General features: G+C 38.8%; 40 protein-coding genes (1 of these 40 cut by a window edge). 25 read left to right on the forward strand and 15 right to left on the reverse strand.

The features are described from left to right. Positions 1–31: 31 nt before the first annotated feature. The 14 genes from AAC073_RS02845 (at position 32) to AAC073_RS02910 (ending at position 23,170) form a co-directional block, all read left to right on the forward strand. The gene (locus AAC073_RS02845) at positions 32–1,729 is read left to right on the forward strand and encodes a sulfatase (protein ID WP_339922324.1); all 1,698 of its coding nucleotides are present in this window, start codon (positions 32–34) and stop codon (positions 1,727–1,729) included. Positions 1,730–2,161: 432 nt separating this feature from the next. Further along, positions 2,162–2,542 carry a PH domain-containing protein gene (locus tag AAC073_RS02850; RefSeq protein WP_339922325.1) on the forward strand — a complete coding sequence of 127 codons (381 nt, stop codon included), beginning with the start codon at positions 2,162–2,164 and terminating at the stop codon, positions 2,540–2,542. Positions 2,543–2,663: 121 nt separating this feature from the next. Beyond that, positions 2,664–4,115, forward strand: a complete 1,452-nt coding sequence (locus AAC073_RS02855; protein WP_339922326.1) for a sulfatase — start codon at positions 2,664–2,666, stop codon at positions 4,113–4,115. 502 nt (positions 4,116–4,617) lie between these two features. Beyond that, positions 4,618–6,720: an alpha/beta hydrolase-fold protein gene (locus AAC073_RS02860; protein ID WP_339922327.1), complete on the forward strand. Its 2,103-nt coding sequence runs from the start codon at positions 4,618–4,620 to the stop codon at positions 6,718–6,720. A 1,020-nt stretch (positions 6,721–7,740) separates the two neighbouring features. Beyond that, complete coding sequence (locus tag AAC073_RS02865; protein ID WP_339922328.1) at positions 7,741–11,073, forward strand: hypothetical protein; 3,333 nt, start codon at positions 7,741–7,743, stop codon at positions 11,071–11,073. Between the two features lie 21 nt (positions 11,074–11,094). Continuing rightward, positions 11,095–11,553, forward strand: a complete 459-nt coding sequence (locus tag AAC073_RS02870; RefSeq protein WP_339922329.1) for a hypothetical protein — start codon at positions 11,095–11,097, stop codon at positions 11,551–11,553. After that, positions 11,550–16,298, forward strand: coding sequence for a DUF6443 domain-containing protein (locus tag AAC073_RS02875; RefSeq protein ID WP_339922330.1), 4,749 nt, complete (start codon positions 11,550–11,552; stop codon positions 16,296–16,298). Before AAC073_RS02870 ends, AAC073_RS02875 begins: the two co-directional genes overlap by 4 nt. Before the next feature lie 56 nt (positions 16,299–16,354). Further along, positions 16,355–16,753 carry a hypothetical protein gene (locus AAC073_RS02880; RefSeq protein WP_339922331.1) on the forward strand — a complete coding sequence of 133 codons (399 nt, stop codon included), beginning with the start codon at positions 16,355–16,357 and terminating at the stop codon, positions 16,751–16,753. A gap of 254 nt (positions 16,754–17,007) precedes the next feature. Beyond that, a complete protein-coding gene (locus AAC073_RS02885; protein WP_339922332.1) occupies positions 17,008–18,051 on the forward strand; it encodes an RHS repeat-associated core domain-containing protein in 1,044 nt (347 codons plus the stop codon). A gap of 252 nt (positions 18,052–18,303) precedes the next feature. After that, positions 18,304–19,293: an RHS repeat-associated core domain-containing protein gene (locus AAC073_RS02890; protein ID WP_339922333.1), complete on the forward strand. Its 990-nt coding sequence runs from the start codon at positions 18,304–18,306 to the stop codon at positions 19,291–19,293. Beyond that, entirely contained in the window at positions 19,247–20,029 is a 783-nt protein-coding gene (locus AAC073_RS02895; RefSeq protein ID WP_339922334.1) for a hypothetical protein, read from the forward strand. Before AAC073_RS02890 ends, AAC073_RS02895 begins: the two co-directional genes overlap by 47 nt. 456 nt (positions 20,030–20,485) lie before the next feature. Continuing rightward, entirely contained in the window at positions 20,486–20,656 is a 171-nt protein-coding gene (locus AAC073_RS02900; protein ID WP_339922335.1) for a hypothetical protein, read from the forward strand. An 830-nt stretch (positions 20,657–21,486) separates the two neighbouring features. Beyond that, positions 21,487–22,437, forward strand: coding sequence for an RHS repeat-associated core domain-containing protein (locus AAC073_RS02905; protein ID WP_339922336.1), 951 nt, complete (start codon positions 21,487–21,489; stop codon positions 22,435–22,437). Positions 22,438–22,537: 100 nt separating this feature from the next. Continuing rightward, entirely contained in the window at positions 22,538–23,170 is a 633-nt protein-coding gene (locus AAC073_RS02910; protein WP_339922337.1) for a hypothetical protein, read from the forward strand. 96 nt (positions 23,171–23,266) lie between these two features. On the opposite strand, the gene AAC073_RS02915 is transcribed toward AAC073_RS02910, so the two are convergent. After that, entirely contained in the window at positions 23,267–23,737 is a 471-nt protein-coding gene (locus tag AAC073_RS02915) for a hypothetical protein (protein WP_339922338.1), read from the reverse strand. A gap of 281 nt (positions 23,738–24,018) precedes the next feature. Between AAC073_RS02915 and AAC073_RS02920 the strand changes: the two genes are divergently transcribed. Next, a complete protein-coding gene (locus AAC073_RS02920) occupies positions 24,019–25,002 on the forward strand; it encodes an RHS repeat-associated core domain-containing protein (RefSeq protein WP_339922339.1) in 984 nt (327 codons plus the stop codon). Positions 25,003–25,544: 542 nt separating this feature from the next. On the opposite strand, the gene AAC073_RS02925 is transcribed toward AAC073_RS02920, so the two are convergent. Continuing rightward, the gene (locus AAC073_RS02925; RefSeq protein WP_339922340.1) at positions 25,545–25,685 is read right to left on the reverse strand and encodes an AbiH family protein; all 141 of its coding nucleotides are present in this window, start codon (positions 25,683–25,685) and stop codon (positions 25,545–25,547) included. Between the two features lie 132 nt (positions 25,686–25,817). On the opposite strand from AAC073_RS02925, the gene AAC073_RS02930 reads away from it, so the two are divergent. From AAC073_RS02930 to AAC073_RS02940, 3 genes are all read left to right on the forward strand, one after another. After that, positions 25,818–25,976 carry a hypothetical protein gene (locus AAC073_RS02930; protein ID WP_339922341.1) on the forward strand — a complete coding sequence of 53 codons (159 nt, stop codon included), beginning with the start codon at positions 25,818–25,820 and terminating at the stop codon, positions 25,974–25,976. A gap of 247 nt (positions 25,977–26,223) precedes the next feature. After that, positions 26,224–26,997, forward strand: a complete 774-nt coding sequence (locus tag AAC073_RS02935; RefSeq protein ID WP_339922342.1) for an energy transducer TonB — start codon at positions 26,224–26,226, stop codon at positions 26,995–26,997. Between the two features lie 749 nt (positions 26,998–27,746). Then, complete coding sequence (locus AAC073_RS02940) at positions 27,747–33,077, forward strand: CotH kinase family protein (protein ID WP_339922343.1); 5,331 nt, start codon at positions 27,747–27,749, stop codon at positions 33,075–33,077. A 79-nt stretch (positions 33,078–33,156) separates the two neighbouring features. Here the strand turns inward: AAC073_RS02940 and AAC073_RS02945 are convergent, their stop codons facing one another. From AAC073_RS02945 to AAC073_RS02955, 3 genes are all read right to left on the reverse strand, one after another. Then, positions 33,157–33,411 carry a hypothetical protein gene (locus tag AAC073_RS02945; RefSeq protein WP_339922565.1) on the reverse strand — a complete coding sequence of 85 codons (255 nt, stop codon included), beginning with the start codon at positions 33,409–33,411 and terminating at the stop codon, positions 33,157–33,159. Between the two features lie 98 nt (positions 33,412–33,509). Next, on the reverse strand, positions 33,510–34,856 hold the full coding sequence (locus AAC073_RS02950; protein WP_339922344.1) for a sodium:glutamate symporter: 1,347 nt from the start codon (positions 34,854–34,856) through the stop codon (positions 33,510–33,512). Between the two features lie 644 nt (positions 34,857–35,500). Next, positions 35,501–36,235, reverse strand: a complete 735-nt coding sequence (locus AAC073_RS02955; RefSeq protein WP_339922345.1) for an NUDIX hydrolase — start codon at positions 36,233–36,235, stop codon at positions 35,501–35,503. Positions 36,236–36,362: 127 nt separating this feature from the next. Between AAC073_RS02955 and AAC073_RS02960 the strand changes: the two genes are divergently transcribed. After that, the gene (locus tag AAC073_RS02960; protein ID WP_339922346.1) at positions 36,363–37,889 is read left to right on the forward strand and encodes a hypothetical protein; all 1,527 of its coding nucleotides are present in this window, start codon (positions 36,363–36,365) and stop codon (positions 37,887–37,889) included. A gap of 151 nt (positions 37,890–38,040) precedes the next feature. On the opposite strand, the gene AAC073_RS02965 is transcribed toward AAC073_RS02960, so the two are convergent. After that, entirely contained in the window at positions 38,041–38,913 is an 873-nt protein-coding gene (locus tag AAC073_RS02965) for an alpha/beta hydrolase (protein ID WP_339922347.1), read from the reverse strand. Positions 38,914–39,210: 297 nt separating this feature from the next. Next, on the reverse strand, positions 39,211–39,627 hold the full coding sequence (locus AAC073_RS02970; protein ID WP_339922348.1) for a hypothetical protein: 417 nt from the start codon (positions 39,625–39,627) through the stop codon (positions 39,211–39,213). A gap of 289 nt (positions 39,628–39,916) precedes the next feature. Between AAC073_RS02970 and AAC073_RS02975 the strand changes: the two genes are divergently transcribed. Further along, positions 39,917–41,314, forward strand: a complete 1,398-nt coding sequence (locus AAC073_RS02975) for an arylsulfatase (RefSeq protein ID WP_339922349.1) — start codon at positions 39,917–39,919, stop codon at positions 41,312–41,314. Positions 41,315–41,459: 145 nt separating this feature from the next. Here AAC073_RS02975 and AAC073_RS02980 read toward each other — a convergent pair whose 3' ends face one another. Further along, positions 41,460–41,744, reverse strand: coding sequence for a hypothetical protein (locus AAC073_RS02980; protein WP_339922570.1), 285 nt, complete (start codon positions 41,742–41,744; stop codon positions 41,460–41,462). After that, positions 41,686–43,134 (reverse strand): sodium:solute symporter, encoded by a 1,449-nt coding sequence (locus tag AAC073_RS02985; protein ID WP_339922350.1) that lies wholly within the window; start codon positions 43,132–43,134, stop codon positions 41,686–41,688. Before AAC073_RS02985 ends, AAC073_RS02980 begins: the two co-directional genes overlap by 59 nt. Before the next feature lie 115 nt (positions 43,135–43,249). Between AAC073_RS02985 and AAC073_RS02990 the strand changes: the two genes are divergently transcribed. Then, positions 43,250–46,285 (forward strand): glycoside hydrolase family 3 N-terminal domain-containing protein, encoded by a 3,036-nt coding sequence (locus AAC073_RS02990; RefSeq protein ID WP_339922351.1) that lies wholly within the window; start codon positions 43,250–43,252, stop codon positions 46,283–46,285. 151 nt (positions 46,286–46,436) lie between these two features. On the opposite strand, the gene AAC073_RS02995 is transcribed toward AAC073_RS02990, so the two are convergent. Then, the gene (locus AAC073_RS02995; RefSeq protein ID WP_339922352.1) at positions 46,437–46,844 is read right to left on the reverse strand and encodes a response regulator; all 408 of its coding nucleotides are present in this window, start codon (positions 46,842–46,844) and stop codon (positions 46,437–46,439) included. A 456-nt stretch (positions 46,845–47,300) separates the two neighbouring features. On the opposite strand from AAC073_RS02995, the gene AAC073_RS03000 reads away from it, so the two are divergent. Then, on the forward strand, positions 47,301–47,723 hold the full coding sequence (locus AAC073_RS03000; RefSeq protein WP_339922353.1) for a Dabb family protein: 423 nt from the start codon (positions 47,301–47,303) through the stop codon (positions 47,721–47,723). Between the two features lie 64 nt (positions 47,724–47,787). Here AAC073_RS03000 and AAC073_RS03005 read toward each other — a convergent pair whose 3' ends face one another. The 5 genes from AAC073_RS03005 to AAC073_RS03025 all read right to left on the reverse strand — a co-directional run bounded on the left by AAC073_RS03005 (position 47,788) and on the right by AAC073_RS03025 (position 54,629). Next, positions 47,788–48,081, reverse strand: coding sequence for a thiamine-binding protein (locus AAC073_RS03005; RefSeq protein WP_020890500.1), 294 nt, complete (start codon positions 48,079–48,081; stop codon positions 47,788–47,790). A gap of 4 nt (positions 48,082–48,085) precedes the next feature. Continuing rightward, positions 48,086–48,646 carry an aminoacyl-tRNA hydrolase gene (gene pth, locus AAC073_RS03010; protein ID WP_339922354.1) on the reverse strand — a complete coding sequence of 187 codons (561 nt, stop codon included), beginning with the start codon at positions 48,644–48,646 and terminating at the stop codon, positions 48,086–48,088. A gap of 296 nt (positions 48,647–48,942) precedes the next feature. Continuing rightward, the gene (locus tag AAC073_RS03015) at positions 48,943–49,530 is read right to left on the reverse strand and encodes a 50S ribosomal protein L25/general stress protein Ctc (protein WP_339922355.1); all 588 of its coding nucleotides are present in this window, start codon (positions 49,528–49,530) and stop codon (positions 48,943–48,945) included. Between the two features lie 29 nt (positions 49,531–49,559). After that, a complete protein-coding gene (locus tag AAC073_RS03020) occupies positions 49,560–50,486 on the reverse strand; it encodes a ribose-phosphate pyrophosphokinase (RefSeq protein ID WP_339922356.1) in 927 nt (308 codons plus the stop codon). A 138-nt stretch (positions 50,487–50,624) separates the two neighbouring features. Further along, the gene (locus AAC073_RS03025; RefSeq protein WP_339922357.1) at positions 50,625–54,629 is read right to left on the reverse strand and encodes a response regulator; all 4,005 of its coding nucleotides are present in this window, start codon (positions 54,627–54,629) and stop codon (positions 50,625–50,627) included. A 481-nt stretch (positions 54,630–55,110) separates the two neighbouring features. Here AAC073_RS03025 and AAC073_RS03030 point away from each other — a divergent pair, with 481 nt between their 5' ends. From AAC073_RS03030 to AAC073_RS03040, 3 genes are all read left to right on the forward strand, one after another. Next, positions 55,111–55,926, forward strand: coding sequence for an endonuclease/exonuclease/phosphatase family protein (locus AAC073_RS03030; protein WP_339922358.1), 816 nt, complete (start codon positions 55,111–55,113; stop codon positions 55,924–55,926). Between the two features lie 199 nt (positions 55,927–56,125). Continuing rightward, positions 56,126–57,088: a glycosyl hydrolase family 18 protein gene (locus tag AAC073_RS03035; RefSeq protein WP_339922359.1), complete on the forward strand. Its 963-nt coding sequence runs from the start codon at positions 56,126–56,128 to the stop codon at positions 57,086–57,088. Between the two features lie 35 nt (positions 57,089–57,123). Further along, positions 57,124–57,671: the 5' portion of a nitrilase family protein gene (locus AAC073_RS03040; RefSeq protein ID WP_339922360.1), read on the forward strand. The gene runs 406 nt beyond the window's last position; the window shows 548 of its 954 coding nt (coding positions 1–548); its start codon is at positions 57,124–57,126; the stop codon falls past the right edge of the window.

Consider the following 57,671-nt stretch of genomic DNA (forward strand, 5'->3'; position numbering starts at 1 on the left):
TTCCTACTTATAACAATAAATCATATACTTAATGGAAAAATATTCTTCTATAATAGCAGGTTTGCTTCTGTTTCTTGGCCTTACAGGCTGTAGTCAACCACCTGAAGAGCAAGAGACCTCTGATCGTCCGAACATAGTATTTATCATGTCAGATGATCATGCCTATCAGGCCATTTCTGCTTATGACAATACACTGCTCGAAACCCCAAATATTGATAGAATTGCAAAGATGGGTATGCTTTTCACCAATGCCTCGGTGACAAACTCCATTTGTGCCCCTTCCAGAGCCACGATTTTGACAGGAAAGCACAGCCATATCAATGGAAAGGTAGACAACCATTTTCCTTTTGACACCACCAATGTGACTTTCCCGCAGATTTTTCAGGAAGAAGGCTACCAAACAGCCATGTTTGGCAAGTTGCATTTTGGCAATAGCCCCAAAGGTTTTGATCAGTTCAAAATCCTACCCGGACAAGGGAAATACTACAATCCGGATTTTATTACCAAGGATGAAGGGAAAATTCAAGTGGAGGGTTATGTCACAGATATTATCACTGATATGACACTCAACTGGTTAGAAAATGAGCGAACAAAGGAAGATCCTTTCTTGCTTTTCTACCTGCACAAAGCACCACACCGAGAATGGCTACCTGCCGGAAGACATGTAGCAGAGTTTACTGAAAGAACTTTCCCGGAGCCTGCTACGCTCTTTGATGATTATTCCGGAAGAGGTCGTGCGGCGCATGAAGCTGAAATGAATTTACTTACGGACATGCACTGGGGAGGCGACTCTAAAATCCCACCGTCAGTGATGGATGAATTGGGCATTGCTCCCAATTCCAGCTGGGACAAGGCGGCCTTTGATGGCGAAGTTGGACGTATGAATCCTGAGCAGCGAGCGGTATGGGATGCCTCTTACAATCCTATGATCGAGGATTTTAAGAAAGCCTATCCCAATATGACGGATAAGGATAAAATGAAATGGAGGTATCAGCGCTATATGCAGGATTATTTGGGTACCATTAAGGCTGTGGATGAAAATGTAGGTCGTGTGTTGGACTATTTGGAGGCCAATGGCCTGATGGAAAACACCATTATTGTGTATACGTCAGATCAAGGTTTTTATCTTGGTGAGCATGGCTGGTTTGACAAACGCTTTGTATATGACGAATCCTTTAAAACACCATTGTTGGTAGCTTGGCCTGGTAGGGTAGCTGCAGGCACCAAAACGGATGAAATGGTTCAAAACCTGGATTTTGCGCAGACTTTCCTGGCAGCTGCAGGAATAGAAGCTCCCCAAGATATGCAGGGGGAAAGCCTATTGCCACTTTTGACAGGAGAAGGAGAGTGGACCCGTGATGCGGTATATTATCATTATTACGAATACCCCTCTGTGCACATGGTAAAACGTCATTATGCCATTGTCACTAAAGAGTACAAACTGGTGCATTACTATTTTGATGCGGATGAGTGGGAACTTATTGATAGAATCAATGACCCTATGGAGCTGAAAAATGTCTATGACGATCCTGCTTATGCCGACGTTCAAGCGGAATTGCATGAAAAACTGGACGGCTTAAGAGAAAAATATGGCGATAACTCCGAAATCTCCCAAAAATACCTGAACGAGTACCTGGATTTTCTTCAGGAAAGGGAATCCTACGCAGGAGGTAAAAACACCGAATTGTTAGATAAAATATTTGAGGAGCGAGAGCTTTCAGATAAATAAGTATTAGGAACCAATTGCTTTTAAATTTCAAGGCTTTTATTCCCCTGTCATCTTTAATAGGCGGCAGGGGATATTTTTTATAAAATGTACCTCCAGAGTCAAATAAAAGCGCAATTGATTTAATTGGAATGATCTGAGTAAATACAAAATCAGGTACCCATCCGACAATTTTAGAAAGATCAGGATCCCCCTTCAAAAAAGAGGGACAAAGGGGAATTCTTTCCTAAATATTATAAAAAATCAAGTCGAAGTAGAAATTAAATATGGAGTAAATTTTTTGGTAGAATCCGGAGAGGTAATTGCCTTAGCAATACCGCTACTTTATCCTAAACCGTTCAAAGATAATCCTTTCGATAAAATCTTTTTTTCCACAATATTTAGTAGATTTAATCCTTTACTTAGGGACAGACTAAATACACTAAACAAAATTTTATGGGATTATTCAATTCATTATTAGGCAATGCCGGAACAGTTAATAAAGAAATGCTTCTAAAAGACTTTGGTAAAATTCTAATACCAGATGAACAAATCGAAACGGGCTTTAAGCTGATTAGAGACACCTTTATTTTTACCAGCAAGCGATTGATTTTGGTAGACAAACAAGGGATTACGGGAAGGAAATCCGAATACCTTTCTCTGCCTTATAAAAGTATTTCAAGGTTTAGTATAGAAACAGCAGGGACCTTTGATTTGGATGCAGAATTGAAAATTTGGATTTCCAGTGACCACCAACCTGCCGTAAGCAAAAAGTTTAACAAGTCGGTGAATGTTTATGAAGTGCAGAAGCTGTTGGCAAGCTTTGTAATGGGCTAATACTTTTATAATTCTCATAATCAGAAGTATATACAAGAAATAAAGCCAAAAATAGCCGGGCTTTCTGCAACCTTTAATAGAACATTTACCTAAAAATAAACCACCCAATATAACCCAAACCATGCACCACTTACTTAAAGCGCTTTTTTTTCTTGGCATTGTTTTACTCACTCACAATGTTTTGGGCCAGGACCGACCCAATATTGTGTTGATCATGGCGGATGATCTTGGAGGCAGGGATTTACCGGCTTATGGCAATCGATTCAATGAAACCCCCAATATTGACAAACTGGCCAGTCAGGGAATATTGTATAAAAATGCCTATGCTGCTCCCGTTTGTTCCCCTACCAGAGCTAGCATTCAAGCGGGTCAATACCCGGCAAGAGTAGGAATCTTCGATTTTATACCAGGCCATTGGCGCCCCAATGAGGAAGTGACCGTTCCCCATCATCAGGTACAGCACCTGCCCAATAAAATTACCACTATTGGAAATGCCATGCAAGCTGCGGGTTATAAAACCGGTTATTTTGGGAAATGGCATTTGGGAAACAACCCTGAGCACCTGCCCAACAGTAGGGGATATGACCAGGCCTATATGTATGCAGGTGGAGGGTTTTACCATCCCAAGTTTGTCCCGGCGTACAAAGGGAAGCAGGAAAACCGGCTAAGCGAAACCCTTAGTAAAATGGGCATTGATTTTATTGAGGAGAACAAAACCGAACCCTTTTTTCTTTTTGTTTCCCATTACGATGTGCATGTACAATTGGATGCAGACAGAGACCTTATCAACAAATACTTGAATAAACCCAAAGACCCTGACTATCCCAGTAATGCCGTGTATGCAGCCATGATTACCCATATTGACGAAAGTGTGGGTGCTATAATGGCCGCAGTGGAGGACAAGGGCTTAATGGACAATACCGTTTTTATCTTCTATTCCGACAATGGGGGAGTAGACAATCGGTTTGACAACATTCCTTTATTGGGAGGAGAAAGCCAGGATGTCTATTCTGAGGAGCATCCGCTACGCTATATCGCCACCTCCAATGCGCCCTATAGGGCAGGAAAAGGAACCCTTTTTGAAGGAGGTATTCGGGTGCCGTTAATCGTACGCTGGCCCAATAAGGTGGAAGCAGCCAGTACTTCAGAGGCCATCGTTTCAAGTGTAGATTTTTACCCTACCTTTCTTGACCTTGGAAAAGGGGATAGGCCAAAAAATCAAGTGCTAGATGGGGTATCCATGCTTTCTTCCTTAACGGAAAATACCTTTGACAAGGAAAGAGAAGTATTTACCCATTATCCTGTTTACCACCACGAGGTTCCCATGTCTGCCTTGAGGAAAGGCGACTGGAAATTAATTGAGAACCTGGTTACCGGGGAATTTGACCTGTACAACTTGAAGTACGATGTCATAGAAATGACTGACCTGAAATTCAGTTATCCAGATAAATTGGCCGAAATGATGCAGGCCTTAAAAAAATGGCAAGTAGCCACCAATGCTCAAAACCCCGTACCCAATCCCGATTTTGATCCGGAAAAAAGATACGAATGGGGCACCAATCCATTCAGGTAAGAATAAGTGGTTTAGGTCTTTAATGGATAATTTTAGTTTAATACATTGGCAACAATTAAGCGAGTAGGAGAACCACTAAGTGCCTGCTTTTGCCAGCCCTGGAAGGGCGAAATACATTAGCCAGGGGTGTTAGCCCCTGGCAAATCAATAGGGATGACCTGATTTTGGCGGTATTGTTGCCTTTTTTTCGCCACAATGCTGACAAAATCACAACGATACTGCTATATTAGGTTGTGGGATAAACGTCTATCGATTTTGGTTTGGAATATTGTAATGATTTAATACCGAGAAAATAATGTTCACAATTTTATCAAGATTGTGAAGTCCATTCTAAAGAACCCGAAGAAGCCTGAAGGGCTTCAATAATAATAACCGTGTGGTGTCAACCCACGGAAAACGGAATAAAACACCAATCGATTTTGGCGGTATTGTTGCCTTTTTTTGCAACAATGCTGACAAAATCATACCTAGCATCAAGGTTTAACCATAAAAAGTCACCACTATGTCCTTCACCCAACCACTCAGCCACCTACTATCCTGCAAAGGATTCACAATACTCCTTGTCCTGCTAAGCCTCCTGTCCTGCGAATCCCCTGAAATCGAAACCTATCAGGACGTTTCCTTTTACAGTGATGCTTTCGCTACTGAGCGAAACTACAGGATCTACCTGCCAGAAGATTATGCCGACCAACAGGGGAAAAAATACCCGGTGGTGTATTATTTTCATGGCTATGGGGGCAGGTACAAATGGGATGCTTATGACCTGGAAGACGATGTGCACTATCCGGATAATGGCAGGATAGCCCCTCCCTTTGTGATGGAATGGGAGAAATATGCCCAAGAAAAAAACCTGATCATCGTCACCTGGGATGGTTATGAACCCAATCTTTCCCCAGGTAAAAAAGAGCGGGAAGGCATACCTTATGGCAATGCCCTGCCTTATGATTATGTACGTGCCCATGAAGCCGAGCGAGAACATTGGGGCTGGGATTTTAGCGCCCATTTCAGGGAGCTGGTAAAGCACGTAGACCAAAATTTCCGAAGCATTCCCGACCGCAGCAAAAGAGCCATCACTGGGCTAAGCATGGGCGGCCTGACTTCCTATTATGTAGCCGGACAAAACAAAGGCCTGGTGGCTTCTGTCAGTGCTTTTGATCCTGCCAATAACCATCCTTTATACGGTCCCAAAGGCAAACAGGTGGTTTTCCCCATCCTGGAAATGCACCGCTCACTCAGAGGTTTGGCAGTACGCCTGACCAAGACCGATGGGGACTGGCTCAAGTACAACAACTGGCACATGACCCAGCTTTTTGGAAGTGCTGGCCTGAGCCATTTTGAAACCCATACCGCTGACTACCCCAATCACTGGACAGCAGATACCGAGCAGCAATTGGATTTTCACCGCAATGAATTTGCCAAGGCGCCTGTCCTGCCTACTAAATGGAACCATGTCAATCCCGGTTTTAACAGTTTCCAAGTGTTCGGGAATGCCTTTGAGATCCAACGGAAAACCCCAGCCCTCACCCTGATAGAAAGGGCAACAGCAAATAAAATGAAGGTTTTGTCCCGAACTTTTATTCCCGATGGTCCTATTATCCAGGAAGAAAGCATCGCTGTCAGTACGGCAGGTGGGTATGCACCTGAAGAGAATTACCTTATTCGGCGATTTAACCTTTCCACGCATGCTTTTGAGGCAGACAGCCTTGTACGGGCAGACAAAGAAGGAAAGCTTGACATTGAATTGTCCGGTGGTGGCCATTGGCTGGGGATCAACAAAGAAGCTGCGCCTAAAGCCCAATTAGGGATGCTATTCCCTAACAACCAAGAGCATTTTTATTTTGAGGAAGGAAAATCAGATAGCCTGGCCTTTTCTCTGGTCAATATAGGCAATGCCCCTGCAACAGCCATCGAGATCATGCCTTTAAGCACCCATCCCCATCTAAAAATTACCCCCGAAAAAATCACAATCCCTGCACTGGAAGCCAAAGAAGCCATCGATAGCAAGCATGCTTTTGAGTTTACCTTTGGGCGCTATTCCGATTCCAGTTTTTTAGCCGGAGTGGATTTTGTGATCAGGCCAGCTCAGCAAGAAGCAGATACGGTTCATTTAATGGCCTTTGTCGCCCCCAAGGCCGTCTACAGCCCCAGGGAAGACCTTATCATTCTGGATGGTAGAACTGTGCCCGAGGTACCGATCTACCAACAAGGAATGGATAGCATTGTATTTAAGGATTTGTCAGGAGGGCAAGGCAATGGCAATGGCATCTGGGAAGCAGGAGAGGAAGCAATGCTCTACCTGCGCCTCCCACAGGGCCTGGCCCCAAGGGACACCAATACCTTTCACCCCACCTACCTGCTCAATCATCCGGCACAGCCCTATATAAGCGTCAACAACATGCACTACCTGGAGCGCCACAATCAGGCCAGCGCCACCACTGAGACCACCCCACTGATTCTCTCAAAAGGCACACCCCAAAACCAAGCACTGGACCTCTGGCTAAAGGCCGAAAGCCTCTACAATGACAAAAACGACAGCACCTCCAATGCCACCATCTATGCCAATCAATTTCATTTTAGAAGGGTGAAGGTGGGGGCGGAGTTTTAATCCTAATAATGAAAAAAACTTACTTTTAGATATTGAAAGCTCTTTTTGTAAAATGGAAATGGGTCTTAGTAAGATAGGGCAGGCTGTACAACGCTTTATGATAATTTTACCCAGGCCTTATTTGTTAATAGCTAATTTTTGTTACTTAATTAACGTCTTCAAATGGGTTTAATCGCCAAATATAACGCTTTTTGAATTAACTACCAGCCTGAGTTATATTTCCATTTTTATTGCACCCTTAGCTATTGTCATCACTGATTAACCTGACTTTTTTTTGATTTGATATGTATATAACATTGTTTTTTTAATAATTATTTCAAACGTATACCAAGTATATATTTTATGTTTTTTTGTCATGCTTAGATGTTGATATTGGATATAAAATTTTTATTTATTGAATATTAGGTTTGTTTTTTAAATTACAGTTTATTATTTTTAATAGGTGATGTTTTTTAACAATCGAATAATCGAGTATAAATTTGATATTTTTTATTGCAATTGAACTATTGTTTTTCGGTAGGATTAAGGTGGTTTATTTTAATGAAGAAAAGAAACAGGATTAATTTGAATAGCATTTTGATCGAGATTTTATATAGGTTTTGAACCAAATAAATTGCTAAAAGTTCTCTTATTATTTAAGTAAACCTTGGATATGATAGCTAAGTCTTTCTACTTGTTTTTATTCGTCTTCATTTATTACAGCATTGAAATTTTGGGTCAGGACAATTTGTCTATTCAGGATGATTACTATAATGCCACCATAATGAGTCGCTAATCTTATTGTTTTACCCAATATTGTAACTATACGCCTGAACTGACGAGAGGAGATGATGTTTATGATATTTTCTGTTTAATACCTAGTGAGTGTGTCTGTGATTTGAGTAGGTGTGTGAATATGGTTTAGTAGGAGAGATGTAAATTCAAAAAGAACTGAAAGTTCAGAGAAATTAATGCAGGTACAATAGTTTAAAATGAAGATAGGTTATATTATTTGGATGATTATAAAAATAAATAGCTAAAATGAAAGAGTTTAACTTGCTTATAATATTCAGCTTATATATACCCCTATCTTTGGCTCAAAGTGATCCCTTTAATTTTGATATTGCTCCAACCTCTCCAAATGCCTATGCATTCTCAAAGTATGTTGATTTACCTGAGTCTTCCTATACTGGGCTTGTCCCTATTACTATTCCAATCGGCTCAATAAATGAAAAAGGAGCCATTGTAGATATTACATTATCCTATCATGCCAGCGGTATAAAAGTGGATGAAATAGCTTCTTGGGTAGGATTAGGCTGGAGTCTCAATGCTGGAGGAGTGATTACAAGAGAGGAAAGGGATATGGCGGAAAGACCGGGTGAAGATGGGGATATTTTACCCACACGTTTAGATATTGGGTTTCCAGATTTAAATCCTGATACAGGAAGGTTCGATGATTTGAATATTTTGTTCAAAGCGATAAATAAATCGCATTTATATGATATTGAACCTGATATATTTTATTACAATTTTGGTAATAGAACTGGGAAATTTGTTTTCGACGAAAAGGGAGATGTTCAGTTTTATAAGTATGAAGACATTAAAATTGAATTTGTAAAAAGCAACCCAAGTAGTGCAACAAGTGCAATTAATTCAAAATTTATAATTACTGATGAGAATGGAATAATTTATGAATTTGGTGAAATTGACATAGCTTATTCGGTCGAATTTAGTGAAATGATCCCTACTTCATGGTACTTGACAAAAATTGTATCACCTCAGGGTGGGGAAATCACATTTAACTACTCTAAAAGGGTTGCAAAGCATTATTATAACCAAAAAATATCTCTTCTTATTGATGAAGGTAAAAATATAGATCATTATGGATGGCCTGCTCCAGAACTACATTGGGGAATTAGCAATGAGATTTTTCTTGAAAGTATTAGCTCATCAAGTTCAGGTAGTATAAAATTTAGTGTAGGTACATCTCCCCGACTCGATTATAGGAGTAATATGCCGAGTTTTGCGCTGGATGAAATCTCATTTTATGATCTTCATGATGAACCAGTTAAGCATGTTCAATTTAATACCAGCTATTTTGTTGCCCCGGAATTCAACTCTGATTTTGCAGCGTTTGGTGCTCCAGATATAGTTGCATTTGAACACTTAAGGTATCGTTTAAAGTTGGATGCGGTTACTTTTTTATCGGGTGATAAATCCTATTCTCAACCTCCCTACAAATTGGACTATTATACAGATGTCAATCCAACTTTGTATAATCTTCCTTACCGACTTTCGGTAAATCAAGATCATTGGGGTTATTTTAATGACGCTGGAAACAGTACATTAATACCTGAGATTACTTGGACCGTTTACGCTGGTCAATGGTTTGAAATGTTTCTTCAAATGGATGGTTATTCAACAAATAATTTTGTTGGTGGGGCTAATAGAGAAGGCGACTCCATTGCGGTAAAAGCTTGCGCCTTGCATAAAATTTCTTATCCAACTGGGGGGTATAGGGTATACAATCTTGAATCCAATGATTTTGATGACCCAGAAGAAGGGTATAGGATTGGTGGTGGTTTGAGAATCGGGTCAATAGTCAACCATGATAGTAATGATTTAATTACAAATAAAAAAACATTCATCTATAAAGATTTTAATTCATCTATGAATCCACCATATATTAAGGGTAACTCTTCCTCTGGACAATTAATAAATGATCCACGAGATTTTTATGTGTTGCTAGGTAGAGGGCGTGGAGTTAGACAAACTACAACAATGCCACCGGGAGATATGATTTCAGTTTTCGGGGACTGGAGCAAAGTTGGCTTTACACATCCTAATAAAAATGTGACAAAAATTTCAACAGTACCTCAAGCTATTTTAGGTTCAACACAAGGTCAAGCAGTTGGATATGGATCAATCATTGAATTCGAGAGTGGCAATGGATATACGTTAAAATCCTATTCAACCTCATATACTTATCCAAATATGTGGAATCCTCAGGATTATACAGATATGGATGCACCTGTAGATGTTTTTGAAACTCAATATAGTACCTTAACTCAACCGGCCCCTTCAGTAGGTGGACTTAGCAAATATACTCTAAGAAACAATATTTGTAGTCAATTTCCTTTCCTTCCAATGTATGATACAGATTGGAAAAGGGGACATTTAAAAAGTGTTCATTATTTTAATGAATCAATGCAACTTCAAAACATGAAAATGTATGAATATTTTTATCCTAACCGGGCCAATGTTTTTGGATATAAAATATTTGACGTTAGTTCAGGTAATCCATACAATGGGTTTATACATGGGAAATACTATTTGCCTGCAAACTGGGTAGCACAAAAAAAAGAAACGATCACCCATTTTAATAGGAACGGAACCAACCCTTTGGTTACTGTAAGGGAATTCGAATACACTAGTATTCACCATAAATTTCGGACACTTGAAAAATTAACAGATAGTAAAAGGGATGAAACTCAAAAAAGATATTATTATCCTGAGGATTATAACAATAGTGTCGCTAATATCATTAAACTAAAGAACAACCATATTATCGGAAAAGCAATCAAAACAGAAATTATTAAGAATGATAATTTAATTGATGGTACAGTATTAAGGTATAATGATCAAGGGGACCCAAGCGAAATTTACAAATATGAAAGTGAATCTTTAATTCCTCCGTCAACTCATAATCATAATTTATTTATACCAACTGGTTACCAAAAAAAAGCTTCTTATGACTACGATCCTTTAACACATGTTTTAAATGATGTTTTTATTCATGGAATCAAAAACACAGCCTATATCTGGAACCAGGATCAAAGAAATCCTATCGCTAAGGTAGAAAATGCTTTGTCATCAGATATTTCACATACTTCATTTGAAACAGAAGAAAAAGGGGGCTGGGCCTATTACGGCAATCCTGTTTCCTCCATTAATGCAAAAACAGGTAGTAATTATTATGATTTGGGAACAGGAAGTATTTCCAAATCCGGAATTGGTGCAAACACTACAAATAAATTTCTCCTTACATTCTGGGTGAGAAGGTCTAGCGGTAAAGGAAATTGGATTTTTCTGGGGCAGACAGAAATTTTGGATACTGCATGGAAACTTGTTGTGCGAGAAGTAACAACTAATGCGGTGGAAATAACGGGTAGTGGTATTTATCTCGACGAGCTTCGCCTATATCCCTCAAATGCCCAAATGACAACTTATACCTATGATTCGATGGGTGATATGAAAACCATTACAGATTCAAGAAATTACACGGTTTATTATGACTACGATGCTTTCCGACGCTTGAGGACTATCAAAGATGATAATGGACAAATCAAGGAGCATTATGAATATAATTTCTAAAACCTGCAAAAATCATTAAACATGAAAAATGCGTTTTTTTTTGGACTTGTTATTTTTCTTATAGGTATAGTACCTGCGGTTGGTCAAGGTATGCTTGAATCTAAATCTATTGAATTGATAGGTTATTGGCAGACTGATTCAGTCTCGCAGCTAGGGGTAAAGGAACGCATCCTTTTTAATGAAAATTCACAAGATTACAAAAGATTATCGGGTGAAATGGGCAATGCAATTAAATCAAGAGAATATCTTTTTCAAGATAACGGGATTTTTACTGCCAAATGGGTAATGGGTAAAAAACAAATCATTGTATCAGGTAAGTGGGGTGCTGTAGAAAAAAATAAAATCATTATCGAGGTAGGTGGAGTAAAAACCAAGTATTCCGTCGAAGCTAGCGGAAAAGAAGGCATTTTATTGGTGCCATTAAGGGAAAGAAATGGAGAAATTCATGAGTTATATTTTATCAAAAAGAAAGTAAAATGAAACCTTTCATCCTTTTACTGGTATTCTTCATTTATGTCCAAGCTATTTTTTGCCAGGAGATTACTTATGTGCAAATTGTTGGACCTACTTCGGTCAGTCAAGGTGAAACAGTTGTTTATGAGGTGAATTTTTGGAATGGTTCCAAAATGGTTTCTCCGAGTGGTGGAGTAGGAAACCTATGGTCCCCATCTGGAGCATCGATTAATTATGAGACCAATAATACGATAAGCCTTACTTACAATTCAGTCGGCAGCCACTCGTTGGTGTATCAATATATGACCTATAACGGGAATTTCTACGACAATATTCAGGTTCAGGTAGTAGGTAATAACCCATGCGATGGGGTATTATCCTCCTCCTCAGATGTCACCCGAATAGGAATCGGTTCAGTGGTATTAATGGCCAATCCCGCTCCTGACGGGTTTGGATATAAGTGGTTTTCCTCAAATCAGATGACACAGGTTGGTGAATCCCAATATTATACTACTCCCGACTTATCAACATCAACTACCTATCATTTAGCATATGTTCATAATGCCTCCGGTTGTATTACGGAAAAAACACCTATAAAGGCAAAAATCTTAGACCAGAACTTTGTTAAAAAGTTCACCGCCAGAGATGCAGGTCTTACAGAGACCATCAACCAAAAAGCCTCTCCTACAGATTTCTACAAAGAAACTGTCTACTTTGATGGACTTGGTAGACCCATGCAAAACATAAAACAGCAAGCTTCGGTGAATGGCAAAGATCTGATCACTCCAATTGTCTATGATCCTTTTGGCAGACAGGCCAAAGAATACCTTCCCTATTTTGAGACCACAGGCCTACAGGATGGTAGCTTTCGAAGCAATGCCTTAGAGAAACAGACTGACCGATCTGCCAACATATATGGCGATGCTTTTGCCTATACAGAAAAAGCGTTTGAACCCTCTCCCTTGAACCGAATAGACCAACAGACAGCCCCAGGGGAAGCTTGGAAAATGGGTAGTGGTCATGAAATAAAATTCTCCAGAAGAACCAATGACAATAATCCCGAAGGAATCAATGATCAGGTAAGACTGTTTCGAGTTAACGCCGACGGACTACCTATCAGTGAGGAGATCTATTCTCCTGGAGAACTCTGGGTGGAGATCAGTGATGATGAAGATGACAACCGTACGCTTACCTACAGCGATAAACAAGGAAAAGTTGTACTCAAAAAAAGCCAGGATACTGCCAGCAAAGAGAGTCAGGGACCTGTTGGTTGGCTGAGCACCTATTATGTCTATGATTACTTTGATAAACTTAGAGTAGTCATTCCTCCCCAAGCCAGCAAAATACTGGCAGACATAGGCTGGGAACAGTCTGAAAATACTACCTTGGCCAATGCTCAGTATTATCTCTACCGATATGACGCCAGAAAAAGATTGATAAAAAAGAAGATCCCCGCTAAGGAACCGTGCCATATGGTTTACGATCAACAAGACCGGCTTGTAGGTTTTCAGGACGGAAATTTGGCAGCTAAATCAAGCATGAACTGGCTCTTTACCAAGTACGATGGATTGGGAAGAATCATCCGGACTGGATTTACCACGGACAAAAGAAATAGAGAAGATTTACAAGCTTACCTAAATACTCAAGGGGGTAACAATGCCCGTACCACCGCACAGACCGCCCATACACGAAGTGGGGATAGCTTTAGTTCCAGTAAGTATGATGGTTACAAAGTTTACCAGGCCAGCAAAAGTATCAAGCTGAAGCCAGGATTCAGGATGAAAGCAAAGAGCAACCAAAGCTTCACCGCCCGTATCGGGGAAAATGAGCAGCAGGAGTCACCAAATGCCTGGCCAGAAGTAGAGGAAGAGATTCTAACAGTGAACTACTACGATTCCTACGATTTGCTCAAAGACTTTTCCTATCAGCCGCCAGAGGGGGTACTTAAAGGTTTTGAAGCAGAGTCCACTATTAGGGTTCGTAGTTTGCAGACGGGGAAGAAAGTCAAAAACCTTAAAACCGGCGTTTTTTATACCACTGTCCTATACTATGATGAAAAGGGCCAGTTGATACAAACACTTTCCGAGCAGCAACTGGGAGGCACAATCAGGCAGTCTATCGCATACAACTTTGAAGGGCAACCCATACGGACAGTGATGGAACAAAACCATCCCTCACCCTTGCGTACCTACCGAACCATGCAGTACCATGTATCAGGAAGCTTGGCAAGTATAAAGCATGGAATTAACATCAGTTCCGAGGATCAGATGCAAACCCTGGCGACCTATACCTACAATGACCTAGGGCAACAGACTAACAAATCTTTTTCAGGTAATGCCTCAGGCAACCAATCCTACGCTTATAATATTAGGGGATGGATCAAAACTCTTGGGAGCAGTGATGCCGCCCTATTCAAACAGAATTTTTATTACCAAACAGGCAGCGAAGAAAAGTATTACAATGGAAACATTGCAGGTATAGAATGGTCAGGGCAGGATGGGAAGTCAAAAAGCTATGCTTACCAGTATGACAATGCCAATCGGCTGCTGGCCGCCAAGTTTAATGCCACAGGTGAAACCAACAATTATTCGCTTCAAGGTATTAGCTATGATGCGAACGGCAATATTCTAACGATGGACCGCTACAACCAAAAGACCAAAGAAAGCTATGGCAAAGTGGACATGCTTGACTATAATTATGAAACAAGTAAAGCTCTTGGAGGTAGCTATTCCAATAAATTGTTACGGGTCAGTGATGGACATGTCACAAACAGCAATGAGGCAAAAGATTTTAAGCCCAATACTGAATCCGAAGAAGACTACGGCTATGATGGCAATGGCAACCAAACCTCCAATCCGGACAAAAGGATTTCAAGGATCAGCTACAACCACCTGAATTTGCCAGAAGAGATCACCTTCTCCACCGGAGGCAAGATAAACTTTGCCTATGATGCAGAAGGGAACAAACTCAGTCAGACGGTACAGGAAGGAAAAGGCAAGCCTTACAATACCCGAGACTATATTGGAGAGTTGGTTTACCTAAATGGCAATTTGGATTACCTGATTCATGAAGAAGGCAGGGTAGCTTATGAATCCGGAGTCTACCATTACGACTATTTTGTCAAAGATCATTTGGGCAATGTTCGCCAGGTACTCCGACAACCCAATACGGAGACAAAGTTAGCGACTATGGAAAGTCAACATGTAGCTAAAGAGCAAGAAGATTTCTCAGGGCTAAGTACTTCCAGGCAAATTGATCCGGAACAGAACGTAACCCCCGGAGGAGATAAAGTGGCTTGGTTAAATGCAGAGAGAGGAAGAATTTTAGGTCCATCAAGTACTCAAAAGGTTTTTGCCGGAGACAATCTCCACTTGCGTGTCTTTGGCAAGTACCAGGAAAATAAGATACAAAAAGCCAACGCAGCAGGCTTCCTAAGCAGTGGAGGAAAAAGTAAAATCCTCAATGACCTCAATGAATTGTCCAAAAGTACCCAGCAAGCAGGAGCTGCCAACCCGATCACACTATTAAACATGATCCAAATAGTGGCAACAGACCTTCAGCAAAAGGAAAGCCCAGAAGCTTACCTGCTGTATGCACTTTATGACAGTGATGGTAACCGCTATGAAGTAGGCAAACAGCCCCTTAGCAAAAAAGCCGCCAACCAGCATGAGATTTTGGAAGAAAAATTGTATATTTCTCAAGACGGATACATGGAAACCGTCCTGGTCAATGAAACTGCTGAGGACGTTTGGTTTGATGATTTTAGTATCTCAAGAACCCCTTCCATTGTGATTCAAGAAACGCATTATGATCCTTGGGGGTTGGAGTTGGCTGGATTGGGATATCAGTATTCGGGCATTAAGGAGAATAAGTACTTGTACAATGGGAAGGAATTGGTAGAAGATAACGATCTCCAGTATTATGATTATGGGGCGAGGATGTATGATCCGGTTTTGGGAAGGTGGGGAGTGGTGGATCCGATTGGTAATCTCTACTACTCTTGGTCACCTTATAATTATACTCTAAACAATCCAATTAAGAATATTGACCCTGATGGAAGATTTGTTGGGACTGTTGTAGGAGCCGTGGTGGGAGGAGTCGCTGGAGCTGTGGATGCTTATGTTAATAATAAAAATATGGCTTTGAGTATTGCGGAAGGAGCAACCGCAGGAGCGGTTGCAGGAGCAGTAATCGATTTGACTGTTGCTACTGGTGGTGGAGCCGCTGTTGTTTTTGGTGCTGCGGTTGCTGGAGGTGCTCTTGGAGGTGCTGTTGGAGATTTAGTTGGTCAAACAAGTGATCATGTTCTAAATAACAACCAATCTTTCAGAGAAGCACTTGGGAATGTTGATGGTTCGCAAGTTGGAGAGAAGGCTTTAACTGGCGCTATTTCAGGTGTTGTAGGAGGGACTTTGGGAGCAGGGGCTGGCAAGTTGATGCAGGGAGTTGAGAACTCGGCAAATTCATTAATAGCAACTGTTGGTGAGAGTATTGAATCTACTGCCCAAAATGTGATGAGACAAGGAGTGACTAAAACTACAACAAATGGAGTTGCATCATATTCTCAAAGTACGGGACTAACAGGAAAAGTACAAGGTATAATGGATAATATAGTTACAGGAATGGGACAGAGTGGAAGAGCAGCTGCGAACGGATTGGCAACAACGAATGCTGTTGCCACAGGTGCTACTGAAACGGCTTCTAAAACAGGACCTGTTCAGAGTACTTCGGAATATGTTAAAGAGACAGTTTTAGATTGGTTTGACTGGTGAGAACTTTTTTAAATATCATATTAATAGTAGGCTACATTATGTTCGGTTCAATGTGGATGAAGTCGTTGTATCAGGTGACCATTTACAACTCTTTATTTGATGTCTTTGAATTTAAAGAAACAATATCATCTCAAGTACATTACTTAGATCATTCAATGGAAGCTAGTAAGATGGTTGTGAAATATGAGTTCGAGTTAGATTCTGTTGTTTATGTTAACGAAGTGACGGCTAACAGAGAAGCATTTGAGGAAAAGGTTGGAATTAACGAGTCGCAAGTTATTTATTACAATAGTTTACTGCCTCAAGCCAATTATCTTGAAAATTGGAAATTGGACACGTATTACAACATGATGTTTATTATGTTCTCCATTTTTCTTTCTTTGATACTATATTTTCATTTAAGGGTTGATAAAGAAAGATGGATAGGGAAATACAAAGGAGCTCTTAACTCTTGATTATGGAATTTGCAAAAGCCCTTGCAGAATTGTGAAGGCTTTTTTTATTGTTTGTTCCGACCTAGCTGTAATTTATAATTACATCTTCCTTTCAATCACGATGAACTAAGCAAGATAATCTTAAATCAGCTATTTGGTAGGGCCTGCTTATAATCTGTTCGGAGAGTTTTTTTTCTTCACTTTTCTAGGTTTAAGTTTCAAATGGGAAAGATTTTGCTATTTCATGTTTATATGACTAAAAACTCGCAATTAGGGTGGTTCGAGTAATTCGGTATGAGATTTCTAAAGAAAAATTGTATATTTCACAAGACGGATACATGGAAACCGTCTTGGTCAATGAAACCGCCGAAGACGTCTGGTTCGATGACTTCAGTATTTCAAGAACACCTTCAATTGTAATTCAGGAGACTCATTATGATCCTTGGGGGCTTGAGTTGACGGGGTTGGGGTATCAGTATGCGGGTATTAAGGCTAACAAGTATTTGTTTAATGGCAACAAGATCATAAGGGATTTTAATATGGGATTATACGACTTTAAATCAAGGTTTTACGATCCTTCGATTGGTAGGTTCACGAGTGTTGATGTACTTGCCAGCCATCCGAGACAGATAGGAATGTCCCCATATCAGTTCAGTTGGAACAACCCGATCAGATACAATGATCCGGATGGGAAATGCCCTAGTTGCTTTCAATTGCTTTATGCTGTATTTCAAGGGATGAAAGCAAAATATTCAGGTATTTTAAGCCAAGCCAATGCCCCATCACAAAGGTTATTTTCTGGGGCCTCAGGCAGCACACCATCAAATATCGGGATGAATGAAACCACGAGGACTGCTATTAAGATTTCAGGGGTTGCTTCCGATATCGATGCAGTGACCGAGGTTGGTAAAACTCTTGCGAAAGAAGCAACAATGGATGTGGGAAATGTTCTTGACAAAGGTGGAGAGGCAGTGTCAGACGTAGGAATCCTGCTAGCGATACCGACAGAAGGAGCTTCTATGATTTTTGTACCTATTGGTGAAGGAGCTTCCATACTTGGTAAATCCATGAAGGCGGGACTTCATTTAAGCAATGGGAATGTTCAAGGTGCAGTCCAAGAAAGTGTTAATCTCGCCGTAGGTGCAATTACTAATTCGGCTACAGGTGCTGCAATTCAGCAATCTAAAAAAGTAGGATTAATAAATAATCCCATTCAGGAATATATTCAAAAATCTGCCTTAGGTGTTGTTGAAAGTGGGGTTAATAAAACTAGTGGGTTAATTAATGATAATGTCCAAAGAAGAGATGAAGAAGAATAAAGACGATAATGAATTTTTATTAGCAGGCAGGATGAATTTTATTGGCCTTCTTATAGTATTAATAATGATATTATTATACTGTCATTTTGGTTAATATTCTTCAGAAACAATTTAAATTCTTAAGTGAGTAAATAGAAAAGCCCACAACTAGGTGTAATTTCACATTACACCCTTCTATCAACCAGAATTAACCTAATAAAAATAATTTTTAAAATGGCCAATTTTAATTGTTTGAAATTATTTAGATTTCGGATGATTTTTCCTAATGTATGGTTCGATGACTTCAGTATTTCCAAAACAGCTTCTATGGTCATTCAGGAAAAGCATGGAGCCTGTCGTGAGGAACTCAGGGATCCTTGGGGGCTTGAGTTGACGGGGTTAGGCTATCAGTATGGACGTGTCAATGAAAACAAGTATTTGTACAATGGGAAGGAACTGATTGAAGATAACGATCTTCAGTATCATGATTATGGGGCTAGGATGTATGATCCGGTTTTGGGAAGGTGGGGAGTTGTGGATCCTTTGGCGGACAAAATGACAAGGCATTCTCCGTACAATTATGCATTTGATAATCCGATCAGGTTTATTGATCCTGATGGGATGATGCCATGTTGCCCAGGTGGGGCAAGGCCTGCCCTAAGAAATTCTTCAAGAGTTGCCAATGTGTCAAAAATTAAAAGGGTTTTGTACCAGACGGCAAAAATACATAACGCTGGTATTGCGATAATTGGCAGAAGTGAAGGGGCGCTTGTAAAGATACAAAGATTCCATACGAGTAGAGGACTAGGGAAAAATATGTCCGGTTTGACATCTCCTGCTGCAGGGACACCTGAAAATTTTGATAATACGCATACCTTTGGAAACCTTTGGGGCAATGCTGCCAAATTAACTGTCCAGATCTTAGATGATGCTAAGACAATAACAAAGGTTGAATCATTTGATGAGGTAGGTAAGTTTGAGGTTTCCATTGGCGCGGACTATTTTGTGGATGATTACAATACGACACAGGAGCTGAAGGGACTACAGGAACAATGGAAAAATAGCGTCATGGAAAGAGCGAGGGGAGGATTGTCCGCAGAAAAGTTTGGGAAGCTTCCAATTGAAGAGCAAAGTATGAAAATAGGGCATTCTAGGGTGTTTTCCGGCTCATCTCCCTCAGGAGTGATTGAGAACATGTTAAATAGGCAAAAACCTGATGAGACAGAGAAAAGGAGGAACAATGTGGTTAGACCAGGTAATTAATCTTTTTAAGAAAAAGCCCAAGTGTCCTATAATGAGTCCAGACAGGGTTGTGCTGGATAATGGGTTTTTTAATCTAATCGAGGAGTTTGGAGAAGAGTTTGTTTTGAATTCAAAGATTTACAGTGATCCCATAGAGATAACGGGTAAGGTGTTTAGAGGAGATGAAGTTTATACCCAGTTACTATTTCAGAAACTTGGGAATATACTGGAAGTGGATTTGGGGCAAGTTGAGTTTGGATTATTTAATGAAACAGGGGATGCTTTTCTGGACTCAGGAGTTATGATGGTTTCTGAGGATGGAGGTGATTTTGCGTCCAGTAAATTCACTGAATATTCTGACGGAAGTACCGAGATTTTGATTAACAGTGGATATATAAAAAATCCTAGTTATTTGGTGGTGTCAATTGCGTTTGAGCTCATCCGGCTAAAATTAAGGAGGGAAGGTAAGAAGTATGCGGATGATGATGTTATACTGGAACTCGTGCTTTTGTTTTTTGGCCTTGGAGTTTTCAATGCGAACAGTTCGGTTGCTAAAATGAAAACTTGGTCAGGGGATTTAAGTAGTGGGTGGAATATTGAAAAGGGTCCAAGTCAGCTTTCTCCAGAAGCCCACGGCTATATACTTGCATTATTTGCAAGTTTTAGAGGCGAGAACAATCCACCTTGGGCAAACAGTTTAGAAAAGGAGGTAAAGAAAGTTTTTTATGAAGGATTGGGGTATTTAAAGATTCGTTAAGAAAAATAAATAGGGAGAGAGATGGCCAAGAAAAGCAACAGCCTATTCATATTCCCATTGGCAGTATCCGTATTGTTTATTCTATTGGGGGGAGCTATGATTGTTAAAGGGTTGGTAGCTTATGGAGTAAACAGTCGGACATTGAAGATGTCAGGGTTGGGGGGACACCTGTTCATATTGATAGGGGTTATTTTTTTGATTGTCACTTATTATAGCTTGTCACCCTTTAGTAGGATCAGGAATATCGACTTTAATTTTTTCAAGAGAAAAAGAAAAAGGAAACGCTAATAAAACTGCTTAAGCGTTTTTTTATTTTGCATTGAATATATAAAAAGCCTACTTAGTAGAAATAAATGGTAGCATTGCTCTTGCTTAAGTAGTTGTAGTTGGTCAAATAAATGATTGTGTTTTAAATAATAACCAATCTAACTTGGAAGCTCTAAAGTACAAGGTATAATGGATAATATAGTTACAGGAATGGGACATAGTAGAAGAGCAGCTGCGAACGGATTGGCAACAACGAATGCTGTTGCCACAGGTGCTACTGAAACGGCTTCTAAAACAGGACCTGTTCAGAGTACTTCGGAATATGTTAAAGAGACAGTTTTAGATTGGTTTGACTGGTGAGAACTTTTTTAAATATCATATTAATAGTAGGCTACATTATGTTCGGTTCAATGTGGATGAAGTCGTTGTATCAGGTGACCATTTACAACTCTTTATTTGATGTCTTTGAATTTAAAGAAACAATATCATCTCAAGTACATTACTTAGATCATTCAATGGAAGCTAGTAAGATGGTTGTGAAATATGAGTTCGAGTTAGATTCTGTTGTTTATGTTAACGAAGTGACGGCTAACAGAGAAGCATTTGAGGAAAAGGTTGGAATTAACAAGTCACAATTTATTTATTACAACAGTTTACTGCCTCATGCCAATTATCTTAAAAATTGGAAATTGGACACGTATTACAACAGGATGTTTATTATGTTCTCTTTTTTTCTTTTTTTGATACTATACTTTCATTTAAGGGTTGATAAAAAAAAATGGATAAGGAGATACAAAGGAGCTCTTAACTCTTGATTATGGAGTTGACGAAATCCCTTGCAGATTTGTGAATGCTTTTTCATTGTTTGTCGTGCATATCGTTTAACTAGGTAATGAAAGTTCACTACGGGGTTTGAAGGGCAAGCCATTAATTTTAATGAGGTGTAATTAGCAGTTATACCTTTCTATTAAAATCTGTTAACTGTAGGGAATTATTATAAAATGACCATTTGATATGGCTTAATATTATTCAGATCTCCAATAAGTTATCTTAAGGTAGGTCATATAGGTTTTAGGAAATTAATTAGTTTGCTTTTATAATTTTATATTACCAAAATATTTAATCCTATACATCTGATAATTTAGCAAGATAATTTAGAAGAAAAATTGTATATTTAATAAGGCAGATACATGAAAATTGTCTTGGAACATGAAACCGCTGAAGAAGTTAGGCATGCCTGTCTGTCAGGTAGGTTTGATGATTTTAATGTCTCAAGAACTCCCTTCATAAAGATCCAAGAGAATCATGGAGCCTGTCCTGAGGAACTCAGGGATTCATGTGATTTGGAATTGACAGAAATGGGGTATCAGTATTTTGGTCACAAGGCTAACAAGTACTTGTACTATGGGAAAGAACTGATAGGAGAAGACGATCTTCTATATTATGATTACGGTGCTTGGATGTACGATCCGGTAATTGGTAGATGGGGAGGTGTGGATCCTTTGGCGGACAAAATGACAAGGCATTCTCCGTACAATTATGCATTTGATAATCCGATCAGGTTTATTGATCCTGATGGGATGATGCCCTGTGAAAATTGTGATCCATCCGAGTATTTTAAGAGAGAAGTAGAAAGTGAATTCGCTTTTGTAAGAGACGGAATCGAGAATAGTTTTAAAGCTTTTGACAAAAACATAAAAAATATTGAAAGATCTTTAACTGATATATTGGTATCAATAGACAATAAACTTAGCAATGGCGGATCAGGTAATACCCATTTTTCAAATCTATATAGTGGCGATGATTCAAAGGTTCGAAAAGGAGAGGTAGAGCATAATATAAACATTGATTCGTTTATTCTTCCTTATTTGAGAGTTGACACTTCTAAGAATGCGAAAGAGGATTTTGTACAGGGTGTCGAAATTGGAGTAGCAGTGTTTGATTTTGGGAGTAAAAAATCTAATGAAAACACAGGTATTGATTCTATTTTTGTAAGTGGTTCCGGTAGAAATCATTCTGATGGGACTGTTACAGTTGATGTAATTGTCAATGGAGACTCCGCAAAATATAGAACAAAAAATGTTCAAGATTCTAAAAGATTAAGAGATGATCCTAATAAAAAATGGACAAAACGAAAGTAATTATACCCGATTGTTGCCAATTATTATCATTATAAGTTTGGCCTTGTCTTGTGAAAGCCGTGAGAGGCTGTTAATTACGAGCGATAAACCTTACCAAGTTTTGTTAAATGATTCCATGTATACAGAGTTTCAATGGTATGAGAATGGAGTCGTCAAATCAATAATTTCTAAAAATAAAATGGGTGTAAAGGAGGGATTGCAACTGAGATATTACCAAAATGGGTTATTAAAGGAAAAATATTATTCTAATAATGGAAAGATTTCAGGCGAATTTTGGAAATATAATGACTCCGGAGGGAAGGTTTATTATTCCAATTATGATGAAGGTGTTCAAACAGGAAATACGTATGAATTTCATACTGACCAATCTATAAAATCTCATTTTTTATTTGAAGAGGGGAATGCCATTTATTTAGGCTATTATGAAAATGGGGAAAAGCAATTAAACTCTCCAATACCTGTGTTTCAAGAAGAAAGAATTATGTATGATAGTGTTTACGAGGCTAAAATCACTTTTCCGTTTCCTTTTAAAGGAAATATAGAAATTTATTTTCAGGATAGTCTAAATTTTAGAAAGGCTTATTCGGATAAATACAACCTTGGTTTAACAATAACTAACTTTAAAAAGACTTGGGTGGGGTTTGATATGTTGCTGGAGTATGAGCCGGTTGAAGGAGATAGTTTAATGTGGACAGAGCAAGTGTATAATCATACAATTAAAATAAAGGAATAAGTCTGACATTTAATGTCCATTAAAAAGATGTAAAGAAATAAATATTTAAACAGGTGAGAGTAGACGTGGTTACTTTCATATAGAAAAAGTTCCTCATTATTCATTGCCTGGTAGGTTTTCAGTGAGCCTATAAGCACTGGCGGCTTCTATTAATTCAGTTTCTAAATTGTCATCGTATTGAAAATTCTGTAACTGCCACTTGTCCTTTGGTTTATAATAAATGAACAGATACCGGATAGGTTGTCGATCATATTTTATTAGGAATGAATATAGGAGATAGTCTTCGCTTATACTTCTTTTGGAAACAACTTCTTGTCCTTGATAATCTCCTAACTGTTTTGTTAGTTCAACCAGCTTGTTTTTTACTTCTGAGGTTTGTGTTTCATTGATCCAGTCATTAGTGGAAAAAATAAACTCTAAAGCTTCACTTATTCCTTTTGAGTCATAAAGATCAAAAAATTGCTCATTTATTTTTTCAGGAGTTAGAGGTTCTCCCGACTGGGAGTTTGCATCACTACAACTATAAATGGCAAGGCTTATGACTATTAGGTTAAGTATATGCTTCATTAGTAAATATAATAATTGACACTTAGAATGTGAATGACTTCTATTTAGTTTTATGAGGACAATATTTTAAAGTTTATTCAATCCTGATTTATTACTTAAATATAAAAAAATAGGAATTAAATTGGTTATGTAAGAGTAGAAAAGTTTAATAAATTAAATTTAGAGGATTGGTTAAGACCAACCAAAGCCATATTCATTTTTTTTATCCCTTGATAGAGATCGATGAATAATAGTCTCAGATTTACAACAGTACTTCATTTGAAGCAAATCAACTTAAAATTTTGGAAGAAAAATTGTATATTTCTCGTGCGGGATACATGGAAACCGTAGTAGTTAACGAAACAGCCGAAGACGTCTGGTTCGATGACTTCAGTATTTCAAGAACACCTTCAATTGTAATTCAGGAGACGCATTATGATCCTTGGGGGCTTGAGCTGACTGGGCTGGGATATCAGTATGGAGGATTTAAGGCGAATAAGTACTTGTTTAATGGCAAGGAACCAATTGAGGAAAGTGGCCTTGAATATTATGATTACGGAGCCAGGATGTATGATCCGGTTTTGGGAAGGTGGGGAGTTGTGGATCCTTTGGCTGATCATCCGAACCAGATAGATAAGAGTCCTTATGCTGCAATGTGGAATAATCCGATACGATATAATGATCCGGATGGAAGGTGTGTTTTTTGTCCCGGTTCATATTATTACATGATGGCGAGTATGATTTTTTCACAGTTTTCCAACAATATTCAAGCTCCCTCTCAAAGATTATTGACTGGACAATCTAGTAATATAAACTCAGAATACTCATCCCAACTCAGTAATTCTCAAGTATCGCTTATGTCAACGGTCTCTATTGTCAATGATGGAGCAGCAGTAGCATCAGGCTTGAAAGAGGCCTCTGTACAAGGAGGCCTGCTAGGATCACAGGTAGTACAGGATTTTGGTACAGCTATAGAGGTTGCCGGAATTGCAACTGTCCAGCCTGAAATTACTGCGATTGGAAGTACGATTTCTAAAGCAGGAAGTATTATGGAGGGAACACTTAAAGCATCAACGGGGGATCTGACATTACAAGATGCAGGCTACGAAATAGGGAAAGGATTTGCTTTTGGTAAACTATCCAAAGGAGGATTTAAAGCTGTTGGTTCCGAAAGCCTGAGTAAAGAGGCAAATAATGTTTGGCAGGGATTAGTTAAAGGATTGGAAATGCTAAGCGATTGGACTTATGAGATTACTACAAGTGTGGATAACGAGAAAAATAAGTAAAACCTATGGATGTATTCAACATGCTTATTGGAGTGTTACTTATTCTCATTTCAATAATTATTTTTATTATTCAAGTTAGAGATAAGGCATATAATAAGGAAGATTTTCACATGGGAAATGTCAATATATACTATGCTGGAATTGTATCTTTTTTGGCAGGTTTATACTTCTTTATTAGCTCGTTTTAAAATTGGAGAATAAAACTGTTAAGAGCCTGATAGAAATATCGGGCTTTTTGTTTTACAACGCAGCGATACTTTTAAGTTTTGACGCCTTGATGAATGCGTCGTTGGTTGCGAAGACATGTGACTTGTTTTCTGGACCCAGATTTTATATCTCACCTAGGTGTAAGTATGTCGTGAAGTCCTAGATGTAAATCAAGGACATGTTGTATAAAAGATGGTAGTAGGTCTTCCGCAATCGCTGAGTAAGCAGAGGTTTCCAACCACCCTTCGGTGCTGTTTTGGTAGCGAAACGGTGTTTAACGGAAAGAAGAAAAGGTTCGCTGGACGAATCAGGTGCCATTAGAGAGATGATCCGGCTCATCTAATTAATTTATGTCTATCCCCCTCTGATTTGTAATATGCGATAGAATCTTTTAAGTGCTCGATAAAATCTGCATAACCAGTAAGTAAACCATGTGCCTTGTCAAACCCATTTCCTATTATTACTATTTTATTCATGGTATTTTTGTTTGAATAAATTTAGTCGAACTGTTTTTCCAAATTGTAACAAGTTATTGGTTTTTTTCAAATTAAAAATTGATTTTAATCGATGAAATCAGTTTTATCCTGTGGCTTAAAACTGCCCCCACTATGGGTAGCATTTACCATACCCTTGAATTCCTTTTTTCCATTGAAGTCGTTATCCTTTTCATTCTATTTGCAAATCCAGCAGACTACCTGTTGAGCGGAGCCAAAGCCATAGGTTATCGCATCCTAAATAACTACTCCTCTCCGCTCAGGGTCCAGTAATCCATCTCAATAGACTTTAAAAATTTCTACAAACGGCTCTATCAAGTCTCTGGTTCATATTGTTACGCAGGAAACAATTCTATTAGCTTTGTTCATTCCAATCTCATATATCCGTGTTGGTTAACTAACAAGAAGCTTATTGTAATTAATGATTTGGTAAACACCGATTTGTATTTAATAAAGTTGGTTTTTAAGTATAATTTAGTATTTTTATATTGTTTGTCTATTAAAACATAAATTTAAGCACATGATATGTTTTATATTTAGATCGTTTATATTTTCCTTTCTTACCCTGTGTCTGGTGTTGTCACTCGATGCCCAGACCCAGGAATTTAGCTATTTGAACAGGTTCCAGTTCCCCATTTCGGATACCACAAAATACCAAGCAAAATATTACCAGCAATCTTTTGAAAATCAAGACAGCCTGGTGGCAGGGATATATACCCTGGACCACAGTATTTACAGTAAGAAAATAGTTTATTTTGATGAGGAAAAGGAAGAAACCCTGCTCAAAACATTTATATATGATTCATTGGGCAATGTAACATCTTACAGGGAAAAGGATTTTGTTTTGGCATATGAATTTGAAATTGGTTTTTATCCCAATGGTCTTGTGAAATCAAGGAGGGTATCCAAGTCAGGGGAAGAAGAAAAAGCCGAGTTTTTTGATGAAAAAGGAAAACCTACAGCTCCTCCAGCTGCTCTTGAAGGAGTTATGCCCATCCCTTACGGAGGGATGGTAGGTTGGAATAATTATTTGGCTAAGAATTTAGAATTTCCGCTGAATGCCTTGTACAGGGGAAAGGGTGGCACGGTCTACATTTACTTTTGGTTGGATAAAGAGGGGAACATCGTCAATCCAGAAATTATGAATCCAGAACAAGTCTATCCCTCCCTGGCCCAAGAAGCCCTACGGGTGGTTAGGGATTACCCCCATCAATGGACACCTGCCCAAAAGGACGGTGAAAACATTTCAATTGCTATGCGCATGCCCATAAGATTTGGCACGCCAGAACGTTAAAAAAAAGTCAAAAGGGCATTTTTAAGGCACCAATCTGGCGACTTAGTTTCTCCATTAGTTATTATATCCACCGCATCCATTTATAGCTATACTCCTTTGTAGTCGTCATGCTTTTCATTTCATTTGCAAATCCCATGCACCGGCGGCTGAGCGGAGGCAAAGCACGGTGGCTGAGCGGAGCCGAAGCACGGTGGCTGAGCGGAGCCGAAGCCTTAGGTTAACCTATCCGAAATACCTACCTCTTCGATTCTGCTCAGGGTTCTGTTATGCCACTCCAATTTGAATAGCGTTTTAGTATAGGTTTAAAAATATGCTAGATCCTACCAACAATGAAATTTTACTTCTCACTGAAGGGGTATATTCCAATATTACCTAAATTTTTGTCCGCCTTATCAGGTGGAAATGACAATTCCTACCGGTAAGTCGGATTTTAAGATGAACCAAAAAAGCAGGTCTAGTTTTTAACTTCACTATTTTTCTATTCAGCTCTCTAAAATATTTTAGTATAACCTGTAATAAAATGGATTGAATACGCTATGATAATTGATTAGAATTTTACAAAAACGTATCAAAAGGAAATATTAATTTATTGATCCTGTCAGAAATTTATTATTGTTGTATTTGATTTTTGCAATATAAATTAGACTAAAATTATAGGATAAATGCTTGTCAATTTATAAATTGTTTATACTTTAGCTACGTTTTAATGAATGTGAAAGGCAAATTTTAATATAATAAATGTTTCTGTTATGAGTAAAGCTATAGGTGTAAACTTTCTTTTGGGGTTATTTTTATTAGTCACCTCATCTTCGATATCAATGGGTCAATCTATTGCTATCAATGAAATCATGGCATCAAATTCGACTATTGAAGACAATGATGGAGATTATAGCGATTGGATAGAGCTTTATAATTATGGGTCTGAAGTCATTGACCTGACCGGATATGGATTGTCAGACAATCCATCTTCGCCCTTCAAATGGGCATTTCCTACCACTTTCATATTACCAAATAGTTATTTATTGGTTTGGGCTTCAAGTAAAGATAGAAAAATCGATGGGGAGCCCTTACACACAAGTTATGGCATTAGTGCTGGTGGTGAAGATGTCGTCTTGACTGATCCTGAAGGACAACAAATTGATATAATTCCAGGTATCCCAATTCCCACAAATTTCTCTTATGGAAGACAACCTGATGGAATAGGGACTTTACAATTTTTTGATACGCCTACACCAAATGGTCAAAACCTTGAATCAGGAGTCGGAACCTTATTGTCTCCGCCGGTATCTTCTCATCCTTCGGGGTATTACAATGAGCCTTTTTTACTGTCTCTTACCTCAGAAACTCCTGGAGCGACCATTATTTACACTGTCGATGGTTCCGAACCTGACATTGAAAACCTTTCTGGTACCTCTTATCAATATGTAAATCAATACCCGCAGCATCCAGGTCAAACACTTGGTCCATTGCTAGACCAATCCTTTGTTTCTCACTCATTTTCAAGTCCTATTGAAGTTAATGACCGCAGTGGCGAGCCCAATAAACTCTCCGCCATATCAACTACCTATAACCATTCTACCTGGTACCTTCCCACGGCTCTAAACAAAAAAGCAATGGTGGTGAGGGCGAAAGCGTATAAAGATGACTTGTCAAGCCAAACAAATACCTTTACTTATTTTGTTTCTGGTGCAAGCGGGTTTGACCATAGTTTGCCGGTTGTGTCCCTCAATTTAAGCGAAGACGGATTGTTTGATTTTTACAAAGGCATCATGGTGGCTGGTGAAGATTTTGTCAACTGGAGAGAACAGAACCCCGATCTCATTGCCCATGGTGGAAGACCGGCGAATTATGGCCGAAGTGGTAACGAAACGGAGCAGCCTGCCAGTTTTCATCTTTTTGTAGATAAGGAGTTAGTACTCGATCAAAATATTGGTCTTAGACTCCATGGAGGGTTCAGTAGAGAACTTGCGAACAAGACATTCCGGTTATATGCCCGGTCTGATTACGACGAACAAAACACCTTTGATTACCCAATTTTTGATAACTATGAATTCGATAGTTTCAAACGACTCCTTCTTAGGAATTCTGGGAATGATAGGAACCTGACATTTTTTAGGGATGCTTTCATGCAAGAATCCATTAGCCACTTAACCTTCGAAACCCAAAAATACCAGCCTGCCGTCGTCTATTTGAATGGGGAGTATTGGGGCATGGCAAATTTCCGTGAGCGCTATGATAGACATTTTCTGGAAAGAAAATATGGTATAGGAGAATTTGACCTTGATCTTTTAGAAAATGATGCTGCAGTAGAAGAGGGTGAAAATGACCATTATCTCTCAATGAGAAATTTTATTGCCACAAGTGATTTATCAATTGAAGAAAATTTCGATTATGTCAACACTCTGATGGATGTTGACAATTTTCTTGACTACCAGGTAGCTGAAATCTATTTTAACAATGATGACTGGCCGCAAAACAACGTGAGGTATTTTCGGAAAAGGATTCCTGAATACAATCCTGAAGCACCTCTAGGGCAAGATGGAAGATGGAGATGGATGATGTTTGATACAGACGTTGGGTTTGGTTTGAACGGATCCTTTACATCGAATACCCTGGCACATGCCACCAATCCAACTGGATCAAAAACATGGAGTACCTTAATCTTAAGGAGGCTGTTGATGAACGAAGGATTCAAGAATGAATTCATCAACAGGTTTGCCGATTTAATTAACACGGCAATGCTGCCTGAAAGACTTCACGCAGTCATTGATGAGATGTCTTCCAAAATAGCCTCTGAGATTCCTGCACACAGACAAAGATGGACTTCATTGTCTAATTGGGAGTCTAATATTAATGTGGTGAAGGAGTTTGCAGTGAATAGGCCTGAACATCAAATGAGTCATTTGATGGATTATTTTGGGATTGATGGTACACATGCTGTAGGTTTAAATGTTTCAGATGTAGAACAAGGATATATAAAAATCAACAGCACACCTATCAATTCAGAGACTCCTGGGGTTTCCAATGCCCCTTACCCCTGGTCAGGAAAATATTTTGATGGGATACCCGTTTCCTTGGTTGCAATTCCTCAACCTGGGTTTCAATTTAGTCATTGGTCGGGAGATGTAGAAAGCTCGGAGCCCACGATATCCATTACGCCTACTTCCGATTTAAATATCATAGCCAATTTTTCCCCTGAAGAAATACCTGAAAACCAATCTGAGATCCTTTATTTTTGGCTATTTGATACCAATATAGCCAATGACACCCCTTTGGAAAACCTCCAATCTACCTACAGTATTTCAGAGGTGCCTGGAGAAATTCAGTATGCGTCTGCTTTGGTTGGCTATCCGTTTACAGAAGACCATCCAAACTGGGGTAAATCTTCCATGGAAAGAAGGAATTCGCCTACTCCCCTAAATTACCAGGCAGACGCAAATGAAGGACTTGACTATGGGGCTATCAAAATGCGTGGCATTCAAATTAAGCAAGCATTTAAAACTGAAAATAGTGAAAATATTATAAATATAAATGTGTCTACGCTCGGCTATAGAAGCATTAAAGTTTCCTTTGCTGCAATCGACGAAGGGGCTGCGGAACGTGTCATCTTGGAATATTTAGATACATTATCTGGCAATTATAGTGCGGCTGGAATGGCTGAAGTAGACAAAGACCTCTTCGAGGAATATAAAGTATTTGAATTTAATCTGTCTGAGGTACCGCTAGCGGTTGACAATCCGGATTTAAAACTCCGAATTCGTTTCGAGGGTGCAAATATGTTTGTGGATGAGGGGGACAGGGTTACTTTAAATAATATTATGGTTACTGGGGTTTCTACCTCTTCGACTTGTCTTACACCTCCGCCGTCCTCCGAAGCTATATTCTATTGCGAAGGAGCATTATTGGAGGATTTGTCTGACGGAAGTGCAAGCTTAAATTGGTACCTTGATCCAACTGACAGTGAGAAGTTGGACCTTTCTACTCCCGTAGAAAGTGGCATTTATTTCCTTAGCCAATCTATTGATGGTTGTGAAAGCTCAAAGGTTCAGATAGTGATAATGCCAGATGAAATGGGCCCAACTTTGGTTACTCAGGACATCGAAGTCTATTTGAATCAAGATGGAATAGCCACAATTCTACCTGAGGATATTGACAGAGCCAGTACTGATATATGCGGAATACTTGAAATGAATATTTCCAAATCTGAATTTTCCTTCGAAGATTTAGGTGAAAACCTGATCACTTTCAATGCGGTGGATAATAATGGAAACGAGTCTTCAAAGGAAGTAAAAGTAACTGTTCTTGCAGAGGAAGGACTTTTCGTGAATTTGGGGAGTAGCAGTATTGCAGTATCCTCAGGTATTCCATACTTACCTTTAAGCGAAACCAATGTAATTCCTTCTGCCGCTTCTACGAGCCAACTTCCGGGTGCAGGGGCAGGGGAATTGTTCAATACGGTGGTTTTCGGTGCCCAGGTTACATTTCAAATACCTGTACCGAATGGCCAGTACGTGGTTAGTACAATGCATAAGGAAACCTATTATGGAGTAAATGGTCCAGGTGAATCAGGACGTAGGGTATTCTCTATTTCACTTCAAGGAGTTGAAGTGAAAAGAAATTTAGACTTATTCAATACGTTCGGCAATAATGAAGGGGTACTACAGTTTGATAAGATTATTGTAGACAATGGACTTTTAACGCTAAGCTTAGATGCATCAATAAACAATGCGCTTATTTCAGGATTTTCTGTTGTAAAAAGCGATTGGGAAGCTGCTCCACCTGCCCAACCATCGATGTTTGTAAATACAGGAAGTTCAGATGCTGTAAGTCTTGAAGGCGAAACATTCCAGTCGGATTTTGCTACCAATTATTTTGCCAATGGTTCAAATACCAGTCAATACAGTGTGGCGAGTGAATCAGCACTTTTCCAAAGCCATCGTTATGGGCAAAGTGTTGTTTACAGAATACCTGTTATAAATGGTAGTTATACGGTAGCTACCTATCACAATGAAACCTATTTCGGCAAAATCTCCGGATCTGAACGAGCAGGGCAGCGGGTTTTTTCCATTGCACTTCAGGGCAATACAGTGAAAGAGAACCTGGATCTATTTTCGGAGTACGACAATAAAGAGGCAACCTTAATCTTTGAGAACGTTCAGGTGGTTAATGGAGAAATAGAATTAATTCTAACTGCTACCTCAAACAATGCAACGATTTCGGGATTTGCCATTTTACCACAAGGTGCGGATGTGCCTATTTTAGATCCAGAAGATCCCCAAATTGAGTTTTCCTACTTTGTAAATACAGGTGGCCCGCAGTTGCTATATGAGGAGCAGTCCTTCGATTCCGATCTTAAAAATTCCTATTATACAAGCTCAAACAGCTCCCGATTTGATGATTTGAGTGCTCACGAGTTGTTTAAAACGCACAGGTTTGGGCCACAGTTTAGTTATCAAATTCCTGTTCCCAATGGTTTGTACACAGTATTTACTTTCCACAATGAATTGTATTTTGGGAAAAAAATTTCAACGACGGGAATAGGAAGGCGCGTATTTAATATTTCACTAGAGGGAAATGTGGTAAAAAATCAGTTGGACCTATTTAATGAATCTAACAATGGGGCTTTGGTGCTTGAGTTTGAAGACATTCAGGTTGAGGATGGTATTTTGGATATTGATTTGCTTGCCTCGATAAACAGTGCAACAATTTCAGGAATTGGGCTTGTGGCACAGAACAATACCACTGTTTTGGAAACTGCTAACCTGAGAACTTTAAATGATTTAAGTGAAGGTTATACTAAAGAGGTATTGATGGATTATGTAAACTTGCCTTCAAGTCTTAATCCTAATCCTGCAGATCAAGAAGCTACAATTACGATTTATAAAAATCAGGGTGAATTCAGCATCCAGATTTTTTCTTCTAATGGAAATCTCATCGAGGCATTAACCACAAATACAGATTTTTCGGGGCCAGGTGAGTATACGATCCAGACTGACAAGCTGGCGGGAGGATTTTACTTGGTTGTGATTTTATTTGAAAACGGTGCTATTGAAAGACACAAATTGATGATTGCCCATTAATAGCGGATAATTGTAAATTGAACAAAATAGGAGAATTTGCTACAGCAAATTCTCCTATTTTGTTTGAGCCTGAGCATGATTAAACCTTTACTCCCTTCGGTTTGAATTTAAGAAAAACAAGGCGGAACAATAAAAACCATGGGAAACCATGCATAATAAAATCTCCCCAATCGATGAGTTTCATGCCATTGGCACCTCCTGCTATCCATTTAAGTTTGCCCCAGATATGCGGTTCCGGAAAAAAAGGCGCCAGTCCTAACCATGCGCACATGATCAGCACCATTGTCCAATTATTGATAGGATTCTTAACTGTATTTACTTCTTTGTTGACCATGCTTTCCATTATTTCTGATCCAAAGATAAAAAGACAACTTTTTCAAAGTGGTGACAATGGTTACAGAAGTTAATTTTAACCCAAAATAAGTTGTATAGCTATTTGTAAAACTTAAAATAGAGTAACAATAGGATACCTAATAATAGCGCCATGCCTCCAATAAAGGGATAAACTCCCACATTACTGATCAGCGGAAGCGCTATGCCGGTAACAATCCCGCCGCCTACGATGGGTTCATAGAGGGGTTGTTTATAGCTAAAGGTGGAGGTGTATTTTTCTGCTTTATTGCCAGCCCTTTTGATTAAAATCAGTCCAATGGCCGTAGTACCAGTAGATTGCCCAAATTCTCCCAAAGCCCTTAGACGCCATTCTTTTGGGAAGAAAATGCTTCCCATTAAAAAATAGATGGCAATATTATAGCCTACACCGGCACCGCCAAGAATTAACAATGGGGCCAGGTTTTCTGTCAGGGCTTTAATGGAAAGACTACCTATGGCAGCCACAATAAGCAGGTCAAGTGAGAGGTTGGTAATGTGGTTGATGTGTTTTCTGCTGATATAGCCTGTTAGTTTGCTTTTTTCGGCCATTACCTGTACCGCTAAACCGGCAAGCATGGCCACGGGAAACAAAGGAATGAACTTGTTTATTTTTGACTCTTCCTGAGAAAATAGGGCCATCTCTCCATAGGAGAGCCCCTTTAAAAACAACCAGCCTAAAATTATGGTGACCCCTACAATGGCTATTTGTAAAGGAAAGGAAACTTTCTTTATTTTTTCCAAGTTGGGATTTTCCTCGCCATTGTCCGACATTTTCATGTCGTGGGACTCTTCTTTACCATTGATATTGGACACAATGGTACCAAAAATAATGGCCGATATAAGTCCGATGGTGGCAATTCCTAGTCCTAAGTCTACTCCCTGTTCAAAGTCTATGGCAGAGAAGGTGTTTTTTAAGCCGGCCACCGTCCCATGGCCTCCCTGAAAACCAATGGCAATCAAAGCACCTGAAACTACATCGATGTCAAACATCGGCTTGAGCAGTAGTATAGCAATAAGCAAACCGACGATATATTGACCAAGGGCTAGGGTGTAACCAAAGCATAGATTGGGCATGCTTTTATTTAGGATGGTCTTGAAGTTGGGGATGTTTTTGCCCAGGAATAGGCCCGCAAAAACCACTACAATCAAGTAGGCAGGAAAATCCTTCCAAATATTTATACTCGCCTCTGGTAGCAAACCCTTAGGAAGGGCACTTATTCCGATACTTTTGGAGATAAGGGGGCCCAGCAAGCCTGGCCCGAGTAGGAGTGCCAATACACCTCCAATTAAAGAGGCCGGGATCATTAGTTTTTTTAGAAAGGCCTCTTTAAGCACATAGGCAATAAAGAGGAAAAGGGTAATCAGTAGCAAGGCATTAAAAAATTCAAATGTCGCAAATTTCTCCATGAATCTATTTGATTTTTGTTCGGTTGAATTATTTTTGATGAGCAAAAAAGCGACTTGAGCGGTAAGGCAGGTATAGCTTTAGGTTTGTAGCCATAAACCTGCCGGTTATCTTGGGGTTAAAGGACCCAGTAGGGTAATTTCAGATTGTCGCTATGAAATTTTAAAAGTGTAAAATTTCGCTATCAGGTTTGCCAAAAGGATTAAATTGGACAATTCTTTTGGGTAAATTTGAATGAATTGTTAGGGCACAAATGTTTTGCCAAGGTTTAAAAATCCGAGTCTAATTTTTAAACAATTAACATTTTTGGGAGAACGCTATATGATTTACTTTGTCAGGATTGCCTTTGCGATTTAATTTATCATTACCTATTTAAGTAGGAACAGGGTTTCTAACTACAAACTTGCGCCACAAATCGCTGAATATAATATTCTACGGCATTTTTAGAACCATTAGACCAAACGAACAGCAAAAGGTCCTTCTGAAATCCTACACAAGTCATAAGTACGCCCAAGGTTAAATCTTAGAGCAACTATGAAATAGGTTATCAGCTAAAAGCTTGTCATTAACTAAAAGCATCTAGAGGAATCACTTACCTCGAACTAATCAAATATTTTCTTTAAGAAACAGCGTTTTGCCAAGGTTTTTATTGCGTTTCTTTCAATTTGTAAAGGTAGGGAGCCTTGTTTTTAGCACCTGTATATTTCTTTTCCAGACGTTCCAAAGCATTCATTTCAAGGATTTTTTTCTGAAAATTACTTCGAATGTATTTGTGGTCAAAAATCGTTTCATAAACTTGCTGGATTTCCTTCATCGTAAACTTTTCTGGAAGTAAGTTGAAGGCATTGTGTTTTTGGTCTATGTCAGCCTTGATCGCATCCAAAGCCTCAGCAAGGACTTCATCATAATGCATGATAAGTTTTGGAACCTCATGTACGGAATACCAATTGATTTCCGCATCGAATGAAGTCAGTTTTGGAATCACTTTTTTCATATCGACCAGAGAATAGTAGCCAATGGACAGAAACCTCTTGATGAACCATTTATAGGCTTTAAGGTTGGATTTATGAGATGCCTCACTATAGGAAAAATTGCTACTGATTAATTCATCAATGAATTCCTTTCGTTTGTGATTGGCCTTTCCAAAAACCTTGAATTGTTCCAGATAAATACCTTTAATTCCTGTACGTTCTTCCAAGATTCGCTTGGCTGCATCGTCAAGATCTTCTTCCTGCTTAATAAAACCACTTTGTAAGGTATAAAAATCACCCTGGAAATTTAATTTGGAGACCAACACCTTCAATTGGTGATTTTCGTAACCAAATACCACAAAATCAACGGCTACCTGGGGGATATAGTTTTTACTGTTCAATAGGTCCATTAGCGGTTAATTATAATTTTTACTAAATAACAAAAGTAAAAGATTAAAACTAAATAAATATATTGTATATTTTTTTATACAATAAAAATAAATTATTTTTGCCTTCAATTCACCTTCAGCTTTTGATATGAAAAACACTATATTATTTATCTTATTGATACTTATGGTTCCAGGGTTATCCTGCAATTCTGCCAAGGAGGGAAGGGATGAAATAGACTTGACAAGTCTATTGGAATTGGAACAAATCGCTGAAGTGCAGGTACGTTACCAATCTGTCAATGTGGAAATGTGTGAGGTTGTAGGAGGGGATTTTTGGGTGCCTTACCACCTGATCGATACTGCCAAAGTACGTGCAGAAGGATTTTCTGCCTTGAAGCGATCCATCCCTTCTATAGACTTGTATGATGAAAAATTGCGTACTTTGACAAAAGGTTTGGGGCCAATGTATGTGCGGGTAAGTGGTACCTGGGCCAATACTACCTATTTTCAGAACAATGATCAACCGAAATTAACCCAGCCCCCTGTAGGATATGAAAATGTGCTCACCCGTAAAGAATGGAAAGGGGTGATTGATTTTTGCAAAGCTACAGGTTCCAAATTGATTACTTCTTTTGCTATTAGTGCCGGAATGAGAGATGAGGAAGGTAATTGGACACCAGCCCAAGTCAAGCCGTTACTTGAATATACCCACTCGATAGGAGGAGAAATTTATGCCGCCGAAATGTTCAACGAACCATCCCACGCCAGTCATGGTGGAGTTCCTGAAGGGTATGATGCTGCCCAATACGCTAAAGATTTTGTCGCTTTCAAATCCTTTTTGCAAACAGCAGCACCAAACATGAAAATTATGGGGCCGGGATCTACTGGAGAAGGAGGACTGATGCCGGGGATCGATACGACCATGACTACGGATAAAATCCTGACAGCCGAACCCCGACCCGAATTCGATATATTTACCTATCACTTTTATGGTGGAGTATCTCAACGTTGTCATGGGCAGCTAAAGCCAGAAAATGCCTTTAATGAAGATTGGCTTGCAAAAACAGAAGTAGGCTTAAAATATTATAAGGAGGCCAGAAATAACTATATGCCTGATGCCCCTTTATGGCTGACTGAAACTGCAGAAGCTGCCTGTGGTGGCAATCCCTGGGCTGCCACCTATACTGATTCGTTCCGGTATGCAGAGCAACTGGGGAGGTTGGCTAAAAATGGGGTAGAAGTGGTCATGCACAACACCCTTTCTGCCAGTGAATATGCCCTGTTGGAACAGGATACCCACAGGCCACGGCCTAATTATTGGACAGCCTTACTTTGGAACCAATTTATGGGTACTAAAGTGTACCAAGCCAAGTCCCCTGTAGAAGGACTCGATGTTTTTGTCCATAACCTCAAAAGTGAGACCAAAGGGTATGCCCTATTAATTGTCAACCCCAGTGATATACCATCCCCTTTTGAAATACCTGCTCCTTCCGAGCAATACCTGCTTACCGCCGATGATTTGCTGGCCAAAGAAGTTAAATTAAACGGGAAAGTTCTCCAGCTTAATTCAGATAATTCCTTGCCTGATATCAAAGGGGAGGTTTTAACTCCCGGACCGATTCAAGTACCTCCAAAAAGTATAATGTTCCTGACAATTAAAGATCCAAATGGGTAATAAAGGCCTATCTGAATCATCGACTTCGTTCATCTGAGTTTTAACAAAAGCAGACTCCTTTTAATAATTGAAGTTTAGGCTGTATGTATTTTATACCTTAATTGGTCAATAACAAACTAATGGCTGATGAAAGCGCTATTTCATTCCTTGACTATTTAATTATCTCTTTAAGCCACTTTTCAGCCAAGCTTGGCCAGGTTTCGCCAGCCGGATTGCCAGGTCTAAGCCCATACCCATGCCCTCCTTTGGGTAGCAGGTGTAAGGAGACAGGTACTTTTTTGTCCCGCAAAGCGGTGGCCATTACTAGCGCACTGTTGGCATGCGTGTCGTCAGCTGTAGCAAAAAGAAACATAGGAGGGGTGTTGTCGTCTATTTTCAACTCGGGGGTTAAGCTTCTGTTTTCTCCTTTGTCCAGGTAGGCAGGGTAGATCAACATGGCAAAATTAGGCTTGGAAGAAACTTTATCTATGGCATCCTCTGGGCTATAGGAGTCTTCGCTATACATTGTACCGGCACGGGCGGCCAAGCTTCCTCCAGCAGAAAATCCGATGACACCGATTTTATCAGGGTCCACTTTCCAGTCACTTGCGCCACTTCTTACGATTCTGATGGCTCGCTGTATGTCATTCAAGGCGCCATCCTGTTTTTCCGGTACCCGGTATTCCAAAACAAAGGCAGTGTAGCCTAAGGTGGTTAACCATTCGGCCACTTCATGTCCTTCTTTATCGATGGCCAAAATGCGGTAGCCTCCTCCGGGACATACAATGACTGCTGCCCCGTTGTTTACACTTGCGTCCGGCAAGAATACCTTTAAAGTTGGATCTGTAACATCCGTCAGCCGGGTAACATTTCCACTGTTGTTATCGGTGACGACTGCGGGATGTTTTGGGGCTGTTTCTCCCGGTACTTTGTCTGGCCAGACATGTATGACCGTGCCATCTTGCGCATTTGCAAAGGTAACAAGAGAGAAAATAAGGACAGAAAGTGAAAACAATACTTTAATTGGACGGAGTGGTAGCGTCATCTGAGATTTTTGTTTATTGCCTATTTGGTTTAGCCTAAGTAGCTCTTAGAATGGTTCTATTCAAGAAAGCTATCGAAGAAAAATATTGGCTTAATATACTTTAAATAATGTTTTCTAACAATAGAACACTATAGTAATGGTCATTTATATCTTCTATAAATTGAGGCCAAAAGCGCTCAAATATCAGGATTGATGATTTGACGGCTTCGGCCTTTTTGGTAGGGATCTGAATCCGCCCATTCTCCGAAAAGTAAAATAGGGAGTAGTTAAAAAAGTTAATTTCTACTTACCCAAAATTTATTGCTCCATCTCATATTCGCTTTTCAGCACTTTGATGGTTAGCATATTATTGTCTGAAGCAATTATTTCCCATTCTTCTAGCGTTTCACCACCCCAGAAAGTCCCTTGAATGCTGATAACATCCGCATTTTTAGTCCAACTGCCTTGAAAGTCACTTGTGACAATAGGAGGGGTGCCGCACCAGCCACTATTGGCACGGTGAATGAAAGTGCCATTATTAAGAAAACGATAGCCATAAGTATTTTCCGCCAATTTGTTCACTTTTTCCAAAGTCATTCCATTTTCATTGTAGGAGACGTTACTCCATGAGCCTATAGGCAATGGACCTGTTTCAGAGGCAGAAAGTTGGGGGTCTTCTACACAGGAAACGATAAAAATTAGGGCTATAAGTAGGAGGGTAAATGGATTTTTCATGGCTATTTTATTTTTCGTTTAATTCAAGACGTAGGGGATAAGGGTTTTGTTGAGGTAGTGTTATAAATATTCTTTTTTTTTGAGATTTAATGCTTTGGAAGGAGGAACTTTCCGGATTTATGGGTATTAAAATAGGGTGGATTTTATCTGGTCGATATAATGGCCTGAGAAACGGAACAATTGTGTTCCCAATCATCCAACCAGAATTGGTATATTGTTGTTGATCTAGCCCTGATACCCGTTGGGGTATTAGAGGGGAAATAAAACAATCCATTATTAAAATATATTGATGCATTTACGAAAGAAAATTATGGGTCTGGCGCTATTGGTTTTAGCGGTAGCATTCCAACCCACCACTGCACAGCAAATCAGTAATGAAGATAAGCCAAGCATTATTTTCATCATGGCCGATGACTTGGGATACGGAGATTTGGGTGCCTATGGACAGGAATTAATTCAAACTCCAAATATAGATGCCTTGGCCAATGCTGGTATGATATTTCGTCAAGCTTATGCCGGTGGGCCGGTTTGTACCTCCTCCAGATCTGTGTTAATGACTGGCTTGCACAATGGACATACAGTAGCGAGGGACAATGTACCGCATTATCCAACTTATCTAAAGGAAGGGGATGTGACCTTAGCCCAGGTATTAAAGAATGCGGGGTATAAGACAGGGGGAGTAGGGAAGTGGTCTTTAGGAGATGCCCAAACGGACGGCCGAGCCACCAACATGGGATTCGATACCTGGACAGGTTATTTAAATCAGGACCATGCTCATTTTTATTATCCCAGCTACCTGGATCATGATGATTGGAAAATCCTATTAACAGATAATCCCATCCTAAGAAACCATTACAGTCATGATATTCTTACTAACGCTACTTTAAACTTTATCCGTGAAAATAGTAAGAAACCTTTCTTTTTCTATGCAGCTTATACACTTCCCCATTTTTCAGCCCCGGAAGAAGATGAACACGGATTGACGGTTCCCTCTACCTATCCTTATGAGGACAAAGATTGGCCTGAGGCAGCCAAAAAATATGCAGCAATGATTTATCGGCTGGATAAGGATGTGGGTAAAATCGTTAAACTTATAAATGAGTTGGGGATTAAAGATAACACCTTAATTATTTTCACCTCAGACAATGGAGGACATAGCAATGTTTGGAAAGGATTTAAAACGAATGGAAAGCTAAAAGGGTACAAAAGGGACCTGTATGAAGGTGGAATAAGGGTGCCTTTTATTGCCTCTTGGCCCGGAGTCATTCCTGATGGGAGCCAATCAAATGAAGTCATTGGCTTTCAGGACATGTTACCCACCTTTGCGAATTTGGCCAGTGCAGCTGTACCTGAAAATATGGATGGTATTACTGTAGTAGAGGCTTTAAAAGGGAATGCCCTTCCAGAAAATAACCGTGTGTTCTATTGGGATTTTGGTCATACCCGACTTAGGTATGACCAAGCCGTTAGGATTGGAAATTGGAAAGGAATCAGAAGAGGGCAAGGCCAACCTATAGAAATTTATGATCTTGCAAAGGATATTTCCGAAAAGCATAACCTGGCAAATGCTCATCCGGAACTGGTGAATAAAATCAACAAGCTAATGGAAAAGATGGTAATTCCCTCTACAAGTTACCCTGTGGGACGGGTATACAATGGAGGGTCAATCTGGAAAAAAGACTGGTAAAAGAATGCTATTATTTTAATCGAAATGGAAAGTCATTTTCGTACATAATCGGACATAAATCTGTTCGGAACCGTAGCAAAAAAAGCATTACAATTGTCTTTATGGCCTTGAATTGTTATTCAAGGCCAATTACCCCCTTTGGCACTTAATTGGCCATTATACTTCTCAAAAAATCAATTTTATCCATGAGAATATTTACCGGAATGATACTTTGGGCCATCTTATTGGTGCTTTGCTGGCCTCTTGCCCTAATCGTTTTATTGTTGTACCCACTTATTTGGTTGATTTTATTGCCTTTTAGATTGCTTGGATTTGGGGTTACACTCACGCTATCTATGATATTTGCGTTGTTTATGTTGCCCTTTTCACTTTTACGCTGATACAGCTCCTTTGCTTGAAAGGAGTAAACCAATGTAGGTGATAGCCGCATTTACCAGTAAGATTTCAAAGCCAAACTGAAAACCATTGAACCAATCGGCAGCATTCCAGTCGAGTATGAAAGAAAGTAAAGGACTTAGTAGACAAATATAGGGCACAAATTTATCTCGAACGGCTCTTTTATTGGTCAGCCCAAAAGCAAACAGTCCTAGCAATGGTCCATAGGTAAATCCTGCAGCTTTAAATACCGCACTTACTACACTTCTATCGTTCACCTCATTAAATGCCACAATGGTTAAAAAAACCAAGAAGGTAAATCCAATGTGTATCCATCGCCTGCTTTTGTCCTGATCGATGTTTTGACGGCCAGGTAAATTAATAATGTCTATACAGAATGAGGTCGTCAATGCAGTCAGTGCTGAATCGGCACTTGAGAAGGCTGCTGCAGTGATTCCCAGTAAGAAGACTACTCCTGCCAATGTACCAAAATGGTTCAGTGCTAAAAAGGGGAATAACTCATCGGTGGCCTTGGGTAAATCAATGCCATTTGCATCCGCATAGTGGTAAAGTAGCACACCTAAACCTAGAAATAACAGGTTGGAAAGGAAAAAGGTAATGGAGAACCAAAAGATATTTTTTTGTGCCTCCCGTTGGTTGCGACAGGTCAGGTTTTTTTGCATTACATTTTGGTCCAATCCATTCATGGCAATGGTAATAAAAATACCCCCTGCAAACATTTTAAAGAAATTCTGACTGGTATTTCCTTCCCATACAAATATGGAAGAAAGTTCGCTGTCTTTTACGATGGTAAGCAGGGCACCACTATCGATACCAAGGTGCTGGCCAATGACGATGATGGTAATAACGACCGCCAAAAGTAAAAACACTGTTTGAAGGGTATCCGTCCAAACTATGGTTTTGATCCCACTCTTGTAAGTGTACAACCAAATCAGCACCATTGTAGTCAATACCGAGGCATAGAAGGGTATTCCAAAAGCATCGAAAAAGGCCAGCTGTAGAACAGTGGCTGCCAGGAAAAGCCTGAAGGAAGCGCCGATGGTTTGGGAAATAAGAAAAATGGTGGCACCGGAAAGGTAAGCTTTTTGCCCAAACCTGGTTTTCAAGTATTCATAAATAGAAATCAGGTTGAGTTTGTAAAAAAGTGGAATAAGCACCAATCCAATTACAGCATATCCTACCATATTTCCCATTACAAATTGTAAATAGGCCCACTGTGTATTACCAACTTCTCCAGGAACTGAAATGAATGTAACCCCTGACAATGAGGCACCCACCATTCCAAATGCCACTAAAAACCAGGGAGATTCCCTGTTTCCGGTATAAAATGTGAGGCTGTCAGACTTTAAGGAAGTTAGGTAACTTATTAATAGTAAAAGTGCAAAATAACCTGCTATTACACCAAAAACGAGCAATGGACTCATAGTTCTCTTTTTAAAATAGAATTTTTATACCCAATGATAGGCATTTTCTTTAAATCATTTTAATGAGAAGCGACAAAATTGGTATCTTTCAACCGAAATTGATAGCATTTAAAGTATGTACAATAATATAGAAAGTACCGGAAATTTTTTTGGTGGAGAAAACCCTACTAAAAAGCGATTTTTTCTTGCAGTAGCAAAAAAAGGTTTGCTCATTATAATTTTGCTTTCCCTGAACATTGTTTCGCTGTATGCCCAGCATCAGCGGCCACCTTTTTTGGCTGAAGAATATGCCCATTGGGCAGATTCAGTATTGGCTACCTTAACTAAAGAGCAACGCATAGCGCAGTTGATAATGATCCCGGCCTATTCAAACAAAGACAAGGTCCATGTGGATTCCATAGCTGGCTTGGTGGAGAAATACGGGGTGGGAGGAATTATCTTTTTTCAAGGAGGACCTGTACGTCAAGCCCATATGATCAACCAATTCCAGCAATTGTCAAAGGTGCCTTTGATGGTGAGCCTGGATGGAGAGTGGGGTTTGAAGATGCGCCTTGATAGCACAGTAAGGTATCCCTATCAAAGGGCCCTAGGAGGATTGAATGATGAAAGCCTAATTTATGATATGGGAGCAGAAGTTGCTCGACAAGCTAAAAGAGCAGGGATTACTGTGAACTTTGCGCCAGTAGTGGATGTCAATAATAATGCGAACAATCCAGTGATAGGTTTTCGCTCCTTTGGTGAGGAAAAAGAAAATGTGACCAGCAAATCCCTGGCCTATATGAAAGGCATGCAAGACCACGGCCTTCTAGCTTCTGCTAAACATTTTCCAGGACATGGAGATACGGAGGTGGATTCACATTATGGGCTTCCGGTGCTAAACTTTTCTAAAAGGCGCCTAAAAGATTTGGAATTGTATCCTTTTCAAAAATTGATGGACCAGGGATTGGGCAGCATAATGGTCGCCCATATGGAGATTCCTGTTCTGGACAGTGCTAAAAACAGCCCTTCCAGTTTATCCAAACCCATTGTTACAGGTTTATTAAAAAACGAAATGGGCTATGAGGGGCTTATTTTTACAGATGCCTTGAATATGCAAGCAGTAGCCAAATACTATCCTCCCGGTAAAGTGGATGCTGAAGCATTGGTGGCAGGGAACGATATGCTATTAAACACGATGAATGTACCTGCTGCGATTACAGAAATTAAAGCAGCTGTTGAGCGGGGAGAAATTAGCCAAGAGGAAATCGACAATAGAGTGCTTAAAGTGCTAAAAGCCAAGGCTTGGTTGGGGCTAGATAAATGGGTACCCGTTGAAACGGATCATTTAATAGCAGATTTAAACAATTCAGAGGCTAATTTCCTAGCTGAAAAACTAACGAAGGCTTCACTGACGCTACTTAGAAATGAGGAACAAGTTCTTCCTATCAAGGGGCTTGCCAATACAAAAATTGCAAGTCTATCTATAGGGGCAAGCCAACGAACTGAATTTCAGCATTCCCTTGATAGGTACAGTCCAATGGATCATTTTATATTCCCAAAAGAAGGAGGAATTGATGCCATTAATGCATTGAAAGATAATCTTAAAGATCATCAATTGGTATTAGTAGGGATCCACGGTCTGGGTATTCGAGAGGGTAACAATAATTTTGGCCTAAGCCCTGAAATGGTTACCTTATTAAGGTCGCTAATAGAAAGTCATACTGTAATTGTGAGTGTATTTGGAAATGTTTATAGCCTAGGCAAAATACAGGGATTGGAGAATGCTGCTGGAGTTATTGCAGCCTACCAGGAGACTTCCCTGACACAGGACCTTACGTCTCAATTGATCTTTGGAGGTATCGGTGCCAGCGGTAAATTACCCGTGACTATAAATAAGTTTTTTTCCAGAGGGGATGGTTTGAAACTTGATGGGGGGATCAGAATGGCTTATACCTTGCCTGAAGGCGTAGGTATGACTTCTAGCGACTTAGATGGCATAGATTCTATGATGCAGATGGCTATTAAAATCAAGGCTATTCCGGGTGGGCAGGTACTCATGGCTAAAGAGGGAAAGGTTTTTTATCACAAAGCTTTTGGATACCATACCTATGATTCCTTGCAGGAAGTTAGGGTGGACGACCTGTATGACTTGGCTTCTATCACTAAAATCAGCACCTCTCTGGCTGCTTTTATGCATTTAAAAGGCAAAGGAAAGTTTGATGAAAACCAGACTTTAGGACATTACCTTAAAGCCGCCAGAGGTACAAACAAAGAGCATTTAGTATACAAAGATATTTTAACCCATCAAGCAAGATTGCGTTCTTGGATACCCTTTTGGATGTCAACCGTCAGGAAGAATGGAAGTTTCAAGTGGTATACTATGAAGATGGATTCTTCGAGACGATTTCCTATAAAAGTGGCTGATAAATTATTTATTCATCGGAAGTATGAACGTAAGATTTATAAAGAAATCTTTTCCTCTCCTTTAAATGCCGAGCCGGGATATGTTTACAGCGACTTGTCCTTTATCCTTGCTCCTAAAGTCGTGGAGGAGATCACTGGCGAAGGCTTTTATGCTTACCTGAAAGAGAATCTTTACAGGCCAATTGGGGCTGGAACGCTTACTTTCAACCCTTATTTAAATTTTGAAATGGATCGAATTGTTCCAACAGAGTATGATTCGGCATTCAGGAAGCAGCTGCTGCATGGCACGGTACATGATGAGGGTGCTGCCATGTTAGGAGGAGTAAGTGGCCATGCAGGATTGTTTGGTACGTCCAATGACCTAGCCAAGCTGATGCACCTTTACCTTTATGATGGCTTATATGCTGAGGAACAATTGATCGCCTCTGGGGTGGTTCATGAATATTCCAAGTGTGTATTCTGCGAAGAAGGAAATTATAGGGGGATGGGATTTGACAGGGCCAATAAACCGGGAGATCCAAATGGCAATGCAGCACCTAGTGCTTCTGAAAAAAGTTTTGGGCATTCAGGATTTACGGGTACCTATACCTGGATAGATCCTGAAAATGAAATTGTTTATGTATTTCTCTCAAACAGGGTAAATCCAAGCAGGGAAAACAGAAATATCTATAAATTGAATATTCGGACTAATATTATGGAAGAAGTGTACAAAGCGATGGAAAAAGCAAAACTTAGAGACCAACGCTAAATGGCTTGGGTTGCCTTTTAATTGAGCACATGGAAAGTTAAATGATTTATTAGATTGGGAAGGCTGCTTATAATTACAAACAGGTCTATTCTTTTGCTTTGGCAGAAGAATAGACCTGTTAGGAAATAACGGCCTTAAGAAAGGATGACCCTCAATATTGGCCTTCGAGTATTTTCACTTTGAGTGTTTTTACTTTGTCCAAAGTAAGGGGTTTTACAATGTAATCACTTACATAATCGTATTTTTTGGCTTTGTCCATCTCGTCTTGATTTATGGAAGAAGAAATCACAAAGATTTTTATAGAGTGGTCATAGGAAACGCTCCCAATTTTATCCAAAAGTTGCCAGCCATTCATTAAAGGCATGTTGATATCCGTAAGAATAACATCTGGCATTGGGTCGTTATTCTCAATTCTTTGCTGAAAGTCTTCCCATGCTTCTTCACCGTTTAAGAAAAATAGAGCTTGCTTAGTAAAGGAAGTTATTTCCAAGATTTTTTTTGTACCAAAATTATATAGCGGATCATCGTCAACTACATAGGTAAGCCCTATTTCACTCATAAAAAAGATTTTTTAGGTATATCCGTTAAAGATTTATACTATTTATTCAACAAGCCTTATGTTAAATTCATATATTAAAAATAATTTTAGAAGATGTTGCAATCAATTCAAAATCAAGGGCTTTATAGCTAAATATTACACTGCTGAAGTGCTAACCTGGCTACCTGTTCACCTTCTCCAATTCCAATTAAGTGACAACACTTTTAATTAATTCTACGACATAATTCATGTTAAATGTATATTATTTAATTCAATTTATGCCTTAAAAGTGCAGGTTTTTTTAATGAGGTTAACAACAAATCTTGGCCTTTGAAGGCTTTTGCAGGCAATAACCAAAATAAATGTGGTTATAATTCAATCCTAATGCTAACATATTTTGATGTCAAGCATCCATTTTTATTATTTTTCTTTTACTTTACATTTCAAAAGAATCATCACTTAAATCCTATACCTGCCATGAGACGATTATTTTCAATTGCACTAATATTAATTTTGGCTGCTGGCTGTCAGTCGGGAGAGAATAAAGAAACGAACGATAACCCCAAAGAAATGAAAGAAACGGTAAGCGCTGATAAGCCTTTGTTAAGACATGTAGTTTTATTTTCCTTTAAAGAAGAATCAAGCGCCTCAGACATAGCGGAAGTAGAAAAAGCATTTATTGGTCTTCAGGAGAAGATACCTCAAATAGTAGACTTTGAATGGGGAACCAACAATAGTCCTGAAGGACTAAACAATGGATTAACGCATTGCTTTTTTCTCACTTTTGAGAGTGAAGCTGACAGAGATATTTATTTGCCTCATCCAGCTCACAAGGAGTTTGGTGGCGTACTAGGGCCGCATCTTAAAGATGTAACAGTAGTGGATTACTGGACCAAATAAACATAAAAAAGCCTTTCTCAAAGAAAGGCTTTTTTTATCAATATGAAAAGGTTTAAGCCAAGGGCTAATGTTTGTGTGGTAGGGTTTTCTCTTCCATGCTCACATCAGTTCCTTTGCGAACCTGCATGCGGTAATAAACCAAAATTTCGTCAGCACCAGCATTCAATACAGCCTCTTGCGCTTCTTTAGCAATGGCCATCAATTTTTCTTCGGGTCCTTCCATAACGGTCTCGAATGGTGTGACTTCGTATTTCACACCTGAAGCAGCAATGACCGCAATTGCCTTGTCAACCAATTGGTAACTGTCCAGGGTTTTGCTTTTTGGCACGATCTGAATACCTAGATTAATGTTTGTCATTTTCTTATTTATTGTAAAAATTCATCGTTTTTTCCAAGCCAATGGTGCAAAAGGCGGTGATCATCTCAATGGCCTTGTCCATGAAAATTGGCAGGTCATTAATTTCTTCTTTAGACCACCTTCCCAATACATAATCTATTTGTCTTCCTTTTGGATAGTCGTCACCAATTCCAAATTTTAGCCTAGCATAGTCTTGCCCCCCTGTCAGTTCTTCAATGTTTTTCAATCCATTGTGCCCAGCACTAGATCCTTTGGCTTTCAGTCGTAATTTGCCAAATGGAAGCGCAATATCATCTACGACTACTAATACATTTTCTTTGGGGATTTTTAATACTTTCATCCAATAATTGACGGCTTTCCCACTTAGGTTCATATAAGTTGTCGGCTTTATCAAATGAATTTGGCGCCCTTTGTGTTTCAACAAAGAAGTAAAGGCTAACCTGTCACTTTCCCAGCTAAGTTTGTTTTCATCTGCCAGCCTGTCTAGGATGAGGAAGCCTACATTATGTCTGGTCAATTCGTATTCAGGGCCAATATTTCCTAACCCTATAACAAGGTATTTCATGTGTGTGGTTTGACTTTTTTTAAGTCGAAATATATTTCGTAACTAGAAGGAGGCATATGCACTTCTTCCACAGCAAATGTCCGACCATGGTGATCAAAATAATTCTATGCGGTTTCACTAATATTTATTCAGGTTTTAATCATCTGGGTTATAAACCTCTTGGGAAAGTTTATAACTCGGAATCAGGAATGCAATATTTAGTAGTAGAATCAACTTATTTACAGACGAAGATAAAAAAATCCTGTTCCGTGAAAAACAGAACAGGATTAAAATTTTAATTCAGATAAAGTTAGCAATTAAACTTCTTCTTCTTCTTCACCTTTTTTACCTCTTAATGCTCTTGGAATACCAACAGTAGCGATAGTTACATTTGGACTGTTAAGTAATTCAAATTTCTCAACACTCAAATCACCAACTTTTATTGATTTACCCAATTCCAGCTTGGAAATATCAAATGGGATTTCGTCTGGAAGGTCGTTTGCAAGACCTTTTACCAAAAGCGTTCTTGCTTTGATTTCTAATTTACCACCTTTGATAATACCTGGAGAAGAACCGAAAGGTCTTACTGGTATTTCCATTTTGATGGCTTTTTCATCACTAAATGCTAAGAAATCAGCATGCAGCAATACTTCACTTACAGGGTGAAATTGTGCTTCCCTTAAGATGGCTTTAATTATTGTACCTTCGATATTCAGATCCACCATGTGAACTTCTGGTGTGTAGATCAAATCCCTGAACAAAATTGCAGGAGATGTGAAATGAATTTGTTCTTTAATGCCTGGTCCGTAAACTACACAAGGAACACTTCCTTCGTCACGAATTGCGTCAAGAGATCTTCTGTCGAGATTTGCTCTTTTAAACCCTATAATCTCAATTGATTTCATAATTTATGTTAAGTTAAAATATTAAATTCTTATATAAAAAGGGAACTAATAGAAGTATTTCCCGTGACAGCATGTATTGCCTTGGCAAATAAATCTGCTACAGTTAGTACTTTTATTTTAGAGGATGTCTGCATAGTAGGAATGGTATCGGTGATGACCAATTCTGAAAGAACAGATTTCTCAATATTATCATAAGCCTTACCAGACAATACTCCATGGGTCGCAATGGCCCTAACGGACGATGCTCCTTTATCCATGATGATTTGGGCTGCTTTGCACATTGTGCCTGCAGTATCTACAAGGTCATCAATCATGACTACATCCTTTCCTTCCACGTCTCCTATCAACTGCATCGAAGCTACCTCGTTGGCTCGTTTTCTGTGCTTGTCACAGACAACCATTTCTACCTCAAAATGCTTGGCATATGATCTCGTTCTTCCTACTCCCCCCACATCTGGTGAGGCAAAAATTAGATTTCCTAGATCCAAGCTTTTCAAATAGGGCACAAAGATAGCAGAACCATTTAAATGATCCAAAGGAATATCGAAGAATCCCTGAATTTGGCCAGCGTGAAGGTCACAGGTCATTATCCTATCAGCGCCAGCAGAGGTGATCATGTTGGCGATAAGTTTGGCAGCAATACTGACCCGAGGCCTGTCCTTACGATCTTGACGCGCATAGCCAAAATAAGGGATTACAGCACAAACCTTGTAGGCACTTGCTCTTTTGGCAGCATCAATCATCAAACATAGCTCTAACAAATTATCCGCTGAAGGATTGGTAGATTGAATCAGAAAGACATTACAACCTCTAATAGATTCATTGTAACTGGGGGACATTTCGCCATCACTAAATTTAGCTAAGGTTAAGTCTCCGAGTGCCTGACCATAAGCTTTGGCAATACTTTGCGCCAATAGTGGCGTATTAGAACCTGAGAAAATTTTGGTCTCGGGCATGATGTTATATTTTTAGGTGGTTTTTGTTCAAAGGAAAAGCAAATGTAATAAAAAATTGACGGTTACCTTTTCTAGCCAACAATAAAACAAAGGTATTTTTTTTCTTTTCTATTCCACCCAGAGCGTATAATTAGTTAACTAAAGTGTTATTAAATCAAGGTTTTCTATTAGGTAATCCATTTCTACCTGAATCTTTTTGCCGGTGATAAATAGGTCTTCTTCTTGGTTTTTTTGCTTTCCTATTTGATCGGTAAGTTGCAATAAAACAAAGAATCCAGTTGTTCCAGCAGAACTGTTGAGTTTTTTACTGATTTCTAATAATGAAGGTAAATCCTTATTTGCTATGGCATCATCTAGGCTGGCCTTATTTTCCAACAAATTTGAAAGTGCGATTTTTATTAGCGCTATTCCAATCTCCTTGTCACCGTCGAATAAGTTTAATAGGTGGATTTTATCAAAATGTTTAGTTATAATGTTCGTTTTTTTTGCTTTTGGTACCTGCTCATCCAATTCCTGTTCGTTTGGCATCAAGAGTTTTATGATTCTTTCTGTCAATTTTCCCTGAACCAGAGGTTTGCTAATGTAATCGTTCATTCCAGCCTCGAGACATCTTTCTTTTTCTCCTTTAACCGTACCGGCAGTTAAAGCGATAATTGGGACCTCCGTGGCATGATCTATTGTTCTAATTGCTTTAGCCGTTTCGTATCCATTCATTATAGGCATTTGAATGTCCATAAGGATAAGGTCTGGTTTATTTCTAATGACATACTCATAAGCCATAAGCCCATTTTCTGCTTCAATAATGTTTATTGTTGGACTTATTTTTGATAAAATTATTTTGGAGAGCTTCATGTTAACCGGATTATCCTCAGCGATAAGGATATTGAAATTTCGGTTGGTAAGAAATTCCAAATTCTTTTCAGAATTCTCCTCAATATTGGAACCCTCAATAAATTCTGCGTTTTTGAGCCTACTGAATAACTGAGCCATCTGATGATTTTTAATCGGCTTAATTAATCTATGGTGAACATTAAGGCTTGATAGTTTGTCCCTTTCCAGGTCATTGTCGTTGGAGCTAGAGAGCAAGACTATCGGGACTTGTGCGATGGATTGGTTTTTTAATGAGCGAATTTTCTCGATTGTTTCTGTCCCAGTTAAAAATGGCATACGAAGATCCATTAGAATTAAATCTACCGGCCATTCATTTTCTAAAAGCTTAAGCCCTTCTAATCCATTGCTGGCTTCTAGGCATTTAATGTTTCTGATTTCTAAGATTTCCCTAACCAGATACCTGTTTGTTTGATTGTCGTCAACTACCAAAACTTTTATTAGCCCATGGTTTTCTGTAGCGTCTACCTTCTCGCCCTCTTCACACAAAAGGTCAATGTCGAAATAAAAGAGGCTTCCTTTATTTTGTTCGCTTTTTAATTCCAGCTTGGTTCCCATCAAGCCCAGCAACTTGTTAGAAATAGTAAGTCCGAGTCCTGTGCCACCAAATTTCCTTGTAGTACTTGCATCCTCCTGAGAGAAAGCATCAAAAATTTTGAGTTGATTTTCTTGAGAGATGCCTATTCCTGTATCCTTAACAGAAAAACGGAATTTTAATGGTCTATTATTTCGAATTTCTTTATCCAAAACTTCAACTTTTAATTCCACTTCTCCTTTTGGAGTGAATTTTATGGCATTTGTTAATAGGTTCACCAAAATCTGCCTAAGCCTTACATCATCTCCCATTACAAATCGAGGCAAATGAGGAGAAAGGTTTAATATTAGTTCCAATCCCTTCGAATGCGCTTGGTAATTGATGATATCAGCCACCTGAGTTCCCAATTCAAAAATATCTACTTTATCAAGGGCCAAATCCATTTTTCCAGCTTCAATTTTAGAGAAGTCAAGAATGTCGTTGATTAAATCTAACAAGGAATGAGCTGAATGGTAAACTGTCTTCATGTATTGAAGCTGCGTTTCAGACAATGGCGTTTTCATTAGCAAATCAGAAAACCCTATTACACCGTTAAGAGGTGTTCTGATTTCATGGCTCATATTGGCTAGAAAATCAGACTTGGCCCTATTGGCATTTTCCGCGCTTTCCTTGGCTTCATTGAGTTGGGTGTCAAATTCTTTTCTGGCACTAATGTCCTGATAGGTCCCATACATAAGTGAGGGTTTGCCTTTATGGTCCCAAGAAAAGACTCTTCCAACTTCAAATACCCAAACCCAATGACCAGCTTTGTGTTTTACTCGGAGTTCACATTGGTAAACATCAGTTTTTTTATTGAAGTGATTCTCTAATGCTTTTTCTTTTTTAACCAAGTCATCTGGAGGACATAATTCATTCCAGTCTTTCTGGAAAAGAATGGTTTCGTCATCTTTATCGTAACCTATGATTTCCCAAAATCTTCGATTAACTAAGATTTGATCTGTTTCCATGTTCCATTCCCAGGTCCCCGTATTGGTACTGGTGATAATGGCATTGAGTCGTTTGCCGTTTTCTAATAATGCAAGCTCTGCCCTTTTTCTTTCACTGATGTCATTGGTGATGCCTACCATGCCTATAACTTCACCAGTTTCTGTTTTTAACGGTAATTTGGAGATGAGGCAGAACTTCTTAACTCCGTTCCGTTGTTCTAGTACTACTTCTTTATTAATTATAGATTTACCATCTTTAATAACCGCCTCATCCTCGATTTTCGATGCTCTTGCCGTTTCGCTATTAAATAAGTCTTCGTCTTTTTTTCCTAAAATTTCATTTTCATCTGAAAACCCTATGTATTCCAGTTCCTTTTGATTGATCAGGGTTTTTTCATACTTGGTGTTCTTGGTGTAAATGTTTATTGGAATATTGTCAATAATAGTTCTTAAAAGAGATCTCTCTTCATTTATAGATATTGAAGCGGCCTCAAGTTCTTCATGGGCTTTTAGGGATTCAGAAATATCTATTCCATTGCATAGGACGAATGGCTGCCCATATTTTGGTTCAAATAATACATTGTTTATTTGAAAAGTAACCACCTTTCCAGACTTAGCGGTAAGTCTGGAAATCCCATTGAATCCTTTATCGGACTGGACCTTTTTTTCGTAATTATTATGTAGCTCTTTGTTCGCCGCTAAGTCAGACATATTCATGTCTAATAGCTCTTCAATAGTGTATTCTAAAATCCTTACACCTGAGTGATTTATGTGTAATATTTTTCCATTAAGGTCATGTTTTACCATTAAACCTTGGGTGTTATCGAAAAAATCCTGGTATTCTTTTATCCTATCTACCGCTTTTATTTCATCTTTTTTATGAAGACTAATGTTATTTACTATGCAAAGGACGTCATTGTCGGATAAGTGCATTTTCTCGAAACTAACCTGATACCATTCTATATTGCCATCAATTTCAAGGTTGTACTCTTTCTGCTGTTTTTGTTCGGTTTTAACAGCATGTCTAAATAATTTCTCGAACAATTCTACCAGATCCGAGCGAAAGCCTACCTCACTTATTTTCTTATTTAAAAATACATGAGGTGGAAATTTTAAACGGTCTACGTTGGCAGTAAAATAATCCCTAAAAATTAAATCTTTGTCAATTAGAAAAACAACGTCTCCTACGTTTTTAAGAACATCTCCTATTTTTTGATTGAAGGAACTAAGATTGTGGTTTTTTAAGCTTAAATCAATTTGCTTTTTTATTTCTGTAGAAAAAACCTCTAGCGTTTTTTTTTGAATATCCTGAAGCTTATTAGGCTTGTGATCCATAACACATAAAGTACCAATCGGTGTGCCATCACTGGAAAGAATCGGAAAACCTGCATAGAATGCAATAGTCTTGCCCTCTAATTCAATCGGACCATTTAATAAGCTGGATTCATTAGAGAGATCAGGTATTTCTAAAACCCCTGTTCTTGATATGAAATGAAAATTTTCAGATTGTTTTCTTGACACTTCTTTTATTGTCAAACCTACTTTTGATTTGAACCAAACCCGATCCTGATCTAATAGGGTTACCAATACTATTGGTGTTTGACAAGTCGCCGCAACTAATGCTACTAAATCGTCAAAAGATATATCAGATAAGACGTTCATTAACTGAACAGCATTTATTGATTTTGACCAATAAGGGTTCTTTTCTGGATCTTTGTAAATAGGAGTGCTCATTACGGATAAATTACCATCAATTAAAGGGTGATTTTAAAGAAAATTACAAGTATTTCCTAAAATTTACCCTCAAATTTTCATGGTTTTGTCGTGGTAAAATCCATCCTATTATCCGATAATCAAAATTAATCATTCATATGACATTTTTCATTATTCAAAAGCTCAATTTTTGAAAATAAAAGAAATCATTGATACCGAGAGAAAAATTTCCTTCATTGATAATGTGTTGTTGATAACACAAACAAAATCAAAAAAATATTTTATTTAGAACGTGATTAAAAAGTTAGCTATGCCTTTTTTACAACTGTTCAAAAGGCATTAAATATTGGGATACAAGGGGGTGATATATATATGAAAACACGATTTTACTGGACAATTTAAAAATGGAGTAAGAAAGAAATTGATTTTTAATTTAATCTTAAAATGTTAATAAATGATATCTTTGAGAAACCATATCCTTAATAAAATTTAGCACAATTTCATGAAAATATTCCTTAAGAAATTATTTACGCCCAATTCCCTACAATTTATAGTTGCTATTTTCTTTGCATTGTTTTTTGCTATTCAGGGGCATGCACAAAAAGGGAGAAGCTTAAAGATCATGGCTTATAATATTCATCATGCCAATCCTCCATCTAAACCTGACTTTATTGATATTAATGCAATTGCGAAGGTAATAATGGATGCCAATCCAGACCTGGTTGCCTTGCAGGAGGTGGACGTGAATACCAAACGTTCAGGAGTTAACCTTAATCAGGCAAAGGAGTTGGCGAGGCTAACTGGGATGAATTTTTATTTTGAGCCCTCTATACCTTTTCAGGGTGGTGGTTACGGCAATGCTATACTCTCTAAATTCCCCATTGAAGAAAAGGCTTTTTATTCTTTATCGGCAGAAGAAGGAACCGAACCCAGAGCTGTTTTGACCATTCAAGTTACCATACCTGGAAAGCAGAAAGTGAAATTTGCATCTACTCACTTAGACTTTAGTGTAAGTTCAAATACGGCTCGACAGGCCAAAGATTTGATTGACTATTACAAAAAGGAAAAGTTGCCTGTAATTATAGCTGGTGATTTCAATGCAGTGGCCGGTTCTGAAGCTATAGCGACAATGGACAGCGGTTTTACAAGAACCTGTACTGGAAATTGCCCCCCAACCATACCAGTAATCAATCCAAAAAAAGCGATAGATTTTATTTATTTCAAATCAAAAAAAGGTTTCAAAGTAATCCATCATGAAGTGATCTCAGAAACTTATGCCTCCGATCACTTACCTATTTTTGCAATTTTATCTTACTGAGACCTTTTATTTTGGAAGCACGATCAATTAAATATGCAATATTTATAGGATTCTCAGGAAAATTCGTACTTTAACTAAGCTTATTATTAGAGATAATAATAGGTTTTCTTGATTTTACCAATGAGTAGATCTCCATCCTTGTAGCAGAGCAATTGCATAGGATTTGAATTTAAAGAAGCCTTTTAATAGAATTTTATTTATGAAGCTAAGGATCTATTTAGCATGCTATCTCAGTTTTGCCTGTTCCATACCAGATGGTAGCCTTGCAATCCAAAAGGAAATGCAGAATTTCAGAGTGTTGGGTTATCTCTATGTGGATGAGAACATAAAAGAGGAAGTAGACAAAGTGCTTTGGGATTCTTATACAGACATAAATCTTGCATTTGTACAGCCAGATTCAAATGGCAATTTCTTAAATAAAAGTGGATATGAATATTTGGTAGAAAAAGCACACTTGAATGGTGTTAGGGCTTTCATTTCCATAGGTGGTGGTGAACCTCCTGAATACCTGGCAAAGCTCATGAAAGTTGAATATAGGAGCCAATGGGTCAGGGGAATAGTGGATTTGGTGGATAGCTTTGAATTTGATGGGGTAGATGTAGACTTAGAAAATGCACTGATAAATAATGATTATGCCCCATTTGTCGAGGAGCTTCATCAAGCTTTGAAGGCATCAGGTAAGTTGATGACTGCCGCACTCGCAAGTTGGAATGGAAACAAAATCTCTAAGGAAACCATGGAGCTGTATGACTTTATTAATATTATGTCCTATGACGAAACAGGGCCATGGGACCTAGATTATATCGGACAACATGCTCCTTATGGGATGGCTCAAAACGACATCCAGTACTTCCATGAAGTAAGAGGCATTCCTACATCAAAATTATTACTTGGACTACCTCTATACGGTTATGGTTTTGGGCCTGGAGTACCCACAAGTTTAAAGTATAAACATATAATTGAGGCTTATCCAAATGCCTATAAACAGGATAGCATAGTCTCCAGTGAGGGCGGAATTTTTTATTACAATTCTCCAGACCTAATCCGCAGGAAAACAAAATTAGCCTTGGATTCTAAATTAGCAGGGGTAATGGTCTGGCACATATCTGCTGATTCGGAGGGGCCTAATTCCTTATTAAAAGTGATTAATGACACCTTGTGAAACACAATAAGACCAAAAACTAAAATAACAATTTAATGGATTTAAAAATAGCCTCAGCCCAATTTGAAAATAAAAGTGGGGACAAGGTTTACAACCTTAACTTGATAGATGAATTAAGTAAAAAGGCAGCACAAGAAGGCGCCGATATTGTTGCTTTTCATGAATGCTCAATTACAGGTTATTCTTTTGCACGTAACCTAAATAAGGAACAAATGTTGGAGCTGGCTGAATTTGTTCCTGATGGACCTAGCATTCAACAGCTCATTAAAATAGCTAAAAAAAACAATATCACCATACTGGCAGGCCTGTTTGAGAAAGATAAAGATGGGCAAATTCTCAAATCCTATGTATGTGTAGATCAAAATGGCCTTCAGGCCAATTTTCATAAACTGCATCCATTTATAAATCCAAATATTAAACCAGGCTCAAGCTATTGTGTTTTTGACTATAATGGTTGGAAATGTGGTATATTGATATGTTATGACAATAATGTTGTAGAGAATGTAAGGGCGACATGTCTTTTGGGAGCCGAAATAATTTTCATGCCTCATGTTACCATGTGTACCCCTTCTACTAGGCCTGG

The organism is uncultured Cyclobacterium sp. (assembly GCF_963977555.1).
Classification (GTDB): Bacteria; Bacteroidota; Bacteroidia; order Cytophagales; family Cyclobacteriaceae; genus Cyclobacterium.

Excerpts from the sequence above, each read along its gene's own strand:
- AAC073_RS02845 (WP_339922324.1), top strand. The coding sequence starts at position 32 with ATGGAAAAATATTCTTCTATAATAGCAGGTTTGCTTCTGTTTCTTGGC.
- AAC073_RS02850 (WP_339922325.1), top strand. The coding sequence starts at position 2,162 with ATGGGATTATTCAATTCATTATTAGGCAATGCCGGAACAGTTAATAAA.
- AAC073_RS02855 (WP_339922326.1), top strand. The coding sequence starts at position 2,664 with ATGCACCACTTACTTAAAGCGCTTTTTTTTCTTGGCATTGTTTTACTC.
- AAC073_RS02860 (WP_339922327.1), top strand. The coding sequence starts at position 4,618 with ATGTCCTTCACCCAACCACTCAGCCACCTACTATCCTGCAAAGGATTC.
- AAC073_RS02865 (WP_339922328.1), top strand. The coding sequence starts at position 7,741 with ATGAAAGAGTTTAACTTGCTTATAATATTCAGCTTATATATACCCCTA.
- AAC073_RS02870 (WP_339922329.1), top strand. The coding sequence starts at position 11,095 with ATGAAAAATGCGTTTTTTTTTGGACTTGTTATTTTTCTTATAGGTATA.
- AAC073_RS02875 (WP_339922330.1), top strand. The coding sequence starts at position 11,550 with ATGAAACCTTTCATCCTTTTACTGGTATTCTTCATTTATGTCCAAGCT.
- AAC073_RS02880 (WP_339922331.1), top strand. The coding sequence starts at position 16,355 with ATGAAGTCGTTGTATCAGGTGACCATTTACAACTCTTTATTTGATGTC.
- AAC073_RS02890 (WP_339922333.1), top strand. The coding sequence starts at position 18,304 with ATGATTTTTCCTAATGTATGGTTCGATGACTTCAGTATTTCCAAAACA.
- AAC073_RS02895 (WP_339922334.1), top strand. The coding sequence starts at position 19,247 with ATGAGACAGAGAAAAGGAGGAACAATGTGGTTAGACCAGGTAATTAAT.
- AAC073_RS02900 (WP_339922335.1), top strand. The coding sequence starts at position 20,486 with ATGGATAATATAGTTACAGGAATGGGACATAGTAGAAGAGCAGCTGCG.
- AAC073_RS02905 (WP_339922336.1), top strand. The coding sequence starts at position 21,487 with ATGAAAATTGTCTTGGAACATGAAACCGCTGAAGAAGTTAGGCATGCC.
- AAC073_RS02915 (WP_339922338.1), bottom strand. The coding sequence starts at position 23,737 with ATGAAGCATATACTTAACCTAATAGTCATAAGCCTTGCCATTTATAGT.
- AAC073_RS02925 (WP_339922340.1), bottom strand. The coding sequence starts at position 25,685 with ATGAATAAAATAGTAATAATAGGAAATGGGTTTGACAAGGCACATGGT.
- AAC073_RS02930 (WP_339922341.1), top strand. The coding sequence starts at position 25,818 with ATGGGTAGCATTTACCATACCCTTGAATTCCTTTTTTCCATTGAAGTC.
- AAC073_RS02935 (WP_339922342.1), top strand. The coding sequence starts at position 26,224 with ATGATATGTTTTATATTTAGATCGTTTATATTTTCCTTTCTTACCCTG.
- AAC073_RS02940 (WP_339922343.1), top strand. The coding sequence starts at position 27,747 with ATGAGTAAAGCTATAGGTGTAAACTTTCTTTTGGGGTTATTTTTATTA.
- AAC073_RS02945 (WP_339922565.1), bottom strand. The coding sequence starts at position 33,411 with ATGGTCAACAAAGAAGTAAATACAGTTAAGAATCCTATCAATAATTGG.
- AAC073_RS02950 (WP_339922344.1), bottom strand. The coding sequence starts at position 34,856 with ATGGAGAAATTTGCGACATTTGAATTTTTTAATGCCTTGCTACTGATT.
- AAC073_RS02955 (WP_339922345.1), bottom strand. The coding sequence starts at position 36,235 with ATGGACCTATTGAACAGTAAAAACTATATCCCCCAGGTAGCCGTTGAT.
- AAC073_RS02960 (WP_339922346.1), top strand. The coding sequence starts at position 36,363 with ATGAAAAACACTATATTATTTATCTTATTGATACTTATGGTTCCAGGG.
- AAC073_RS02965 (WP_339922347.1), bottom strand. The coding sequence starts at position 38,913 with ATGACGCTACCACTCCGTCCAATTAAAGTATTGTTTTCACTTTCTGTC.
- AAC073_RS02970 (WP_339922348.1), bottom strand. The coding sequence starts at position 39,627 with ATGAAAAATCCATTTACCCTCCTACTTATAGCCCTAATTTTTATCGTT.
- AAC073_RS02975 (WP_339922349.1), top strand. The coding sequence starts at position 39,917 with ATGCATTTACGAAAGAAAATTATGGGTCTGGCGCTATTGGTTTTAGCG.
- AAC073_RS02980 (WP_339922570.1), bottom strand. The coding sequence starts at position 41,744 with ATGCGGCTATCACCTACATTGGTTTACTCCTTTCAAGCAAAGGAGCTG.
- AAC073_RS02985 (WP_339922350.1), bottom strand. The coding sequence starts at position 43,134 with ATGAGTCCATTGCTCGTTTTTGGTGTAATAGCAGGTTATTTTGCACTT.
- AAC073_RS02990 (WP_339922351.1), top strand. The coding sequence starts at position 43,250 with ATGTACAATAATATAGAAAGTACCGGAAATTTTTTTGGTGGAGAAAAC.
- AAC073_RS02995 (WP_339922352.1), bottom strand. The coding sequence starts at position 46,844 with ATGAGTGAAATAGGGCTTACCTATGTAGTTGACGATGATCCGCTATAT.
- AAC073_RS03000 (WP_339922353.1), top strand. The coding sequence starts at position 47,301 with ATGAGACGATTATTTTCAATTGCACTAATATTAATTTTGGCTGCTGGC.
- AAC073_RS03005 (WP_020890500.1), bottom strand. The coding sequence starts at position 48,081 with ATGACAAACATTAATCTAGGTATTCAGATCGTGCCAAAAAGCAAAACC.
- pth (WP_339922354.1), bottom strand. The coding sequence starts at position 48,646 with ATGAAATACCTTGTTATAGGGTTAGGAAATATTGGCCCTGAATACGAA.
- AAC073_RS03015 (WP_339922355.1), bottom strand. The coding sequence starts at position 49,530 with ATGAAATCAATTGAGATTATAGGGTTTAAAAGAGCAAATCTCGACAGA.
- AAC073_RS03020 (WP_339922356.1), bottom strand. The coding sequence starts at position 50,486 with ATGCCCGAGACCAAAATTTTCTCAGGTTCTAATACGCCACTATTGGCG.
- AAC073_RS03025 (WP_339922357.1), bottom strand. The coding sequence starts at position 54,629 with ATGAGCACTCCTATTTACAAAGATCCAGAAAAGAACCCTTATTGGTCA.
- AAC073_RS03030 (WP_339922358.1), top strand. The coding sequence starts at position 55,111 with ATGAAAATATTCCTTAAGAAATTATTTACGCCCAATTCCCTACAATTT.
- AAC073_RS03035 (WP_339922359.1), top strand. The coding sequence starts at position 56,126 with ATGAAGCTAAGGATCTATTTAGCATGCTATCTCAGTTTTGCCTGTTCC.